Genomic DNA, 57,671 nt, shown 5'->3' on the forward strand with positions numbered 1-57,671 from the left:
TTTCCTAAACTCTACTTCCTTATTTTCTATGGAACCCTTGTCAATCACTTCACCTCCAACCTCATTTCTTTGCGCAGGATTTTTATAGAGATCAGACGGGTCCAATTCCATAATCTCTTCCGCAGAATCATATCCAAACATCCTGATAAACTCATCATTTACATAGATGATACCCATCTTGTTTTCACTTCGATAGATAGCCTCGTTGATGTTTTTATTGATGCTTTCAAGCAGCTGCTCTCTATGGCGTATTCTATTTAGAAATTCTCGCTCCTTTGTTACGTCTCGAATCGCTCCATCCCAAAAGACGTTTCCGCTTTCATCTTTGTGCATAATTGTACTTACCAGCCCCACAAATTCTGAATTATCTTTTCTAAGGAAAACAACCTCTTCGTTTTCGTAGGAGTGATCAGCATTAAGTTTTGTTATTAACCTCATGCGATCTCTCGGATCTTTGTACATTTTGGAAATAGCTCTTTTTTTCACCTCTTCATCAGAGGAAAATCCAAACATTTTCACGAAGGCATTATTGACGTAGATTAGCCCGTCCTTATCGCTTCGAAAGACGGCTTCAGTTATGTTCTGGTTAACTGATTCCAGAAGTTGGTTAAAATCCATACTCTTGGGTAAGATAGCTGGTTACCCTGGTTATAATTTTTGAAGAATAAGCTGATCAGTCTTTTACCATGGTAAAATCACCAATCACCTTTATGTCTTCATGGTTAATCTTAAATACTGGATGCCTGTCGTAATTCAATATACCCCAAGCACCATTTTTGGATACCAATACTCGATCTCCAAAATCTTCTAATTGATCATATCCTGGTCTAAAGATGAAACTACCATTCTCATCCACTAAACCATATCGATCATTGATATCCTGCACAATATAATTACCTGTACTCAATCGACGAATTGATTTCCAGATTAGTTCTAAAACTTCCTCTCCATTTTGATTCAACAAGCCAAACTTTCCATTCTGCTGCACGATAGTTCGTCCATTATAAAATGGAATGACATGCTGATAATAGGGTTGTATTTTTATCTCCTCGTCCTTGTTAATAAACCCCCATCTTCCTCGGAGCATAACAGGTGCTAATCCTTCACAAAAGGGACGAGCATCATCATATCTATTGCTTATTCTGAGCCTTCCTTCATCATCTACAAATCCCCACCTATCTTCCTTCTTCACCACAAAATATCCGTCACCAAAGCCACCGACTCGCTGGTATCCATCCTCAAAAGAGAGAATGGAACGGCCGGATGAATGTATGAGCGCAATTCTTTCTTTACTCACAAGTTCAAAATGGTCAGCCCACATTCGAATAACATCATATTGTGGCCTTACACTTACTTCGCCATACTGATTCATTAAGCCCAACTTCAAACTATCCCCTTCTATAAGTATGTATGTTCCAAGGTTTGATAATGGTTTTGATGCAGTTTTGTATAATGCCTTACCTTCATAGAAAATTGTGTAGCCTCTACCTCTCCTTCCTATTAGTACGTTGCCTAAGGAGATGATTTCTTGAAACTCAGAACGAATAATCCACTTTTCATTCTTATCCAAGACGCCCCATCTGTTTAAATATGAAACCAAATACTCATTGTCCGTGGCGACAATGCTATCGTATTTAAAAGTAACTGCAGATTCTCCATTGTTATTCAGAATTCCCCAATGGTTATTTCTCTTTACCACAAATTGATTACTCAATCCTGGCTTGAGTGCTTGAAGTGGCAATCTGTTTTTCAAAGCCCCTTTGGAGTCGATTAAATGCCACCCTCTTGTATCAAGGCATACATAATGATTTTCAGCGGTGGTTATTGAATCATAACCTGACACAATTTTTTCACCATCCTCTGCTACTACGGACCATTTTCTGGTTTTTGAATTTTGAACAATGAGGTGATCATTTGAAGCTTCTTTTAAAAGAAGCGCATGATTATTTAATAACGTATTATTCTTTAGAAGCAGATGATGCGCACCATTTAAATAAGCGACCAACATACCATTGTTGCTTACTGCAAGCGAATCGCATTGCCACTTTAGAAATTCGCTATCCAATTTATAAACGGTCCATTCTGGGAAAGGAACTGGCAAAATTTTTTCATTTTCTATGGCAAAATTTTTGAACTCAAATGGGTATACTTCTTGGCCTTCGTCTGTTAGCAGTCCAGCGTATCCAGACCGAAAAGCAATCCAACCATTTTGGTATTTGAGTGAATCAAGGTCACGTTGAATCTCCTGACCATTGGTGCGATATATATCTAATTTCTGACTTATTTGTCTGCCAATCAAGAGTTCCCTTTGTGTATTTATGGATGCATACTTTGTTGGAATTATTAACTGATTCTCGAAGGAGACAACTCCAAAAAGCTGTCTCTTTCCATTGAACAGACTCACCAGCCAATTGGCTCCTAATGGCTCTATAGTGAAATAATTAAAGCTGATTACGCTTCTTCCGCGCTCATCCAATATTCCATGAAATAGATGATTACTGAATCTCCCTTTTATTGAAGCCTTAAAGTGACTATTGGATAATGGTTCAATCGTGTAAAATTTTTGACCTGTGAGCGCTTTATTCCTGACAGTGATTAAGCCCCAAAGATCATCTCTTCGAAAACCAATAACACCGTTGTGAACTTTGGTAGACCCATTGGACCATCCGAGTTTTTCGTAGACCGCAGGCACGGTTACGTTTCCGATCTCATCCTTGATGCCGAAATATCCATCTTTCTCAAAGACGGTAAACTCTTCAGCGTTCGTGGCTAGAGAGCTAATGAATAAAAAACTGAATATAAAGTTTCGCATACTCCCGCAGACAAATATAAAGCGGGTTATTTCTTTTCTACTTCTGCGGAATCGAGGTTAAATAAATCATTAAGCACCCCAACCAAGGTTTCCGCTTCCCCACGCTTACATGCTGCCTTTAACTGAAGCACTGGCAACTTTATTACTTTCTGAATCATGCTTTTAGTTACTACCTCAAGCAGTTCCATTTCCTTTTCTGACAATTTTTTATGTCGGGAGAGCTCTTCTTTTCTTATTTGATCCAGTGCATTTTTTAACCTTTGAATAGTTGGAGAGACTCCCATTTCACTTTTCCAACTTATGAAACCAGTCAATTCTTCTTCTATGATCTTAGATACCTCTGGGATTGCTTGCTCGCGGAGCTCTCTAGCTTTGAGTGTTCTTTCTGTAAGTTGATCGACATTATATAAGGAGAGACCTGGTACACTTTCCAAATCGGCATCCATACTTCTTGGAACAGATAAATCGATCATTAACTTATGCACCAATTTTGAATCAAAATCTGCTGCAGAAATAATAGGAGCAGAAGTTGTAACTGCTGTAATGATAACATCGTTTTCTAAAACTACTTTAGAAAGATCAGTCATATCACAAACGGCAATGTTCCTTTCATTTGCTAATTTTTCAGCGGTGGATTTTGTTCGATTTACTAATGTAATTGCAGCTTCTTCCTTGTTGAGGTTCTCCAGGACATTTTGACCAATCTCACCAAGCCCAATCAATGCTATTCTCGGATTTTCGATATTACCAACAAATCCTTTGATCAAATCCACAGCTACTGAGGCGATAGAAGCCGTTCCATCTTGAAGACTTGTCTCCTGCACTACTCGTTTATTGGCAAAAAAGATTGTGTGCATCAATCGATGCAAATGTGGACCTGCCAGATTTAAGTCAGCGCTTTGCTGATATGCACGCTTTACTTGGTTGCTAATCTGAATGTCACCCAATACCTGAGATTCAAGCCCTAGTGATACCCGAAACAAATGCTTTGAAGCACTGGAGCTATCATAAAGATTAAAGTATTCTGTTAGTTGATCGGAAGGTAAAGCCTTGTGAGCAGCTATCAATCCAATGATCTCAGGTTCAAGATTATCTTGCGCGGTATAGTAAAGCTCAGTCCGGTTGCATGTCGATATTAAAACTGCTTCTTCTATTAAGAACGTCTCTTTCAGCTTAGTCAAAAATTGACTGGCCTCCACTTCAGTAAAAGCTACTTTCTCTCGCACCTCGATAGGTGCGTTCTTATATGACAGTCCTAAAGCTTTAAATCCTTCCATCTCAATCAAATACGATGGCAAAAATAACAGCAGCTTGCGTATATTGGTTGTGATAAAAATCAGCTATTTCTTATTTAGAATCATTTTAAATAATGCTCACTTACTTTAATAAAGCCATTTCACGTGCATTAGGCTTCACGAAGACAGAATCACGTGGCACTCTCGTGCTGATTTTCATCATTTTTATGTCAATAGTGTCTACCCAGGTTCGGATATCTTATCTGAAAAATCAACAACGGGTTTCGTCAGATAGCTCAGTACTCGATTGGATCGATAAAGCTCAAGCTTCATATGATCTAAAGGATTTTGAAGAAGTCAAATTTGATAAAAGTATTTTCTCCCGACCGAATAGAAAATTTCCAAAGACTGAGAACAAAGAAGTTAAAAAAGCTTCCTTGGAAGTCTATAAAAAGGAGGAGAAAAAAATAATCATAAGAGATCTGAATACTGCCTCCAGCACAGACTTACAAGAAGTACGCGGAATTGGGGTTGCCTTTTCTGAGCGCATTACTAAGTATAGAGATTTACTTGGTGGATTTGCTGATACCACACAACTAAAGGAGGTCTACGGTTTGAAGTCAGAAACTATCAGCGAACTCTTAAAGCATTTTAGTATTAAATCTGAAGTTTCTCCAATTGACATTAATTCTGATTCGATCAAAACACTGGCAGGACATCCATACATCTCTTATGATCTTGCACGCATCATCATTAATTATCGTAAAGAGCATGGTGATTTCAATGCTATAGATGATTTAAGGAAAATAAAGGCAATTGAGGAGCGTACTTTCTTAAGATTAAAGCCATATTTGAAATGAGGCTATGCAAAAAATTCTCAAGTCATATTTAAGGCGCCTAAGTAATCTTTCGGGGAACAATCGATCGCTCTTGCTCCTTAGATTATTGAAAGATCAATTCATAGATGTGCATGATTTCGATTATGCCGAAAATGAAACCAGCTTCCAAATAATTAAAAATTTAATTGAACAAAAGAAAAAGATTACACTGTGCAGCGAAATCGATAGCCGAAGTAAATCTACAAATGAGTTGAGCAAACGCCTTAAAAAGATAAAGCGTGTAGAGAAGTTTATTTTCGAAGAGAGAGGAGCTAAGGATTTATATGTTGGCTGGCCCTTTATCAAAGGGAAATTTGCTGATGAAACCTTGGTGAGATGTCCACTTCTATTCTTTCCTGTGGCTATTGAAAAAGAGGGTAATGAATGGTATTTGTCACGAAGAGATGATGTAAACATTACATTGAACAAAACCTTCCTTTTAGCCTACTCTTTTTACAACGAAACTCCACTAGATGAAGAACTCATTGAAACGGTAATAGATGATTACGATCGTGATGCTACAGTATTTAGAACACAGCTCTATGAACTACTCAAAAATAGCGGTGTTGAGATCAACTTTAATCAAGAGAATTTTGCTGATGAGTTGAAAAATTTTGCTGATTTAAAGAGAACCCAGCTGGAATCGGGTGAGAAAACTGGTGCGTTGAAGATGTTTCCCCACGCGGTGCTCGGCATATTTCCTCAATCAGGGTCTTATCTTGTGCCTGATTACGTGAAGCTATTGGAAGATCAGATAGATACGGATCTAGAGGAATTTTTTGTGAAAAAAGTAAAGCAGGAGAATGAAAATCAGCTTGCTCTTTTCGACCGTGTAAACGAGGAAAATACCTTTACTCCTTTTCCCCTAGATGCCTATCAGGAGCATGCGCTTAAGGAGATAAAAAAAGGAAACTCTCTTGTCGTTCAGGGACCTCCAGGTACCGGTAAGTCTCAACTCATTAGTAACCTTATATGTGATTTTATAGCCAGAGGAAAGAATGTACTCTTGGTATGTCAGAAAAAGGCTGCTTTGGATGTTGTGTATCAGCGATTAAAGGAGAAGGAAATGCACGATTTTGTGGCATTGGTGCACGATTTTAAAAATGACAGAAAGCCCATCTATGAACAGATTGACTTGCAGATTGAATCTGTTGAGGTCTATCAAAAGAAAAACAACAGTCTTGATGCCATTCAGTTGGAGCGCAGTTTCCTTCAGGCAAGCAGACGAATCGATCAGATTGTAGAAGAGCTGCAGGAGTTTCGAGAAGCCTTATTTGATGAATCGGAATGTGGGAAGTCAGTAAAGGAACTTTATCTCACTAGCAGCCCTGATTTACCGAGCTTTAGTATGAATTTGGAGTATCGATCTTTTCATTTTCATGATCTTCCTGAAACATTTCGAAAGTTCAAGGCTTATCTTGGATATTTTGATCAGTTTGAAAAACGAACGCATTTTTGGGCAAAGGGACCTTCTTTTGCCGCTTTCCAAACAAGTGATTTAGTCCGGCTCAAAAACGTACTGCACGAAGTTCCTGCCTTCAATGAGATGTTGCTCTCTACTTCCAAAGAATTTTGTTCCAGACCTATCGATTTTGAGACTGGTGAGTATCTATCTAATAAACTGCCAGAGCTTATTGAACTACTTGAAGGGCTAAAGGAAGCAGTAGTTTTCAAGGTATATCAACAACTGCATGCAGATAAGCCAACAAAAGACTTAAACTGGCTTTCTCAAACTGAGCGTACAATGATGGCTTGTTTTCGTGGAGTTGGGCTGGAAAGCACACTCAAGTCAGAAGATTTGGGTCGCTTTCAAGAGGTTTTACGATCGGCAATGCGAGCCCGAAAAAACCCTTTTAGCTGGTTCAAGTGGGTACTTTTATCCAAGGAAAAAATATTTTTAAAGCGTGTGATGGTTGCTAATGACTTAAAAAGTAACAGGCGCGGATTTAATGTTTTAGTGGAGCGAATTGATAATCGTCTCAACTTTGAACATTCGCTTTCTCTCATCCAGGACAACTCATGGTTACATAATTTTCCGTCAAGCTTTCGTAAAATCGACCTTCAAGATTGGTTTTATTGGCAAAAAATGGGTCTGAACATGTTTGCTGTAGCACAGACCATACGATCTCTAACAGAATATCTCAATGTAGGCAAATTAGAGCACAAAGGATATCACCAGCGACTTGATCAGCTTATTTCGATGATCCATAAAGTCCCACAACAGCTTATTCTATGGAGTCGCTATATAAATATTCATCAGATACGTGCCATCATTCTAAAAAAAGAAGATCCGCACAAACTTGAAAAGCTTCTGAAAAAAGATTTTGACGCCATTTGTGAGTATCACAAGTTAAAGATCAATCTCTCTACTGAAGATTTAAAGGTCCTTGATGAAATCAACACCAGCAGTGCTGGATCTATTGATGAAAGACTCGAGCTTTTCAATAATAGTCTTTCCCTCGCGTGGATAGATCATATTGAATCAAAATTTCCTGATTTAAGAAATGTTGCCTCGGGAAAACTTGACGCTCTAACAACGGAACTCCGTGAACAAATAGAAACAAAACGAGAAGCAAGCAAGGAAATCTTGTTGCTAAAATCTAGAGAAAAAACCTATGAAGACATAGAATATAACAGGCTGAAAAATCGGGTGACATATCGTGATCTACAACATCAAGTGACCAAGAAAAGACGAATTTGGCCAATCAGAAAAGTCATCTCCGAATTTGCTGATGAACTGTTTACGCTTCTTCCATGCTGGATGTGTTCTCCCGAAAGCGCTTCGGCCATTTTTCCAATGCGTGAAGTTTTCGATTTGGTCATCTTTGATGAGGCTTCCCAATGTTTCGCGGAACGAGGAATTCCGGCTATGTATCGCGGCAGACAGATTGTGGTCACTGGTGATAGTATGCAACTTCAACCAAGCGATCTATATCGTGTGCGATGGGACGATGAAGATGATGATACGCCTGAGCTAGCAATCGATTCGCTTTTAGATCTAACTAAGCATTATCTGCCTGAAGTTAGCCTGGCCGGACACTACAGGAGTAAGTCGCTGGAGCTTATCGATTTTTCCAATAAACATTTTTACAATGGAAAGCTGAGGCTTTTACCGGATTACAGCTATGTTAATAATAATGAGCCAGCCATTGACTTTATTCAGGCAAAAGGAATTTGGGATGATGGCGTTAATGAAATTGAAGCCCGAGAGGTGGCTGTTCAAGCATTGAACCTTTTTCAAAAAAATCCGGAAAAGGAAATTGGAATCGTGACATTTAACTACAAGCAGCAAGGGTTAATTCTTGATCTTATAGAAGAACTCTCGTCAGAGAAGAAAATTCTAATTCCAGATTCTCTATTTGTGAAAAACATAGAAAACGTGCAAGGTGACGAGCGTGACATCATTATTTTCAGTATTGGATATGCCCCTGATAAAAAGGGTAAGTTGAAGCTTCAGTTTGGTAGCCTAAATGCTCAAGGTGGAGAAAATCGATTGAACGTGGCAGTAACCCGTGCACGAGAAAAGGTGCTGATTGTAAGTAGCATATTGCCTCAGCTGCTAAAAACAGAAGATGCAAAAAATGAAGGACCAAAGCTGCTAAAAAAATATCTTGAATATGCCTGGGAAGTAAGTATTGGCAAGTGGACACCAAACATACCTGAGTACGAAGAGCACCACGTAAATTGGTTTCTCAGGAATAGAATTCAGGAAAAATCCTTTCACGAGTTTGATGAATTCAAATTGGCAAAAGAATTGCCATTTGCAGATCTTTCCGTAAAAAGGGGGAGTACCTATACTGGTCTCATTCTTACGGATGACGAAAGATACTATCAAGCGTTATCTCCCAAGCAGATTTACGCATTTCAGCATTTTCATTTAATGATGAAAAACTGGCCTCACGTACGTTTTCATAGTCGAGAATTTTGGATTGATCTTGAGGCAGCCAAAGAAAAAATGAGACGATTTTTATATTCAAATAATTGAAAACTACTCCTAAGTTATTCGGCGAATTCAACTCTAGCTCCAACAGATAGAATAAAAGGAAGTGTGTCTCTCCTCATATATTGTTCAAATGAAATCGAGTAATTCCCTTTGCTTTCAAATTCATAATTCGTCTCTAGTTCAAAGGAATGATCGAAAAGATCTCCGAGTCCGCTGCCATAAGGTTCTCCAGTTTTAGGATCAAAAAGATCGACTTGCTTCAATTCTTGTTTCAGAGTATTTCCCACAGAATCTTGCAGCGTATATTGGAAATATAAGTTGTAAAATGGGTAGGAAGAGGCATTCCTAAAAGTTGCTAAGAGATTGTATGACCTTGTAGTATCAGCAATCTTAAAATTAAACTCCTGAATGGAATCCAGGTGCCAAAAGGCCTCATCCATGTCATTATAATCTTCATAGACTCGGCTAGAATCGCATGAAGTAAATGAAATAAAAATAGCTAGTATGATTAGGTATTTCATATCAAGAATTTTCAGACTTTTTGTGATGAGGTTTTTTACCTCTGTGTTTATTATGCTTCTTTTTATTCTTATTACCCTTCCCACTAAACTTTCGATCCATGGCCTCAAGGTCACTATTGATGGACGAAGTTTCTAATTGATCCGGCTCTATCTCATTTTCAGTAAGAGAAGATGGTTTCTTCCCTTTTTTGTTCATCTCTTGAATTTCCTTTACGCGAGCGGCATCAACGGCCTGCCAATTGTTGTCATCATCATATCCAAACCACATGATCTTCCGGAAGATGTCTGTTTTCTGAAGTTTTGCATTCCCACGCTGAGTTTGCAAAGGTTTTTCAACTTCAGGGATATCCCTTAGCGCCTCCATATAGGTGTCAAGCTCATAGTTTAGGCAGCATTTAAGCCTTCCACATTGACCTGAAAGTTTGCTTGGATTGAGTGATAAGTTTTGGTAACGAGCAGCTGATGTTGAGACATTCTTAAAATCAGTAAGCCATGTAGAGCAGCAAAGCTCTCGACCACAAACGCCCAAACCTCCGATTCTTCCAGCTTCTTGTCGAACACTGATTTGTCTCATTTCTACACGGATTCTAAACTCTCCAGCCAACATTTTTATCAACTCTCGAAAATCAACTCGTCCATCAGCAGAATAGAAAAAGGTTGCCTTTGTGCCGTCTGCCTGAAACTCTACGTCGGTCAGTTTCATTTCAAGTTTTGTCTGTTGAATGATCTCCTTCGTACGATACATGACGGCTTCTTCACGGTTTCGAGCTTCATTCCATCTCTCCATATCTCGTGAGGTGGCCTTTCGATAGATCTCCCTTACACTCTCATCGTCATCAATGCCTTTCTTAGATAATTGTAATCTTACAAGCTCACCTTGCAGAGAAACATAGCCAATGTGATGTCCATTTGGCACGTCAACAACGACAGGATCCCCTGTTACAATGTCTAGTTTTTTGGCATTTCTGAAAAATTCTTTTCTCCCATTTTTAAACCGAACCTCAACGATATCAAATCGATGCAAGGAGGGCACATCCATATTTGAAAGCCAATCAAACACATTGAGCTTATTACAACCTCCTGTGCTGCAATGGCCGTTATTTTGACACCCGGCCGATCCGCCTGTACCGCAATTTGCGCATCCCATAGTTCCGTAATCTAATCGATATCTTCAGGAATTCTGAACTTTAAAGAATGAAACCTATTGACCAAGTTCTTTGAGGTCAAATCCAATGTCCTCTCTGAATTTCTTGCCTTCCCATTGTACTGCCTGGCCGCCGGCATATGATTTACTCAAGGCTTCCCCGAGGTTTTTCCCCAAACCCGTCAATGCAATAACACGCCCTCCATTGGTAATGAGCTTTCCATTCTGTATTTTGGTTCCTGCGTGAAATGGCAAAACTGTAGTGATGTTGCCAACAGTAATTTCATGACCTTTCTCATAAAATTCTGGATATCCTCTACTTACGTACATTACCGTAGATGCTGTGAACCTCTCGTATTCGATTTCAGTATCAATGAGTGTTTTATTAGCTGCTGCTATCAATAACTCAAGAAAATCGGACTTGATTCTTGGCAATACAACTTCAGTTTCAGGATCTCCCATTCTAACATTATACTCTATTACAAAGGGATCACCTCCCACATTAATCAGTCCGAAAAATACAAATCCACAATAGTCGATCTTTTCCTTCATCAATCCGTCAATTGTTGGCTTTATAATGGTCTTATTTACCCTTTCTTTGAACGCGCGATCCGCAAATACAACGGGTGAAACTGCTCCCATTCCACCGGTATTTAGTCCTGTATCTCTCTCGCCAATACGTTTGTAATCTTTGGCTTCTGGCAAAATTCTGTAGTCTTTACCATCTGTAATTACAAAGAAGGAAACCTCTATTCCTTTGAGGAATTGTTCCAACAATACTTTTTCACTAGCTGCGCCAAATTTCTTATCCTCAATAAGATTTCTCAGCGACTTTCTTGCTTCCTCGAGCTCCTCGGTTATGATCACTCCCTTTCCACCTGCTAAGCCATCTGCTTTGAGCACATATGGAGGGTCAAGTCTTTCCATATATTTAATCGTTTCTTCGAGGTTATCCTTGGTGACAGTTCGAGCATCCGCAGTTGGGATCCCGTGCTTTTTCATGAATTCCTTCGCATATTCCTTGCTCCCTTCAAGCATCGCTCCCTTGGCAGAAGGCCCTATGATCATCAATTTTTTGAAAGCCTTAATTTTTCTGAGGTGATCAACAATTCCGTTTACCAACGGGTCTTCCGGCCCCACAATCAGCATTTCAATGTCATATTCCTTCAAAGCCGCTTCCACCTTTTCGAAGTTGCCAGGATCTATATCTAGGTTGGTTCCTACTTTATGTGTGCCTCCATTTCCGGGTGCGATAAAGATCTTACCACATTTAGGACTTTGTTTGACCTTCCAGGCGAGTGCATGCTCCCGTCCGCCGGAACCGAGAATTAAAATGTTCATGATTGTGGTTTTATAAAACTGGTGGCTAAGTTCTTGGTATTCGTTGGTATTTCAAAGAGATGGAAGACGTTAATCAATGTGCATATTCAGACATGAATTTCACGCGCATAAGCCTAACTTCATCCTCGGAATAATATTCGCCCAACTCTTCCATGGCTACAACCAATTCGTCTGTTTCAGCATTGAGAAAATAATCATAGATGTCGTCTTGTCTATCATCATCTAAGAGTTGATCGATGTAATAATCGATATTGAGCTTTGTCCCCGAATAACATATATTCTCAACTTCAGCTATTACTTCCTCATATTTCATTCCGCGTGCCTCGGCTATTTCTTCAAAATCCATTTTTTGATCTATATGCTGGATGATATAAATCTTATTCTTCGACTTGGTTCCTGCGGTCTTGATGAGTACATCAGAGGCAGTAATGATATCGTGCTCATCTACATACTCTTCAATCATTTGAAGAAATGGCTCTCCAAACTTTTTTGCCTTGCTTTCTCCCACGCCGACGATCTGCTTGAGGTCATCCATTGTCGTTGGGTAAACCGTACACATTTCTTCCATCGATGGATCACTGAAAATCACGTATGGAGGAATGTCCTCGTGATGGGCAATGTCTTTTCGGAGCTTCTTTAGCATCCCGAAAAGTGTTTTGTCGTATGCGCTTACGTTTACTGGAATCTTGTCCATATCGTCCTCATTATCCCCATCTGCTGTGAATTCATGATCCTTTGTAAGCATGTGTGAATGTGGGGAATCAAGGAACTTTTTGCCTTTGGCAGAAACTTTAAACACGGAAGGATTCTCAATGTCTTTTTTCAAAAACTCATGTAGAAGAGTTTGCCTAATCACGGACCTCCAAAAATTTTCGTCTTCGCTAATGGATTTCCCTTTCCCAAAAGTTTCCAGCTTATCGTGATCATAGCTTTTAACATGCTGAGTTGATTTTCCAATAAGAAGAGATGCAAGATGATTCATGTCAAATCTCTCATTCGTCTGAATCACTGCTTGGATAACCAGCTGGATAATTTCTTTTCCTTCAAATTTTTCTTTCGGATGTACACAATTATCACACTGCCCGCAGTTTTCCTCAATAAATTCTTCTCCAAAGTAGTGCAACAACTGTTTGCGTCTGCAAATAGCAGAATCAGCGTAAGATGCCATTTCCTCCAAAAGAAAGCGTGCATTTTCACGTTCTGTTACCGCTTTGTCTTTGTTGAATTTTTCCAACTTGAGGATGTCGTTATAGGAATAGAACATCAGGCAATCGCTATTGATGCCGTCTCTTCCTGCCCTGCCTGTTTCCTGATAATATCCTTCTATGGATTTTGGTGCATCGTAGTGAACAACAAAGCGAACATCTGGCTTGTCAATACCCATACCAAATGCGATTGTCGCTACTATTACATCTATATCTTCATTTAAGAATCCATCCTGATTTCTCATCCGCTCTTTTGATTCCATCCCAGCATGATACGGAGCGGCATTGATGTCATTTACTTTCAAAAACTCAGCAATCTCTTCAACCTTCTTTCTGCTTAAACAATAGATAATGCCGCTTGCACCTTTGTGGCTCTTAATAAACTTAATCAGTTGTTTTTTGGCATTTTGTTTAGGTCTTACTTCATAGTAAAGGTTGGTTCGATTAAATGATGATTTATAGAGCTTCGCGCCATCCATGGAAAGGTTCTTTTGGATATCCAACTGAACTTTAGGTGTTGCTGTCGCGGTGAGAGCGATCATCGGTATATCGCCAAGTTTCGCAATGATGTCTTTAATTCTTCGATACTCAGGCCTGAAATCATGCCCCCATTCTGATATACAGTGTGCTTCGTCTATAGCAACAAAGGAGATCTTTGCCTGCTTTAAGAATTCCACGTTCTCCTCCTTGGTCAACGACTCTGGTGCCACGTAAAGCAACTTTACTGCACCTGATATGGTATCTTTTTTTACTCTATTGCTTTCAGATTTTGTCAACGTGGAATTTAAAAACCGTGCATGCACGCCCACAGCATTCATTTGATCTACCTGATTTTTCATAAGGGCGATCAGCGGCGAAATAACGATGGTAGTTCCGTCTTGCACGATTGCCGGCAGCTGGTAGCACAGTGATTTACCAGCTCCAGTTGGCATAATTACAAACGTATTCTTTCGATCAAGAATATTAGTAATAATTTCCTCTTGCTTACCTCGGAATTTATCATATCCAAAAACACGCTTGAGGCTTTCCTTAAGACTCACTTCGGCGGTTGTCTCCATCTCTCCAGGTTGATGTAAAGTAAAAAGTTAATCAAAACCATGATCGCAAACAAATTGTCCTTTCAGGTGTGTACGTTCTACTAACGCTTAAGGAATGGGCTATATTTGCGCCGGTTATTTCTTACGCGAATTTCTCACGAAAATTTTATGAGTACAAATATATATGTTGTGATTATGGCAGGAGGAAGCGGTACCCGTTTTTGGCCTTATAGTCGCGATGCTAAACCAAAACAATTTTTAGATGTCTTGGGTACAGGGCGGTCTTTATTGCAAATGACTTTTGATCGATTTGCGGAAATAACCACCCCAGATAAAATTTGGGTAGTTTCAAATGAGAAATATGAGCTATTAATCCATGATCAATTGCCTGAGCTGGAAAAACATCAAGTTTTGCTGGAAACTGAAAAGCGCAATACCGCACCTTGTATTGCATATGCCTCCTACAAAATCATGAAGCGAGACCCTAATGCAGTTTTGGTTGTGAGTCCTTCTGATCATGCTATTTTCAAGGAAAAAGAATTTCAAAAAGTAATTAATACCTCAGTCGAGAGCGCCTCTTCGGAAGAAAAACTGATTACTATTGGAATTAGACCTAATAGACCAGAAACAGGCTATGGCTACATTCAATACTTGAGTGATCCTGGAGTCCCTGTAAAAAAAGTGAAAACCTTTACCGAAAAACCTGAGACTGATCTTGCAATTAAGTTTATTGAGAGCGGGGATTTTTTATGGAATTCCGGAATCTTCATATGGTCTATCGATTCAATTATCAAGGCTTTTGAAAAGCATGAGGAAGAAATAGCAAGCATATTCGCAGCAGGGTTAAGTGAATTTTACACTGATTCTGAGCAGGCCTTTATAAAGAAAGCATACAGTCAATGTAAGAACATTTCCATAGACTATGCCGTCATGGAAAAAGCTGATAATGTTTATGTAGTACCTGGAGATTTTGGTTGGTCAGATTTAGGGTCATGGAATGCCTTGCATGAAATTAAGGATAAGGATGATTCTGATAATGTAGTTGAAGGGAATGTGATGACCTATGATTCTAAAGACAACTATATCAAAGGCAAAAAAGGGAAGATCACAGTTGTTCAAGGCTGCGAAGGTTTTCTAATAGCGGACTTTGATGATGTTTTGTTAGTCTGTAAAAAAGAAGATTCTTCTCTTTTCCGTGATTTTATCACAGATGTAAAATCTGAGAAGGGAGAAAAATACGTCTAGCTCTTTCGTTGCCTTTGTACTTCATAAAGTGCCATTCCGGACGCAACTCCGACGTTTAGCGACTCTATTGAGCCTGACATTGGGATTTTAACAATTTCATTGGAAAGCTCCATTAGTTCGCTTGATATTCCTCGTTCTTCTGAGCCCATGATAATTGCTGTGGGTAAAGTAAAATCCACTTGATCAAGTGTCTTGTCGGTTTTCTCAGAGCAAGAAATGATATTGACACCTGATTCCTGTAAAAACCTAGCTGAGTCCAATAAATTCTTCTCCCGACAAACTGGAAGGTAATTGAATGCTCCGGCTGAGGTTTTAACCGCATCTTCATTGACTTGAGCTCCGCCTCTTGACGGAATGACCAAACTATGAACACCTAAGCACTCTGCCGTACGAGCGATCGCTCCAAAGTTCCTAATATCTGTTACTTCATCAAGAATCAATATCAATGGATTTTTACCCTCCTCATATAGCTGCGGAATCAGATGTTCCAAAGAGTGATATTGAATAGGTGAAATCAGCGCTACTACACCTTGATGATTTTTCTTGGTGAATTTATTGATTCGCTCTGATGGCACTTTTGAAATGGGAGTGGATGTCTGATGTAATTCCGACATCAGCTCTTTATAGAGCTCACCTTTCAAGCTTTTTTGTACAAACACTCGCTCCAGATGCTGCCCAGACTTAGCTGCTTCTATAACTGTTCGTATCCCGTAAATAATATCCGATTTCTTATTCATTTATCACCGACGAATAGTCGCTATTTGCTTGTACCACAGTTCTTCAAAGTCTTTATTTCGCCGTAGTGCATATGTTTTGGGTGCAAAAAAAGTGGAGATTACTGTGAACTCAAAGGCCAAACCACTGTCATAGTACCATTCCTCGGAGTTTCCCGTTCGATAGACCTCATCTGGCAAACTAAATACTATATACATCATTCCTCTATCTGTTTTCCATCCTGGCTTAAAGTCCGTAAAAAGAACATTCGCCTGCTCCACCATATTATAATACCTGCGAATTGCATTACGTGCTCGTGATTTTGTTGAGTAAGTGTTCATCCAAAATGAATCAAATGACTCTTTCGGATTTTTAGACTTCAACATTGACTTTCTTTCCTGCTCGCTAGTTAGGTAGAGCATAGATTCTATGAGCTCACCAAGTTGCCGATACTCCGGGAAGTAAGGAGGCACACGCAGCATAGTCACTCCCAAAGAAGCTAAAGAGTCTTTCAACACGGTATAAAACTTATTCTCCAAAAAGCTTGCGTCATCACTAAAAAGAAAAGATGTATCCATCTCCACTTGAGGTGCTAAAGGCTTCATATCTGCCATAGGTGGATCCGCAGGAGGAAAAGCTTCTGGATATTGGGTTGCCAGAAAAGTGTTATTTCCTATCCATTTAAACCCTGATCGGTTGATGTATTTTTCCATAATTGGCAACCCGTTTTCATTTGCTGGATAGACCCCTGGAAAGGAAAGAGTTCCAATTTTTATGGGAATGTCGTAATAATAAAAATTTTCTGGCTTTGAAAATTTCAGCACAAGTAGGCTCTCTTCCATCAGAGGCAATGTGAGTTTTAACACTACCTGATTGGTGGTATTAAATAAACTGTCGGGTACTTGGGTAATATTTCTATGTGTTTCTGATTCATAGCCATCCTGAACAAGAAATTCATAATTCCAACCTGATAATGAGTCGGATGTAATTCTTAGAAAAACTATTATTCCTTCATCTGTTCTTACAACACGATGCGACACTTGAACCTCAAAGTTCAGATCGTATTGCCAAGCCACATTTACTCTAGAGAAGTTGATGGCATTTGAAGAAAATGCACCCAAAATCATAAATATGCCCAATAAAAGATCACGTGTTCTCATAGATATCCAAATTAGCTATATAATTGATTTTCTTTGTGCTCTTTAAACAAAAATCGTACGACACATAAAATGCCATGAGCGTATATACAACTGAAATTGCCTCTGATAAAATCCCTTCTGACAATGTGATTCATCAGCGACTCCTTTCTGCCTATCATCTGGCTAAGCCATTCATCAAAGGTGACTTGCTAGAGTTAGGGTGTGGGGAAGGACGTGGAGTGGAGTTATTGGCACCTTTGGCTGATTCATACATCGGTATTGATAAAATAGAAACTGTCATAGACAGCTTAGAAAAAAAATATCCTGACTATCAATTTATGAGCGGTGTATTCCCACCTTTCCCATTTGAGGATAATTCGTTTGATTCGATTGTCACTTTTCAGGTAATTGAACATGTAAAAGATGATGAGGGATTTGTAAAAGAAATTCATCGAGTATTAAAGCCTGGAGGAATGGCTCTGATAACTACTCCAAATATTAAAATGACCTTATCCCGAAATCCCTGGCATGAACGCGAATATACAGGAGATGAGCTAGCTGCCCTTTGCAAAAAGTACTTTAATAAGGTAGAGATGAAAGGGATAGCAGGCAATGAAAATGTGCTTCAATACCATGAAAGAAATAGAGCTTCTGTACAAAAAATAATGAGGTTTGATATCTTTAATTTGCAACATAGGTTACCGGCTAGCATACTCCGGATTCCTTACGACATGCTGAATCGCATGAATAGAAATCGGCTGAAAGAAACGGATGATAAACTGGTTAAGTCTATCACGCATGAAGATTTTAGCATCCAAAATCAAACCGAACAAAACCTCGATTTATTCTGTTTATTAACTAAATGATTGATTATTTCGGATGAAATAATTTACCACTTAATTAAAAACAAAATTTTATGTCGAGTAAATTAATAACAGAACTAAACCAATTGCTTTCAGACTTTCATGTGTATTACCAAAATGCAAGAGGTGCACATTGGAACATTAAGGGTCCTCGATTTTTTGAATTGCATGTCAAGTTTGAAGAACTTTATACAGAAGCACTTACCAACATTGACGATATAGCTGAGCGAATCTTAACCATAGGTGGCAGGCCCCATCATGCACTTGAAACCTACTTGGAGCACTCGAACATAAAGTCGGTGAAAGATGAATCTAAGGATGAAGCATTAGTACGAATGATTGTGAATAATTTAACCACTTTAATTAGTCAGGAGAATAAAGTGAAAGAGATGGCCGTTGATGCAGGTGATAATGAAACTGAAGATATGATGATAGGTCTGGTTAATGGACAAGAGAAAACCTTATGGATGTTCAATTCGTGGTTAGGTAAGTGAAAAAACACCACATTATATATATGAGATACCTGCTAGCAGCTTTTATGGTGGTAGGTATTTTTATTTCTGCACCTGCACAACGTAAGAAAAAGAAACGAAAGCAAAATATAGAATCAGTTATTAATACTGGAAGATCCTACATCGGTACACCTTATAGATGGGGTGGAAATTCAAAAGCTGGAATAGACTGTTCAGGATTAATTCATAATGCTTATAAAACAATTGGAGTGAATTTACCCAGAACAGCAAAAGAACAATCTAAGACTGGTAAAAAACGGGGTTGGGAAGGCATTAGAGCGGGCGATTTGGTTTACTTTAAATTCAAGAAAAAAGGCTCCAAGTGGTATCATAGCGGCATGATCACTTACGTAAGTGGTGATAAAATACTTTTCATTCATGCATCTTCATCCCGAGGTGTTGTTGAATCCAATCTACTCGCAGACTACTATAAGAACAATGTTCGAAATTTTCGGCGAGTGATTAAGTAGCTTTTACTATTTTCGCTTTTTCTGGGGCTATAGCTCAGTTGGCTAGAGCGCTACACTGGCAGTGTAGAGGTCGCCGGTTCGAGACCGGCTAGCTCCACTTTTTTACTTGAATAGTGCCTGAATTTCTTCGGGAACACGCTTCAGCTTTTGGGTCTCTCTTTCAATCAGGCACCAATTAGATTTTACTTCTACCAAAAGCTCATTCGCATTACAAATTTTTACTATTCTATCTGAAAAAGGTCCACGATATCCTTCTACGTATGTCTTCACAGTTATTTCATCCCCAAGAAAGGCTTGCTTCTTATATTCGACATGATGCGAGCGCACCATCCAGAAATATTGCAAGTCAATCTCCTCAGTAACCTCTGCCAACCAGTGAGCTCTTGAAATATCGAGAGCCCATTGCATATATATCAGGTTGTTTACATGATTGTTAAAATCCAGGTGATCTTTGTTGACGATTATATTTTGGTCAAATAATTGCATTACGCAAACAAAAAAGAATTTTTCACTAACGCTAATCCAAAATGAAAAGAATATTAACAATTGTCATGCTTATCGCAAGCATTGGTTCATTCGCTCAAAATGTTAATCTTTCAGACAATCAATTAAGTTTGAACATTTTACCTCTAACTGCTTCATATGAGCGGAAAATAGATCAAAATAAGTCTTTTACTTTCAGTGGTGGAATAGCCCCTACAGCTTACGCCGAGACAGGGGCGAATGGATCAAATTCCTACTTCTTTGCTACACCATTCCTGACCTCCTCAGTAAGGAACTATTATTCTCGTAAGAACATCAAAAAATCAAATCTTAGAAATAATTCCGGCAACTATGTTGGGCTCTATTATCAACACCAATTCAAACCCTTTGGAAGTACAACCAACCTTTTGGAGCAAGCCGCCAGAGATCAAGTGACCAATGTTTTTGCAGTAGGGCCAGTTTGGGGTTTTGAGCGAAACTATGCCAGCGGAATACATCTCGGATTAAGTATCGGAGTAGGATATTCCGACGGTGAGTTTCAAAAATCCGGTGATGTGACTTTTATTGGAGAATTTGAATTCGGATTCTTGTTGTTTTCAAACTAATCCGACTTAGGCATATTTCAACATGAAGTCCCGGAGGCTATCTTCGGGTCCCATAGCCAACTTTTTCTTGAGTCGGTTGATTTTGCTTTTCACCGAGCCTAAAGTAAGGTGTGTAACATTCGCAATCTCCTTATTTGACATTCCAATTTTAAGATAGGCACTGAGCTTCAAATCTTCATTAGTAAGAACTGGGTTTTCATCCTTGAGTCTGTCAAAAAATTGGGGATGTACGTTTTCAAATTTATGTAGAAAGCTGTCCCAGCTATTATCGAGCGAATAACTATTCTTAATCGTTTTTTGCATCTCCTTTAAGGAAGGCCTCAACTCGTCGCTCATTCTACTTTCTAAAAACGAGATCTTCTGACTCAAATCATTTAGTACGCTATTTTTTTCATGTGATGCCATCGCCATTGTGGCAAGCTCCCTTTCTTTTGAGGCGATAGACTCTTGAGATAGTTGTTGCTCACGATCACGTAGTGCTTTCAGCTCAGCATTTCTTATGGTTAATTGTTCATTGGCGCTTCGCTTTATTTTATACGCTCTGAAAATAAAAACTGAGGCTAAAAGGATCAATAGACTGACCACTATGGCTGAATATCGAAGCAGTTTCTCACGGGCAAGCTTATTACTAGCCTCTAAGTCTTTTTTAGTTTGATTCGCATTTCTTTCAGATTCTTCTCTATTTAATTGGTTTTGATACTCAATCCTAGCCAGCTTTATCATCTGATCATCATCGAATACTTTTCCTTTCTCCTTATTGTATTTTTCTAAATAATCAACCGCTAAAGCATAGTGTCCCAAAGCTTTATGGCATTCATATAAAATCTCATATGATGTTGCCATATTACCAGGAGATGCAGAATAATTAGCAGTCTCTAAACCATTTTCTACTGCATTAATTGCGAGTTGATATCTTTCTTTAATTAGATGAATTTTTGCAATTCCGCTGAAGGCGTTCATAGTCATTCCATGATGAGCACCCTTGCTTATCTCCAAAGACTTTTCATAATTCTGTAGCGACAACTCAATGTTTCCTTTTTCCATCCAATAACTCCCTTTTAACAAATATGCCTTAGTTAATCCGTGCACATAGTGACTTGGTTCATAGTAGCTTATGCCCATGTTCAGATGGTACAGCGCCGTATCAAGTTTTTCCAAACTCATAAATGCTTCACCTAATGCAACATGCGTTCCTCCCAATCCTGTTTTGGAATCTTTCTCTTTATAATATACCAAGACGTCTTCCAGGAGTATTAGCGATGATTCATAATCCTTTACCCGGAGATAAAAACTTGCCAGGCGTCTTTTAAGTGCGTTAATCATTCGATCGTTTCTCTGCTGCTCGAAAATCTTTATTCCTTCTTGAAAATGAAGCAATGCTTTAACTAGATCATTATTGTCTGAATATAAAATAGCCATGTTTAAATGGTTAAATCCTATTCCCATAGTGTCGTAAGCTAAGCGGGAATATTCAAGACTTTTCTCATGAAAATAGAGTGCAGAGTCTATCTTCTTAAGCTGAGTAAAAATTATAGCTATGTTATTATAATTATACGAACCTCCTTGGGGATCATTATATCTATCATAGATTTCTTGACTTTTGATATGTGCATCAATAGCATCCCTTGTCTGTCCGGTTCTTTGCAAAGCAATCCCCATATCATTGATGGCTTTGGCCAACATGATTGCATCTTTTTTTCCAAAATCTTTTGAGCTGAGGGTCAATAGTTCTCTGTAAGCTTTTATTGCTTCAATATTGAGCCCCTCACCCAAATAATAGTCCCCAAGAAAAATATTGTACTTAAGAAAAATTTCGTCTGAGTTATCCTTATACGGTTCCACTTCCATAAGAAGAATCCAAGCCAGGGAATCCTGATTTTTACTCAACAATGAATCGACTTTGTTGAGCGAGTTCAAGATATTTTCTGATCCTCCATTTTGTGAAAAAGTCCCAATAGAAGCTAGAATTAAAGTACTTATCAAAAGAATACGTATTCCTAACATTAGATTTATCATGTACTAATTATCTACTCGGTTTGGTAAAAATACCCTTAAGAAAATAACGATTACAACGCATAATATGCATCCAACTTGATCTTTTTTCAATTTGTGTTATACAGACTATTCAAGGGTACATATTGTGTCGCTTTTATTGAAGCAAAGTTATTACATCAAAAAAAATGGTTAATGCTAACCTTTTGCTACCCCAAAACATTTTCTACCCCAACACAAGTATCTCACCTTTGAGGCATCTAATTTGATAATTAGAGTATCTCGTGGTAGTGATACTTAGGCGGGCATCCATCAGGATGCACAGAGCGGTTCTTAAGTGAACCGCTTTTTTATGCTTCTTGAGATTAGAAAAATATTATTTGAAAGTAGAAAGTAGATACTATTTAGGTAGTACTAAGGCGGAGCACCTTCGGGTGTGAATAGAGCGGCTCGTGGTGGGTCGCTTTTTTCATTCTACCGTATCATCTCTTAGACTTCTGATTACAACTACTTTTTCAAACTGATTGGCTATCATTCTTTTCATTATATCCTTGCGCATTTTTTGACTCTTGGACGCAAGTAATCTCAACTTCACGGCATCTAATCTCCAAATGACTTTTTCCATCATGAAAAGACTATTAAGTGTAACTCTGATACTCCTGTTTGGCACTTTATATGGCCATGATATTAGAATGGCAATATTCGAAATATATGAAGGTGACTGTGGATTGGTAATGAACGTGTCGGCAGATCGGTATTATTTCTCTCAAACGCTTAAAAATGAATTTCCATCAAGGTTTAAAGATGAACATTTCGAGCAAATAACGTGGGAATACCTGCAGGACAAAGTGGCTATTGAGATTGATGGTAACTGCACTGCATTTGAGATAAATGAAATTGAATACTCAGAGGAAAATATTTTTATCAGAGGTAAACTCAATCTAATTCTTGATGATGTTAAAGAAGTGAAAATGACCAACACGTGCATGATCGACTTCATTGATGGGCATGATAACATCATGAAACTCAAACTCAATGATCGTACCCGGTCATTTAGACTTAATAGCAAGCGTACTTCTACGACTGCTTCATACAAGGAATAAACGATAAACTACTATTATGATTAAGAACCTATTATTACTCCTTATTGGCTCTACTGCATTGGCTCTGCTCGCTGGCTGTGGAGGTGATTCTAATGAGGGCATCACAGATTTTTCAGCAACTGTTGCAGTTTCAGTTTCACAATCATCGGTGCTTGAATCTGCAGGAACAGCAAGTTTCACTATCACTCTAAGTGAAACAAATACTTCAGGGAGCGCCATCAGCATCCCTTTCTCATTAGGTGGCACAGCTAATGATAGCGATTACGAAGTAAGCGGAACTACCGCCATTGTTGCAAGCAATGAATCGTCCGCTAATGTTCAAATTATAATTACTGATGATACCGATGTGGAGCAAGATGAGACGATCATTTTCTCCTTAGGTACTCTTCCGTCTACTTTGTCTGTTGGAAGCACGTCAGAAGCTACGATAACCATTACAGATAATGATACTAATGGAGGAGGTGGAAGTGCTTCTGACATCACTTTGACTTATGGAACACCTACTGGAAGTACTATCGGCATAAATAATTGGACTGACACTGGAGTAGATGATTACATCGTGCTTATTAATACTGAAGATTCTTTTGATGACTTCACAGCCAATAGTAATGACCTGGCAAGCACAACTTATATTGGATACGGGGAACAAGTTGTCTATAATGGGAACTCCTCCAGCTCACTAAATATTTCGTTGCTACAATCCAGCTCAGAATACTTCTTTAAAGTAGTGCCAGTTTCTGGAGGCAGTTTTGATAATAGCCAAATCACAAGTAGCATTATGACTGATGTCTGTATTGCAACAAGTACCACTGAAAATCAGGTGTGCTTCGAAATATCATCAGATTTAAGAACCATAACTTCAAACCAGTATCCGAACCATGCCACTGGCAACTTCCCCAATTATGAAGGAGACAATGGAGAAGAGTTCCTACCCTCAGAAGTTACCAGAACTTTTGATCTCACACCGGAATATACCAATCAAGCCATTTATGTTTATGACGAAACCGGGCCACCAACTCCAATGAATAAAAATTTCTGGCAATTTGGAATGGCTACAAATGGAATTGAGTTCCATCCAATGGGACTAAAGCCATGGGAAAATCCAGATACCGGGGAGGAAAACTGGGAATGGCAGGCGAAAGTGACAGAGGAAGGAGAAACCGACTTGGATGCTTTTGGTGCTCATGTAACCTCTCAAGGTAATTATCATTACCATGGTGACATTGTAGGATTAGCTACTGAAGAAGATGACTCCAGACACTCTTTGATTTATGGGTTTGCGGCAGATGGGTTCCCCATTTACTACAAGTTTGGATACAGCGATCCAGATGATCCTGCCAGCACTATTGTAGAATTAGTATCCAGTTATCAATTGAAAAGTGGTCCGCGATCAGGCACCGGAACTGCTGGTGAAGACTATCCTGATGGCAACCATGATGGATCATACATTCAAGATTTTGAGTACGTGCAGGGTCTAGGTGATCTAGACGAATGTAATGGACGGACCGGAGTAACTCCGGAATATCCTGATGGGACATACTACTATGTTATTACATCCGAATTTCCTGTTATTCCAAATTGTTTCTATGGTACACCGGATGAAGATTGGATAATAGGGCAATAGAAATTAAGAACAATTTCTGTCAGGAGATCGGAGCGACTCATAAAGAGTCGCTTTTTTTATTCCCGTACCTTAAATTCACCTATGAATAAAAAGAGCCTCTTTGATGCAACCTTTGGTAGATACATTGCTATTTCCGAGGACGCTTATTCTTTTCTGGATGATCATTTTCAATTAAAAAAATATACAACTAAAGAAATGATTGTTGAAGGAGGTGGTTTGGCTCGCTACTTCTATTTGGTGATTTCTGGAGTTCAATGCATCTATAGATTGAACGAGAAAGGAGAGAAAGTTGTGTTAGGATTTTCCTACTCTGGAAATATCTCAGGAGTATATGATTCATTTCTATCAGAAAAGCCTTCGGAGCTTTTTCTTGAAGCTCTTTCACCTACGGAGATGATTGGTATCACTAAACAAGGTTATTTAGAACTATTTGAACAGTTTCCAGAATTTTACAAATGGAGAACTTACTTTATTGAATCGATATTGTTTGGTAGAATGTCCCGGGAGGTGGAAGTTATGTCGTCAACTGCTAAAGAAAGATTTGATGCATTTACACAAAGATGTCCTCCGGAATTACTTCAAATACCGCAAAAGTATCTGGCAAGCTATTTAAATATGACACCCGAGACTTTCAGCAGGTTAAGAGCACTTCGCGATTAATTGATCTATATCAATTTTATTTTTGATCTGTTGGATGAGCTTTGTTTCATCAAAAATTCAAATTATGGAAGTAAATTTCGAACAACTCTTACAGCAATCTAATAGGATAAAAAACTATATCAAGTCAGATGTTGGGGAATTACCCCATGCCACACTCAATTGGAAATCAAATGAAAAAAAATGGTCGCCTCTCGAAGTGGTTAGCCATTTAAACAGGGTCTATGAAAAATACCTTGACAACTTTGAAAGAGCAATCTCATCGGCCCCATTACTCTCTGACAATCAGATTTTGGAAAGTCAATCAACCTTAATGGGCAGAATATCTATCTATATGATGAAACCCAAAGGAAAAAAACGCAGATTCAAAATGAAGACGTTTGATTTCTTCAATCCAGTGACAGAGCCTGAAAAAAAGCATGAGACGCTAGACCTATTTCTTAAAAACAAAGAAACCTTCAATGATCTGATCAAACAGGCGAGAGCTAAAAATTTAAAGAACATCAAAATGCCAACTGCCCTTGGTGAAAAGGTCAAGTTTTACGTTCCGGAATGCTTTCGCTTCATCCTAGTACACGAAGACCGTCATATAGTACAAATTGCAGGCATATTGGAAGAATTAAAGTAATGTTCTAGTGGTATATTTCAGTACGATAAAGAGATAATTGGCAGTGATGTGATTGATATTCATCATATGCTGGAATTTTCTGTTGATCTATTTTGATGAAAAAATGACACAATGAGCAATATAAACCCAGACCTTAAAATTGCGCAAGCTGCAACCCTTCAACCTATTGATGAAATTGCTAAAAAGCTTGGGCTTACTAATGGTAAAATAGAGCAATACGGACGTTTCAAGGCAAAAATCCCACTTTCCTATATCGATGAAGATAGGATCAAAAAAAGTAAGATGATCCTCGTCACAGCCATTACACCAACCCCCGCCGGTGAAGGTAAAACGACTGTTTCAGTTGGTTTGGCTGATGGCCTCAATCGTATTGGTAAACAAGCAGTAGCTGTACTAAGAGAGCCTTCTCTAGGTCCTGTTTTTGGAATTAAAGGAGGAGCTACTGGTGGTGGATATTCTCAACTCATCCCAATGGAGGATATAAACCTTCATTTTAATGGTGATTTTGCTGCCGTAGAAAAAGCCAATAATCTTTTATCCGCTCTTATAAATAACAACATCTACGGAAGGTCTAGAAATCTCGGCATAGACCCACGAACAGTAAAGTGGAGGTGGGCAATGGATATGAATGATCGCTCATTGAGGCACATCATTACAGGAATTGGAGGTAAACAAGGAGGGTTTTTACAAGAGTCCGGTTTCAACATTGCAGCAGCCTCTGAAATCATGGCTATCCTTTGTCTTGCCAAGGACCTGGCAGATCTGAAGGAACGAATGGGCAACATTTATGTGGGGGATACATTTGCTGGTGAAGCCATTTTCGCAAAAGATCTGAACGCTCATGGTGCTATGGCTGCTCTCTTAAAAGATGCCATTAAACCTAACCTGGTCCAAACACTGGAAGGCAATCCAGCAATTATTCATGGTGGTCCTTTTGCAAATATTGCGCAAGGAACCAATTCACTTGTAGCCACCAAAATAGGTCTCTCACTCTCAGAATATGTAGTTACGGAAGCCGGTTTTGGGGCAGATCTAGGTGCGGAAAAATTCTTTAACATAAAGTGTAGGGCTGGCAAAATCAGCCCAAAGGCAGTTGTCTTAGTAGCTACTGTGAGGGCTCTGAAATACCACGGAGGAGTAAAAAAGGATCAACTTGAAATTCCAAATACAAAGGCCGTCTTAGACGGTCTTGGCAATCTTGAGAAACACATAGAGAACATCACGTCCTTTGGTGTGCCTGTAGTTGTCGCGATTAATAAATTTCTAGCAGATACGGAAGAGGAAATACAGTCTATCATCGATCGTTGCAATGATCTCAAGGTGGAGATTGCCTACTCAGATGGATGGAAAAATGGGGGTAAAGGCATGGAAGAACTTGCACAAAAAGTGGTAAGCGCAGCAGAATCATGCAGCTCTGATTTTATACCAACTTACCAGTTGAAGGATTCTCTCAAACTAAAAATTGAGTCGATAGCAGAGCGGATATATGGTGCAAAAGAGGTTGTATACAGTGCAAGTGCCAATGCATTATTGAAACGGGCCGATGCACTTGGATTTTCTGAGTTCCCTGTTTGCATGGCAAAAACACAAAACTCATTTTCAGATGATGCTTCATCCTATGGCAGACCAACAAACTTCACATTAAATGTAAGAGAAGTTGAAATTGCGGCTGGTGCCGGATTTATAATTCCTATTACTGGTAAAATGCTCAGAATGCCCGGCTTACCAACAGTACCCGCTGCAGAGAAAATCGATATTGATAAGGACGGAAATATTACCGGGCTATTTTAATCCTGATCCGATGTTTTTCTGTTGCGGCGAGAAGCTACGAAAGTAAACTGCAAAAAAGCACAGCTTGTAGGTAATGACAAATAAAAAAGGCGGCCCACTTTGGGTCGCCTTTATTTGCAATCCGCCTTAAGCTAATTGCTTCCTTAGTTTGTCTTTAAAACTTATTTCTTTACAAGTCTGCCAGTGTAGATTTCTGCATCATCCTTATCCTTCAACTTAATGAGGTACACGCCTTGTTCTAATTCTGACAAATTGGCTTTCTCTGAAATCTCTTGTGTCAGCACAAGTTTACCATCCAAGTGATAGATTTCGATCTTGGCAGCAGCTTCATTTGCGACTGTTAAGAAATCATCTACTGGATTCGGATAAACCTCGATAGACTCGAGATCACCTGCACCAAGTACTGCTTCTACAACCAACGTTTGTGTTATCGCTGTTGCAGCATTGTACGCCGCATCCCCCACTTGCGAGGCAGTAATTGTTGTCTGTCCATCACTTAAAATATTAAGTAAACTTCCAGATACAGTAGCAACTGATGTGTTAGAACTTTGATAAGATACGGTCAAACCAGATGAGGCTGTAGCCGTAAGAGAAATAGAACCAACATCCTCAGATACTGTGCTTAAAGCTCCGAAAGTGATGGTTTGATTAATCTTATTTACAAATACTTCAAATACATCAGAAATCTCTCCTCCAAATCCGTCATTTGCCGTAACCGTTACGTCTACCGTGCCAGGACCCATCTCAGTAACAGTAAGTATCCCGCTAGCAACCGCTGCATCGACCACCCCTGCTGCGCTAGTAGAGACACTATAACTCAATTCATCACCAGCGTCGGCATCACTAAATACTGCGCTCATATCAAAAGCATCTGATCCAAAAGAATTTTCATAGGATTGATCTGCAATTCCAGCACTTACAACTGGTATCGCATTGATTCGAAAATCAAACTCAAATAAGTCAGAACTTCCTTTGCCGTCTTCAGCAGTTATTGAAAGTGTAGTCGTGCCCGTTCCAACCTCCGTCACTGTCAGGGATTCCCCACTTTCTACAGCTGAGGCAACTGCTCCATTCGAGCTTTCGATTGTGTAATTCAGCGGATCATCCTGAGCGTCAATAAAGAGTCCAGAGATATCAATATTTGTGCTACTGAAACCTTCATTTATCAATTGATCTTCAATAGGTGTTTCTACAATAATTCCATTCACATTTAAAGAAAGTGGTATTTCGGCTGGTCCTGTAGGATCGTTACTTTCTACCTGGAGGTCAAGTTCGAACTTTCCATCAAATGTTCCAGTTGGGTTGAAGAATACTGTTACCACCTGACTTTGTCCTGGCGTGATTACACCTTCAGTTTGCGAGAAAGAAATAGCGTCATATTCATAAAATATTGGTGTACGACTGTAGCTAAATCCACCTCCTGGTGGTACTCCATCCTCATTCCCTTCTGTCCAAGAAGTGAACATTACATCATAATAAAGGTCATGATCGGGCAAATACATCGAGTAGATATTGTCCGGTGATGGACTACCACCCACTACATCTCTCCAGTCAGAGTAAAATGCCTCTCCAATATCAATAACAAGCGCGGCTCTAGCAATCTCAAAACAACACTCTCCGCCACCTTCTCCTACTTCGCCAGTTGCACCATATCCCCAAAGTGTTCCAACAGGGGAATTATTTGAGTTTGAATATTCCTCTTCCTGAGCGATATTAAAAATTCCTTTAGAATCACCTCGTGTAATCCAAACATCGTCAGTAATTCGATCTTGATTTTCAGCTAATGTAAAATCAGCCCAGTCTGCTTTTGAAAACTCTACAGTTCCTCCAGATACTCCCAGATTCCATTCCAGATCTGCGTCACCAGTATTAGAAATGGTAAAGGTTTGTGATGCGGATGCTCCAAAGAATAAGGTCTGATCTAAAGAAGTTTTGTCAACGTTCAACGCTGGAGGATTCGAACCTGATCCTGATAGGTTAATTGTAATCGACGGATTTGCAGGGTCATCGCTTAATATGGTCAGGATGCCACTATAATTAACCGCGTCGGTCGGTATAAAAGTTACTTCAATGATTACACTCTCATCGGAACCTACAGAAGAGACTTCACTTACTGTAAAGGCAGTTTCATCAGAAGTGATACTTGAAATGTTTAAGGATGCAAAGCCATTATTTTCTATTGCGAACTCTTTTGTTTCAGCATCTCCAATAAACACTGTCTCGAAATCAATTGCTTCCTCCTCCACAGAAATTTCAGGGAGACCTAGTACAGTTAGTGAAACATCAATATCGTACGTGTTAAGGCCATCTGAAATGACAATTGTAGCAGTGTATTCTCCCGCGTCAATTCCATCAGCATCCACTTTGAAGTTTACATCTTCCGTCGCCTCTGCATCGATAGCACCTCCTGTAGAAGAGAAATTCTTCATCCATGACACTGTTTCATAGCGCCTGTAAGCAAAGCCACCACCATTGGGATTTCCACAACATTCGCCGGCAGTCCAACTTAAAAACTCAACATCAAAATATCTATCTTCATCTGTGACCAACATGGATAAAGTATTTCCTGGTAAGTTATCTGGTGATCCATCTGCAGCGTCTCTCCATGAATCGTAATTGCTTTCTTCCGATTGATCATAAGTTGCATTATTGGACCAAAGTGTTCCAAGTGGGGACGCATCATTTTCTTCCGGTATCTCAATCTCAATTGCTATTCGGTCTCTACTTCCATTCGTATATGACGTCTCTTGCGCAATATTGAAAAGTCCTCGCTCATTGGCTCTAGTGATCCAAATATTATCGGTTATACGGTCCTGATTGACCTCCAGCGTCCAATCGGCATAATCTTCTTTTTCGAATAATACCTCACTGGATCCACTCAATATAATTTTGTCTATTTCCCAGTTTACGGAATTTGATCCGTTATTAGTGATAGTGAATGATTTTTCGATCAAACCTCCCGAAATAAGTTCGACATCAAAGGAGGAAACATCGATGCTCACATCAGGTATAGCAATACCTGTTCCGCTTACACTGAATGTTGAAGTAACGTCAGGGTCGTTACTGGTAATGGTTCCAGTAGCACTGTACGCCTGCTCAGCAGATGGTTCAAAACTCAAATCCAGCGTTACAGACGCTCCTGGCTCAACAGTGGCTGTTGTGGCGGATACAGAGAAAGCCGCATCATCGAATTGGATATTTGATATATCCAACGTAGCTGTTCCTGTATTTCGGACAATAAGTGACCCGGTCCCGGCAGTTCCTACAAACTGATCGTTAAAATTCAAAACACTTCCTTCGTCAATGGAAAGGCCTGGTATACCTGTCACTTCAAGCATGAAAGTAACAGTTGTCGCAGGATTGGCAGGATCATTCGATTGAATTTCGTATTCAAATTCATAGTTACCAGCATAGAGATTGCTCGCATCAAATGTTACTCCAACTTCGCTGGATCCCTCTGTTCCCAGATTGTCGTTATACGTATCTAGTGAAAGCCATGGGGAAGCCAATCTTCTTAGATAAGAAAAACCACCGCCCTGTTCATTGCTTTGCCAAAAATCTATCTCCAAATCATAGTATTCATCATAATCGACGAGGTAAAGAGACAAAACATTGCCTTCTAAGCAAGAACCACATTCGCTGGTTGCGTCTTGAAAATCCGGGGAGTAATCACTAAAAGATAAAGAACCTGTTGCTCCATCCCCATACATAATGGTTTCGCTATTGGAATTGTAGTCAGTAGTCTCAAAGTAGTTAAATATTGGCTCATAATCTCTTCGCGTAATCCAGACATCATCATAGATCCGATCCTGATTCTCAGCTAGCGTGAAATCAGCACCATTTGCCTTTTCGAAGTATACTTCCCCCACATCCCAATCTAAATCACCAAGTCCATTATTAGAGATTGTCAATGACTGAGTAGTTGAATTTCCAGCTCCTAAGGTTGCGCTGAAAGTTATTGCCGAGAAACTTATACTTGGTGCTTCCAATCCCTCAGCAGTTACATCAATCACGTAACTCGAACTAACCGGATCGTCGCTTGAGATAGTCAGATCAATGTCGTAAATCTGTACCGCTTGTGGCGAGAAGGTTGCCTCAAGTAAATGGGTCTCAAAGGGTGCTATCGTAAAACTTGTTTCACTCGGTACTAGTACGGCATTGTCAGAAACGATATTAGAAACTGTTAGAAAGCCATCTCCGGCATTCTCAATCGGGATCTCAATTGTTTGAGAACCACCAACAACTGCTGAAGTTGAAGCCGTGCTAGCTGTTGCTGTGATATCTGGTGTACCACTGACGCTTACATTGACAGTAATTATCTGGACTGCCTCTAATGGATCATTCGATGAGATTGTAGCTTTGCCAACAAAATCACCTTCATACATCACCAAACCATCAATGTCTAGGTCAAACATTGTACTTGCAGATGACGAAGTTATATTGGCATCACCTTCTATGATAGTTTCATCAACATTCAGCCATTGCTTTACTTCTTTTCTTGTATATGAGAAACCACCACCATTTGAATTTCTTGTCCAGGTATGGAATTCTAAATCAAAATATCGATCTTCATCCAATAAATGGAGAGACATAGTTGTTGATTGAATCTCGTTTCCAATATTACCATTAAGCGCGTCCGATAACGAGGTGTAATCTTCTGGTGAAGCATCCGCCGTAGCGCTTGGAGCCCATTTAATAGTAGCAGTACTTTCACTCCATGATGTTTCTTCAAAGTAGTTAAACAATGGTTGGCTACTACCACGCGTCAACCAAACAGTAGATGTAATTCGATCTTGATTTGCTTCCAGAGATGGGTCTGCATAATCTTCTTTTTCAAAAGAAGTGCCATTAGGCTCAATGGCGCCTGCATTAATATTTATCGTCCATTCTAACTCACCAGCACCTGAGTTGTTCACCGTTACCGTCTTAGATGGATTATCTGAGGTAGAAATAGTTTCTGAATAACTTAATGGAGAAACACTAATAGCCGGTGCAGCTATTCCATCTCCGCTGACACCTGTAACCAAACTTGCGTTCTCTGAATCATTGGATGAGAAGGTTAGGTTAGCTGAAAAATTGCCGACTGCATCAGGTGAAAATAGCACGTCTATCTCATCAGATTCTCCTGGCGCAATGGATAAACTTGATTTTGTAGGAACAAATTGAGAAGCATCACTGGCAATGTTTGAGACTTCCAATGTTCCGGTTCCCTCATTTATAACCGTGAGTGTTTTGCTAGTGGTCGCGTCAACAAAAGTATCGTCGAATACTGGTTCATATTCTTCAATAAGTATAGATGGAACACCTATAATTTCGAGTGTAACAATTACTGAAACCTCTTCGCTATTAGGATCATTCGAATACATTGTTATCGGCCACTCATACATGCCTTCATAATTCTCTGATGCTGAGAATGTAATGGTGATCTCCTGGTTTTCGCCTGGTTCAACGGTTCCACTATAGTTACTTAATGAAACGCCTGACATCCCTCCAGGTCTATTGCTGGTTTCACTAGACGTCCAATTCAATGTAGAAGCTCCATTGTTTGAAATGGTTAATGTTTGCTCAACTGATGCATCATCAGTTGTCATAGTTTGTGAAAATGAAGTTGCAGAAAGTTCAAAAGTTGCACTCTCTAAAACTTCCAGATCAATAGGTATAACAATTGTGGCTTCATCAGGGTCATCACTTGTAACCGTGAGGCTTCCGGTATACATGGCTGATGCTAAATCTTCTGCTGAAATTTCAATGGATAAAGTTGTCTGACCAGCTGCCGCTATTGCGCCACTATTAGTTGTTGTGAAATTCAGATATTGAAACATTTCAAACCTGGTATAGGCGAAGCCTCCACCTGCGTTGCCTCCAGTCCATGCGGAAAAATCTACTTCATAATAATTGTCATCACTTATGTTATGAAGTGTGGCAGTATTCCCTATCAAGGATTGTGGATCACTTCCGTGCATATTTTTGAACGTATCAAATGTGCTGGCATCATTGAAGATTCCTAATGCCCACTCAGTATCGCTAGGAGAATTGTTATCAGAAGTGGTTTCTGATTTTGCATTGAAGATACTTTTGGTGTCTCCGCGGGCAAGCCAGACATTGTCCGAAATACGGTCTTGATTTACAGGCAAGAGCCAGTTAGCAAAATCTGCTTTTGAAAAACTCACTCCTCCACCTCTGCCATATGTATCACTTAATTCAGCAGACCAGTTTAATGTGGCATCGCCAGTATTGGAGATTATTATATCTACAGTAATTGATGTTCCAGGTTCCAATTGCTCAGAAATAGAAACGTCAACTATTTCGATATCCTGCTGTGCCATTAATTGGCCAGGCATTATCAAAAGAGTAAATAGGCTAAGGGCCCAAAGGGTCATTTTCGGTTTGGCAGTTATCATGATATAGTTTTTAGGGGCTTTTGAAAAGATTTGACTGTAAGGAATTATACATTCCAGTACAGTATGGCGGTTTATTTTTTGTTTTAAGGTGGCAAGCGATTGCTTCCTTAAAAATAATCAATTTTTAACACACTAAAGGTGAGATATTGATCGTTTGCACCTTCGTTTATAACGGAAGGTTTGTGGTTTTAAAGTCGAAATTGTACAACTTTCTATTTGCCAAAAAAGGAACAAAAAAAGGTCTACACCAGCAGACCTTTTTTACTATTGATTTTCACTCCATAAGAAGTGGCATTCTGTTGTTTCTACTAAAGTTCAAACTTGATTCCCTGCGCTAGCGGAAGCTCAGTGGAATAGTTAATTGTGTTGGTTTGTCGTCTCATGTATGCCTTCCAAGCATCAGACCCAGACTCACGTCCACCGCCCGTTTCCTTCTCGCCCCCAAATGCTCCACCGATTTCGGCACCTGATGTTCCTATATTCACATTAGCAATACCACAATCAGATCCTGCTTGTGATAAGAACAACTCAGACTCTCGAATATTAGTCGTCATGATTGCAGAAGAGAGACCTTGAGGTACTGCGTTTTGAATTTCAATAGCCTCTTCGATTGTCGTGTATTTGATTAAATAAAGTATGGGGGCAAATGTTTCATTGCATACAATCTCATAATCAGCTTGTGCTTCATAGATTGCCGGTTTCACGTAACATCCAGATTCATATCCAGCTCCTGTCAGTACTTCACCTTCAATCACGGTTTTCCCACCTTCAGCTTTCACTTTTTCAATGGCTGCTTGGTACATTTTTACTGCATCAGTATCAATTAGCGGACCTACATGATTGTTTTCATCTAAAGGATCGCCAATTCGTAATTGACCGTACGCTTTTACTAGTCGTTGCTTTACTTCCTCATATTGACTTTCATGGATGATTAGTCTTCTTGTTGAAGTACATCTTTGGCCTGCAGTTCCAACTGCACCAAATACGGCTCCAGGAACTACAATATTTAAATCTGCGTGCGCTGAAATAATGATTGCATTGTTGCCACCTAGCTCAAGGATGTGCTTACCAAGTCGTGCGCCTACTACTTCTCCTACAGCTTTACCCATTCTGGTAGAACCTGTAGCGGATATTAATGGCACTCGAGTATCAGCAGCTAATCTTTTTCCGATCTCAGCATCACCAATTACCAGTCCACAAACCCCAGGGTGCACACCGTTTTTCTCGAATACTCGTTGTGCTATTTTCTGACAAGCTATTGCAGAGATAGGTGCTTTTTCTGAAGGTTTCCATACGCACACATCGCCACAAACCCATGCAAGAGCTGCATTCCAAGACCATACAGCCACTGGGAAATTAAAGGCAGAAATAATTCCAACAATACCAAGCGGGTGCCATTGCTCATACATCCTGTGAGAAGGCCTTTCTGAATGCATGGTAAGTCCGTATAGTTGACGTGAGAGACCAACTGCAAAATCGCATATATCGATCATCTCTTGTACCTCGCCAAGGCCTTCTTGTAGAGATTTGCCCATTTCGTATGAAACTAGTGATCCAAGTTCTTGCTTGAATTCACGGAGCTCATTGCCCAGTTGCCGGACTATTTCTCCCCTTTGCGGTGCTGGGAGTAATCTCCATTCCTTAAAGGCAGCCTGAGCTTCACTTATTACCTGATCATAGGCCTTGTTGTCAGCCAGCGTCACATTTGCGATCACATTTCCATTGACTGGTGAATAAGAGGTCAACTTATCTCCTTTGGAGTCTAACCATTTGTGGCCAATGGCGGCTCCTTTATTATCTGCGTCTACTTGAAGTCGCTTTAAAATCGTTTGAATATCCTGGGTCATTTCGTCATGTTGTTAAGAATTGGGCGCAAAGCTACGAAATGCATGTTAGGGTAGAAATTATTTTGTAAATTGAGGATAGAAAAATGGGGAGCCCTACCACCACAGAGCCAAATAGCCCCCGATTCGTATTTTCTGAAACTCAAAAAAGAAAGGTTCATCACCTCTTTAATGTTCTGGATATCGATCGGAATGGGCAGCTTCAACCCAACGATTTTGTAAACGTTGGTAAGAAGATAGTTGCGCAATTGAAGCTCAATGAGAACTCGAGGAGCGCTCGCCTTATCCTTCTTAAATCTCATCGCCTGTTTGTTCAATTGCTGACAGACCTCCACAATCCTGAACTGAGTCTCACCCTTTGGGACTGGATTGCATTTTTTAGAGATCAGCTAGAATCTGGTGACGATGCAATCCTGAATCACTACATTCATAGAACTTCAAGGCATATTTTCGATCTTTTCGACATGAATAGAGATCGCCTGATTTCTAAGGAAGAATATGCCAACATGCTTACCATTTACAATATTTCTCATAAAATGGCTTTTCAGGGCTTTGACGAGTTGGATACGAATGGCGACAACTTCATTTCCGCAGATGAAATGGTTGATGGCCTTAATAATTTCTTTAAATCTGAAGATGAAAATGCCAAAGGAAATTTGATTTTTGGTGATTGGCGATAGCTAAAAGACCAACTTCCAACGGAATGCCCACTTCCAACTCAATTGATATTTCTTAATTCCAGCCTTATTTAAAATTTCTATCAATTCGCTTTTCTTAAATCCACGAGCAACAGAAACAGATGCATCATTCTTTACCATTGTTGATTTTGAAAAAAGGGAGGTTAGGAGCAAAATGCTCCAATACGCCAATGGATGCCGATGTAGATCATTTATTATGACACCTTTACTGGCTTGAGATTTAAACTGCTTAAATAATGAAACCAGCTCTATGGTGCTGAAATGATGAACAAAAAGACAGCAATGAATGATATCAAATCGCTGCTTTTTAAATTTTTCACTAAAAATATTGATCGATTGGTATTTGATTTCTGGATACTCTTTCGTGTTATCTTTCGCATATTCAACAATATGTGGATTGGCATCAATCCCAACAAACGATGGTTTAAGGCCACTTTTCCTACTCCACCTTGCCATTTCAACCATAATATCGCCGCCACCACACCCCAAATCTGCCAATGTAATTGATTCATTTCCTTCTAAGAACTCTTTATACGCAGAAATACTAATCTGATTTCCGCCAAGTCGCTTGTTGATAGTATTTAACTCCTGAAGTGTTTGTGCAATCACAGGACCCGAGATATTCAGGTCATCCATGATTTCAAGCTCTTCGGAACGATTCTTAAGCATGTACGTGGGTTTTTAACACTGCACTTTCTAATGTTAATCCCGGTCCGAAAGCAAAGCTCAAAAGATGTTTTTGATCATCTGCTGATGTCAAGCCATCCAATATTGACTTAATAACAAAAAGTACAGTAGGAGAAGACATATTGCCATGTGTGCGTAAAATTTCTCTCGCGTTGCTATTCTGGTCTTTCGTGATTTGCAGCTTTTCTTCAATTACATCTAAAATTCGCTTTCCTCCTGGATGAATCGCAAAAAATTCTATGTCTGAAATCTTCAATTGGATTTTTTCTAAGAGACTGTTGGTCAACTCGCCAATTCCTTCTTTTATGACATCTGGTACCTTACTGCTGAGATGCATCTCAAATCCGTGATCTCCAATATACCATCCCATCTCATCGCGTGCGTCCAGTGCTAAATCACTATAGAAGTTTTGCATTTCTAAAGAGCGCTCCGAAGGTTGTGATGATACAATCATAGCGGCTGCACCGTCACCAAATATGGCATTGGCCAGGAGGTTCTCATCATCTTTCTTTTCTTGCAAATGGATACTACACAACTCCACACAAACGATTAATACCTTCGCATTTGAATTAGCTTCAATGATATTTTGGGACACTTTCATCGCATTGAATGCAGCATAGCATCCCATGAAGTTTATAGAAGTCCGTTGAGTGGAAGTCTTTAATCCTAATTTATCTACCAACTCTATGTCCAAACCTGGTGCATACATACCTGTGCAACTAACCGCTATCAAATGTGATATCTCTTCACTTTTAATGGACGAAGCACTCATTGCTTGCTGGCAGGCTTCTTTAGCTAAATTAATGGCGTGATGCTGGTAGATGAGCATTCTGGGTTTGGCAGAAGGGAAAGCCACATCTTCTTTAAAAAAACTCTGACCGTTTAAGTTTTCACTAAAGTCTCTAAGCACAGAATATCTCTGCTTTATTCCACTCGCACGATATAGTACTCTTAGCTTTTTTTCTTCTTTCTCATCCAATCGTAGATGGCTAACCATAAAATCTGCAATCTGATTTTGGTCAGTCAAGTTTGGCGGAAGAGCCGTACCAATATGATTAATGTATGCGGGCATCTGCTACTAGTTCATTAATATTAACCAACTTTTAGCCGAGAAGATTAAATCCTTTGAAAAAATCCACAATACTTCATCTACGAATTCCATTTTCATTTTTCCTTTTACCCGTTTTTTTATTGGCGGTAGCAGTCTCTGAGCACATTCACCAACAAAATCTAATCCTAAGCTTTTTTATTCTTCATTTACTGGTATATCCAGCTAGTAATGGATACAACTCTTATTTCGACAAAGATGAAGGAAGTATCGGTGGCTTAAAGCATCCTCCAAAAGTGAGTAGGCAGCTCTATTATGTATCTCTACTAATGGATGCACTGGGGCTGGCTCTGGCTTTAGTTATATCATTCGAGTTTCTCTTGATGATTTTTATTTATGGTGCTGTATCTAAGGCATACAGTCACCCCAGCATTCGACTCAAAAAATATCCGCTCATTGGCTGGCTTGCAGCAGGGGTATTTCAAGGATACTTCACCTTCTTGCTTAGTTACATAGCTGTCAACGATATTTCGTTTTCAGAGTCACTTAATTGGAGCATTCAATTTCCTGGTATTTTAAGTACAATGTTATTGTTAGGTTCTTACCCAATGACTCAAATTTATCAGCATGATGAAGATATGAAAAGGGGAGACATCACAATCAGTCAAAAGCTTGGCATATTGGGGACGTTCCATTTCACTGCTTTATCTTTTATGATCTCAAGTGGTGGATTCTTCTTCTATTTCATGAATGAGTTCTCACTGAATACAGGCCTCTTATTTAGTGCTGCAATGTTTCCGGTGCTTCTATATTTTGGCTCATGGTATTTCAGAGTCAGGAATGATCGAACAAAGGCAGATTACAGCTCTACTATGAGGCTAAATTTGATATCATCCGCTGTGCTCAACGCTTTCTTTATTTACTTGAGGCTTAGCTGAATGGAGCACCATGTGTCTGTTTCATGAGATAACTAGCAAAGGGGCGGAAGCTTTTGCCTAGACCAACCGCTGAGCTGGAAACAATTGAAGACCCGAATAGTGCTTGAATATGTCTTCCCGCCCAGAGTCTTTGTGCAAATTGGTTGTTCCATTTCGAAGCATAATCATGCTCCAATTTTGATCTGTTTAATCCCTCCTTGAGGTTTTCAATTATCAATTCACTTAAGATCTTGGAAGAATGTATGGCCATTGCCATTCCATTACCGCAAAGAGGTGTAATCATTCCAGCAGAGTCACCTGACATCAGTATATGATTCAAGACCGGCTCCTTTTTTTCAAAGGAAATTTCATTTATTACTTCCGGCTTTTCGAAAAGGATCTCTGAATGACTGAAAATCTTTTTCAAGTGAGGGTTCTGCGCCAATAATCCTTTCTCCATCTCAGGGATGGAACCATGAGTTTTAAGGTTGGATCGGTGAGACAAGTAACATAAATTGAATACATCATTTTCTACTCGGCTGATTCCGCAATAGCCTCCATAAAAATTGTGTAGTGCAATTTCGGATGAATCAACCTCATCGGTTTTGATGTGATATTTAACTCCGATATATGGTGATCTCTTTCGAAGAAATAACCTGTCCAGATTTTTGTCTAGCAGACTTCTTTTCCCAAATGCTCCTACAACCAAAGTAGCGTGGTATTGGTCACCCGATTTACTTTTTATAGTAAATGAATTACCATCAAATATGGAATCGACGACTCGGTCATGAATTAATTCAACACCTTCATTTTTAGCTTTTTCGGCAAGCCATGCATCAAATGCATACCGACTGATTCCAAAGCCTCCCAGATCCAATGGCATGCGAAGGCTTTTGCCAGAGATGGATGAGAGATGAAATTGTGAGATGACAGAGGGATCAAGTTCCTCAGGGTAAAGCTGGTGTTTTTTCAAAAAAGGAATGACTTCATTGGAGATGTATTCTCCACACACACGATGAAATGGGTATTTCTTTTCTTCAAAAAGCAACACATTGAGGCCAGCACGTCTTAATTGGATGGCATTTAGTAAACCTGCCAATCCTCCTCCAATAACAATCACATCTTTCACTTCTCGAAAATATGGAATAAAAAAAGGTCTGCCTTTCCAGACAGACCTATTTTTTTAATTGTTTTTACTCAAAGGCCAAGACCATAGTGAGCCTTACTGCCATCAGGGTAAACTCCTTCTATGAGAATTCCGTCTGTTCTCGTCCTGTTGAAATAGATTTCTAGATCTCTGATGCTGTTGATTTTTTCATTGTCTATTCCTGTGATAATAAAGCCTTCTTTCATTCGAACATCTCTCCATTTGCCATCACCCAATTCAGTAACCTGAACTCCACCATCTATAGCTAATTGTTCTTTAAGCTCGTCAGATACATCGGCAAATGTTGCACCTTCTATTCGATACTCCGAAGCTAACTCTACAATATCAAGCGTTCCTTCTTCATTTCTTAGTTTCGCTATAACAAATTTTTCACGACCATCTCGGATAAACTTCACTTCCACTTCATCGCCTGGGCGTTTTACCGCCACCTGCTCCTGAAGTTGAGCAACGTTGTTCACTGCTTTGTCATCAATGGCCACAATCACATCTCCTCGCTCAATTCCAGCTCTATCAGCAGCCTTTCCTTCCATCACTCCATTTACATAAATTCCTTTTAAAACGCTGAGATTATTTTGCTCAGCAACTTGCGCATTTACATCATAAATGGAAATTCCCAAAAGTGCACGCTGAACAGTGCCATATTCAACTAAATCACTTACAACCTTTTTGACTAAGCTAACCGGAACTGCAAATGAATACCCTGCAAAAGCTCCTGAAGGGGAAGCTATAGCTGTATTTATACCGATGAGTTCACCTCTTAGATTCACTAATGCACCTCCACTATTTCCTGGGTTTACAGCTGCATCAGTCTGAATAAACGACTCAATTTTATAATTACCATTCAGTATGTTAATATTTCTGCCTTTTGCACTAATGATTCCAGCTGTTACAGTAGATCTGAATTCATAGGGGTTGCCAATAGCAAGCACCCATTCGCCGATGTTAATCTGATCTGAATCTCCATATCTGATAGGCACGAGATTATTTTCATCTACTTTCAGAACAGCCAAATCTGTGTTTTCATCTACTCCTACAACTTTGGCTTGATAGCTTCTATTATCATTAAGCACTACCTCTATTTCATCTGCATTTTCAACCACATGATTATTTGTTACAATGAACCCATCTGGAGAAATAACTACACCGGATCCTGCACCCCTTGATTCACCACCTCTTCTTTCATATCGCTCGCCAAAATAGTCCTTAAAGAAATCATTAAATGGACTGTTTGCTCTCATTCCATTCTGATATGTAGTGCGAATGTGTACGACTGAGTTTGTCGCGTTTTTTGCAGCAAACACAAAGTTTAGTCCATCCGGAACAATAAAATCCGCAGAATCAAAGACATAATTAGTCAAGCTGACAGGGTTTGCCTCGCCTGAGGTTGACTGAATAATTGTTTCTTTAGGTGAAATAATGGAAAATCCTACCACCGCCACAATACCTCCAAAAAGTGAGGAAAACATCATGGCCAATATTAAACTTCTCTTATTCATATGATCATCCTTTTTGCTTATGGTTATACCGTAAAAGTGCCAATATGGTTTTGTTTAACTAATGAAATAAAATAAACGTTAACCATTCTTAACAAAAAAAGGGTGCTCGCAATGCGAACACCCTAAATCACCTACTCAAAACACTACTTAACTGCTATTTGCTTTTTAGTTGTTTTCTTCTCATCCTTTGGCAGTGTAATGGTCAAAATTCCATCTTGATAAGAAGCATCTACTTTGTCTTTGTTGATTACATCCGGTAAGTAGAAAGTCCTGTTGAATGATCCGTAATAGCTCTCAACACTATGGTAGTTTTTCTCATTCTTTTCATTTTCAAACTTTCTCTCGCCGCTAATAGTGATTTGATCATCGTTCAAATCAATATTGAAATCTGATTTTTTGATCCCAGGTACATGTAGCTGAATTTCAAAATCTTTTTCTGATTCTGCAATGTCTACTCTTGGTGAAAATGATGGGGCACTGCCTCCAACAAAATCTTCATTAAAAAATCTGTCTACGAAACTTTTAAAGCTCGTAGGTCTGTAATCGTTCGCATTGTACTTTATAAGTCCCATTTTTCTTATGATTTAAGTTTTACAAATTCAATTGTCGATTATCAATTGATCGAATTTTATACCAATACCGAAAATCATTCATTTTCATGTCATAATGTCTTGTTATTGTGAAACGATTGAAAAATATCATGCCAATATGGCTGAATATAAATGATTTTCAGTTATAATTTTTTTTTTGATTGAGTGCATTGAGAATTGTGAAATGGATGTTTACATTTGCACTCCTTTTTAGGAAATCTTCTCCCTTAGCTCAGCTGGTTAGAGCATCTGACTGTTAATCAGAGGGTCCTTGGTTCGAGTCCAAGAGGGAGAGCTTATAAGTCAGGCAGTTACGTAAAGTGACTGCCTTTTTTGTTTAAACTTGCGCAACAATTTGCACAACATTTCTGGATTTAATCTCCACAATCATTGATATTGAGTGTTGAGCTATGAATAGAAGAGCAATAGACGAATTTGACGAGATGGCTACTGAATACCAATTCTTACTTCCTCATATCGAACAAATCTACGCCACCTATTTGTTAGAGTTCACACCAAACCAGATTCCTAAATTAAATCGTCATCAGTTTTTTGCTAAACACCTGTCTCAAAGAGAGAACATTCAGTCTACATTAGATTGGTGGTATGAGAAAGCATTTGATCGTAGAGAAAAAGAATTTGTTCTAAGGAAAAAACAGAATGAAACAATTTCTGATTTGTTCTTCAATCTGATGGAAGGAATTCTTTTTTACGTTAATAGAGATGGAATCTATCTTCGACGATTCGAAAGTTGGCTATGTTCCAAAGAAGACTGGTTTAACTTCCATGTATTAAAAAAAGAAAACAAGAATAAAATCAAATCTGATAGACAGCTTGCTCTTTATTTATACTATTTGGATAGAAGCAAGGTGATTAATATTATTCCAAGAATTCATTTTGCAGAATGTATTGAGTACTTCCTTGAAAAAGAAGCTAGTCAGAACAAGATTAAAAAATTTAGTAAGCAATGGAGAAGACTCGAACTCCAAGAAATATTGAATCAAAAAGGAATTGGTGCAGATATTAATAGAGTTTATCACCTATTATCATTTAACTCTAAAGCTCAAGAACTTGCATCTATTGATCTTAAATCACTTGATACAAAAGATTAATAAAATCGGGGTCCACTTAGCGTCTACTTGAATATTTTACCAGCTTTTACTTTGGGTTCAAATGAACGAACTACAGAACCCATTTCTTCAATTACATCAAGAACTAGGTAAAATCTCGCTTCTCTTAGATCACCTAAAAGAATCTGTAGAGACAAGAGAAACAGCAAATCTATACAAGGAGGTCATGACAGTCGATGAAGTTGCTGAATACCTTGGAGTAAAACCCCAGACGATATATAACTATAAAAATGAAGGGAAGATCCCTTACACCAAAAAAATTGGTCTTCGATTCATAAAGAAGGAAATAGATGCTTGGTTGATTGATCAAAATTGGGATAATGAATAAGGTTATCCAAGAATATTATCCTACACTATATGTACCTATATGTCTTTTAGAGAAATGTTTCAAAAGAAGACTCAGAGAATTACAAGTTTATTTGGCTATGAAGTTCTACTGTAATGGTAGATTAGAGCTAACCTCTGATTTGAAGTATACTCTCCTGGAGGATGTAATTTTAGTATCCTCTTGGAAAACAATAAATACTGCATTAAAAAAGCTCGTAGAAAACAACTGGATTGGCTTTAAGCCGCCCAACAATTACTATCCACGTTCCTTTAACACTGTTTGCCAACTAGAAAACTGTAATGGAAATCAATTTGTCGAATGTGCTCCAGATTTCCTTTATTCCTTCAGGCCATTTTCAGTAGCTGCTATTGTTTCGGCTGAGATTAAAAAACATAAAAACCAACTCAAAAACAAGAATCTAAAAAGTAGAATTGAGGAATCAGCAAATGGGGGTTCATGTCAATCAATTCTAAAATTAAGAAGTGATTGGATGTCAGCTAACATGCTTTCATCCAAGTTGGGTATTAGCAAATCAAGAGCTCACGAGCTTAAGCAAGAAGCGGCCAAAAATGGCTATATATCAATTAAAGCTAATAGGCAAGAGCTCAGTTTGCAAACAAGTGAAGTTGGTGAATTCCGAAAGCTCTACAATGGTGATTTCTGGATTGAACCACACCCTAAAACTGGTAAAGTTTATGTCAGAGGACCTGATATAATCACTTCTCACATACGGTTAAAGTATCGAAAATACATGGAAAATAATCGAACCTAAGTCCCTGGGTTAGTTTAGATAATACTTATAGAATAATAAAAATTAGTACAATGATTAAAGGAAAAGAATTAAGCACTAAAGAGTTTGAATCCATTGAGATTGAGTTAAACAAAATATTAGGAAGTGGTAGTCTTGAATCAATAAGTCTGAAGTATAAACCAATTGATTGCCAAAGAACGATATACAACAAATCAAAGTATCTATTTGATACTGAACTATTTGTAGAGTTAATTCATGAGGATGCGTTGGAGTGTGGACTAAAGCTGACAGCTGTAGATGAACATATCCTGGTATTTGACGAATGCGATTCCTCAAACTACAAGATAGAAGTCTCTAATTTATCAATCGAAGAAGCATGTGGCTTACCAATCCTAGCTTTGATTGCAACTAACAAAATTTATTCATTACCTGAATATGCTAACAAGATTCACGATGCATACCATGAGTATTTTGACCGTCAGTTAAACCGTAATACTGAAAAGGAGTAGCCATGGAGTCATTATCATTCTTGATTTCACACGAACCAAGTTTAAGCAATGATTCCAATGTGATTCACACAAAACCGCATCCCACAATTTTAACCTTGAAAAATTGCTCCTCAGTACAATCAAATAGTGCGCTATGTTCTGGATTACATTCAAAGAGGCATATCAAAAAGCAGGCGTTCATAAGACAACTGCAGAAAGACGGTTAAAGGCCTTAAGAGAGCGTCAGCCCGAGCTTTACAATGTTCTGGTTGATGATTCTGTTAGCCCTCGATTAGTTCACGACCCAAGGTTTGTTGAGTTTATTAAGCTTCCACTACCCAAGGTCAATAAAAAGAAAAAAGTCAAATCGAAAACAGTAACTAAAAAACAAAAACGAATAAAGCCAAGGAAAGTGACTAAGGAAACTAAAGATAAAATTGAAGATATATGGCAAGAACCGGTTAACTACACAATGGATGAGGAGACTCAGAAGTTGTATGGTTCACTAAGAACAGAGGCAGAGAGAATTAAATTCGAGAATGCAGTGAAGATTCTTGAGCTATATGTTTACTCACCTCTTACACTGAATCAATGCTGTCAACAGTTTGGTGGTGACCGACATAAGTTCAGACGATGGTGTAAAGAAATTGAGCCAATCGAACATCTATACCAAAGAGCTAAAGCTACACGGAAGCGAGAGCAATTTGATGAGGAAGTAGAAATACATCTACAGAATATAAGAACATGTGCAGAAGGTTATAGCGAAACATTGAAGACCAAGGAATATTATATTCATGTGGATATAAAAGGAAATGAAATTCGAATTCCAATAAAGGAAAAAGAAGCAACAAAGCATGTATCAAGGAATGTTCGAGCATCAATCTTTTGGCTGACGAACAAATTACCTGATGAATTCAGAAAAACATCCTTTAATTATCGATCCGAATACGATAGTAATCGCCACACTGATCCATTGATAGAAGAGATAGGTCAATGGAGCGATGAAGAGTTGGTCGAGTACATAAAGGAAAACGGTCACCTAATTGGCTTAACATTTGAGGACAAATCGAAAGATTGAAAATGTTCCTTTTCAACAAGTTGACTGCTATTTTCAGAAATCTTTTAGAGATTCAAGGTTTTGATAAGCGCTTACTTTGCCATCCAAAATATAGACATAGATACCATCACCATAAATCAGTTGCTTTGATGTTCCTAGCTCTGTGACGGTTGTATTTGTCTCACTAGGGTATCCCAGTACATGAGGAACTGCCTCTTCTGACATACCGATGAATATGGTACCTCGTTTAATGTTTTCAATTTCCTTCTCAGTGAATTTCTCTTCCAGGAGGGCAGTATATGTTGATATATGATTACGGAATTTTTGAATGAAGCAGTCATAGTCAAGTAATCCGAATCTTTTATCAGCAATTGGGTAACCAACATACCCATCTTTCTCAGAGCCATCAGGATTGAATTCTTTCAGTAAAAGATAGAATCTATCGCGTTCAGGATTGTACTTGATCAAGTGTATGATTGAATGAATTTTTGGTTGATATAACTCGTACAAGTTTTCATCATTTAATATTACTCTCCTCCCTACCAAAGCAGGTTCAATTTCTATTAGTTCTTTCTCTTTTCTAACGGAAAGACTAACTGCAATATCCAAATCTCTATTGTAGCCATTCAAATAAACGTAATGCAACTTGCCCGATTTGTCCTTTACAACAACTTCTTGATTTTGGTATCGAACAAACGTTAGCTCAATTCCTTTCAAATGGTTTAGGTTACCAGGATCGTAATCTTGAAATGGTGATTTAATTAGTCTTCCATCATCTATCAGCTTTTCATTCAACACAATCTCCTCATCCGGTTTCAGATCTTTAATCCGCCTATTGATTCTTTCATTTAAAATATCCGGATTTATGATCTCATTCTTCAGAAGAATGCAATCGGAATAATTTTGACCAGAGACAAATTGTGGTGTAGCTAGGGTTAAGAAAATTGATATAAAACCCGTCAAGTTTCTCATCTTAAAATTGGTTATAAGTTCATAAGCAAGATAACAATAATGACATTAATGTCATTACAAATAATGCTAGTATTCCTGACTTTCGTTTTGATGGTTCAGGTTAGAGATAAAGAGCTTATAAGTAAAATTGCCCAGAGATTGAAAGCTTTACGTGAAGAAAAGGGCTTAACCCAGGAGCAACTTTACAATGATCTGGAAATACACGTGGGACGCATAGAATCAATGAAGGTAAATCCTACAGTAAGCACTATAAATAGCCTTTGCAAGTATTTTGAGATTTCACTTGCTGAGTTTTTTGATGGGATTCACTAAAGCCATAGTCCGGAATTAAGATACAAAATCATTTCCCTCCTATTGCAATCCTACTTTCGATGGATTAGGTAATTAAATTACTAATAACTATTTTACATTGTGTACTTTTTAAAGTTTCACTTATCGCAATCAATTTATTTAAATGAGTATTAACATCCTTTTTAGTGGTGGAATTGACTCAGCAGCCTGTATTAATTTTTATCTTAATCAATCTCTTGATGTAAAGACCACCTACATTGACTTTGGACAAAAGTCTCGTGATATTGAGATTAAAGCAGCCAAGGCAATAACGAATTATTACAAAGTACCACTTTCGATTGTAAAATGTGAAGGCATCGATTCCAAATCCTCTGGATTGATAGAAGGTAGAAATCTTTTTTTAATAAGTGCAGCTTTAATGCTCGCGAAACATTCAGATTTTATTGCTATTGGCATTCATAAAGGTACCAAATATCCAGATTGTAGTGAAGAATTTGTAAAAAGAGCAAATTCAGTGATTAGCATTTACTTCGATTCATCAGTAAAATTATTGGCACCATTTGTATCATGGTCAAAAAATGAAATTTGGGACTATTGCAACTTGGTGAAAGTCCCACTCGATCTTACTTATAGTTGTGAGCTAGGTCTTAAGCAGCCATGTGGCAAATGTGAATCATGTGCGGATTTAAAAGTCTTCAAGTATGCTAAGTAGAAAGATAGATCACCCATCTGGCTATCAGTTAGAAACACCATTATTAATACCTTCATTCTCGTCAAAGGGGTTTTCATTTATCAATAAAAAAATAAATAAAAAAACTACGGAAGTATCTGAACTTTATGAGGTAATTCCTGTAGCCAAAGAACTCCTTCATGAGAGCACTCTATTCAGTGCTTATGATATATATCACAGGCTTCTGCCTGAGGCTAATGAAATATATTGCACCGAGCTAACATTCTTAGATAGTGGTGGATATGAAACATCACAGTTATATGATTATTCTGGAATCAATAAAAACGATCACGGTATAAAAGAATGGAATAAAGAACTCTATGAAAAGGTTTTGAACTCATGGCCAGTTGAAATTCCCACTATTGCAGTTAGCTATGACCATGGCAAAGACAGATATCCTATAACTGATCAAGTTAAAAATGCGAAGGATTTATTCAAAAATCATTCCAATATGCTAACTAACTTTTTAATAAAACCAGAGTCTAAAACAAAAGACAATTTGGATGTAGAAGTTATTTTGAAAAACATTAACCTGCTCAGAGATTTTGATATAGTTGGAATGACTGAAAAAGAGTTGGGGAATTCTGTTCAAGATAGAATGGTTAATGTTTGGAAAGTACGGCAAAGTTTAGACAAAAACGGAATGCAAGAAAAACCTATTCATATTTTTGGTAGTCTTGATCCTATTACTTCTGTTCTATATTTTTTGGCTGGAGCAGAAATTTTTGACGGTCTTACTTGGCTTAAGTTTACTTACTTTGACGGAGTTGCGATGTATACACACAATTATTCAATTCTTGATGATCAATTAGGAATCCCGACCAGGGACAAAACGGTTAAGTTAAACTCCTTGAAGAATAACATTAATTTTCTCAATAAATTGAAATATATTTTGAAAGATTTTGCAAAGACTAAAGACTTTGAAGTTTTTGAAAAATTAGGGAACAAGAAAGTTGCAAGCATGATAGAAAAGTCATTTAGAAGATTTGAAAACGAAATAAGCAAATAACCATGGGAGGTTCTGGAGGTGGTTTTTTTTATGAAAGAACAAAACCAAGTAATCTAATTAGCAAGCTCAGGAAGGGTGAAGATGAAACCCAGGATCAATTTCATTCAAATGAAATTGAAGAATTGCTAAGAAGCTTGCTTACTTATGCTAATGATCGAGATTACGATTCAATTCAAACTCATTTAAATGAAATTGGAAAGGCTATTGCCTCTGAAATTGATGGTACAATTGATTTGAGGTATGGTGGCTCGGTTTCAAAACACACTTATGTTGACGGTCTTAGCGATGTAGATACCTTGGCAATTCTTAATAATTCAGAATTGGCCGATAAAACACCGTCTCAAGTAAAGGATTATTTTTATGAACAGCTTAGAAATCGCTTCCCTCGTACTGAAATAAAAAAAGGTGACTTGGCCATTACTGTAAAGTTCGCAGATGGTTGTGAAATTCAAATACTACCCTCAGTTAAAACTAAGACTGGAATTAAGATTGCCTCAACAACAGATCACTCAAAGTGGTCACCAGTTATTAACCCTCGAAAATTTGCTCTTTCCTTGAAATACACCAATCAGAAAAATTCTGGAAAAGTGATACCTATTATTAAAATTGCAAAGTCAATAATTTCAAAAATGCCAGAAAAAAGAAGACTTTCGGGCTACCATGTCGAAGCTTTGGCAGTTGACATATTCTCCAGTTACACAGGTAAAAAAGATTATCGCTCAATGATTAAACACTTTTTTGAGAGTTCAGCAACTAGGGTGCTTAATCCCATACAAGATAGTACTCGTCAGTCTACAAATGTTGACCAATATTTGGGTGCCTCAGGGAGTATAAATCGTAAAATGGCATCTGACTCACTCAATGTGATATATAAAAAAATGGAAAGAGCTGATTCGTCTAGGCTAAAAGAGGTATGGATTGATATACTTTAAGTTTTGGAAGAATTAAAACGCAAAAAGAAGGTTATTAATATGATGATTACTATGCATTCATCATTAAGAGATGCGTATGGAGGTAAGGCAAGAGCTATTGATCTCATTTTACTCATTTTAGCGGTTATATTGAATAGCATTCTTTTCTCTAGCAATGAGTACCTGTCTTCAATAACATCATTCTCACCATCGCAAATTGAATTGTTCACCAAAATTTTAGCCTTATTGGTTTTTCTTATTTCTGTAATACTACTTCTAGTAAATTGGAAGCAGTCCTTAGAGAACCATAAAAGTGCCTGCAATAGGTTGTTTATGCTTTTAAATGAATGTAGACAATTAATCGAGGAGAGTGGGGAAAGTCCACAGACAGAGACCTTCAATAAAAAATATGAAGAGGTTATGGCTTCAATCGTTCCCATACCTGATGCAAAATTCAATCGATTAAAATCTCACCATTTGAGAAAGGTAGAGTTCAGTAAGTACTTAGATAGAAATAAAGCAAAACCTTTCTGGTTGTGTAAACTAGATTTTTTTATCAAATCATTTAATGCTTCAAATAACTGATTCCTTAAAAATTAATAACCTAGCCCAAAAGTACTTTTTGGCCAAAAAAGAACTTTTGGAATTGGGATATCTAGATGAGATCATTTGGCAAGATGAAATTGGTAATTTTAACATTACTAAAGAGATATTACTGAGTGAGTTTGCATGGGTAGTTTTATCGAGTGGGATGCGTGAGTCGGTTATTAGAAATAAATTCAACGATATCTCTAAAATTTTCTATGATTGGCACAATACTACTGCTCTATTGAACAATAAAGATATTTGCCTTAAAAAAGCACTTAGAGTTTTCAATAATGAGAAGAAAATTCTAGCAATAATTGAATTTGCAGAATTTTTAGACAAACACGGAAGTAAGATTACCTTACAAAGGATTAATGAAGAAAAACAGAATTTCTTAATGAAATTTTCATTCCTGGGGCCTACAACTTCTCTTCATTTCCTTAAAAATATTGGATTTAACACAGCTAAACCTGATAGGCATTTAATAAGAATATCTAATGTCTACGGTTTTTCTGATCCCAATGAAATGTGTCTAAGACTTTCTAGGGTCATTGATGAGAGTGTGCCTGTAATTGATTTGGTGCTATGGAGATTTGCTGAAAGGTTTAGAAATTATGTTGTTTTTTTTTCAGGAGAATCTAGTGACTTCTTGGTGGAAAACACTTCTCAATTAAGATTAAATCTAAAAACCTAAATTTAAGTTTTTAACCCCTCTCTTCTCAAATAATCATACAAAGTCGATCTACTAATCTTCAATGTATCCAGTATCTCAGAAATGGTGAGTTTCTTATTGTAAAGACTCACCGCGGCAGCTGCTTTGGTTCTATTGTATGAACCTTTTGGTCTTCCTCCTTTCCTACCTCTTGCTCTGGCAGCATCTAAGCCTGCTTTAGTCCGCTCACTTAAAACCTGGACTTCCATAGCTTTCAAGATTGCAATAATCTGAAAGATGGCCTCCCCCATTGCGGATGAAGTATCGAATATTCCTTCCTGAAGACTCTTGAATTGTATTCCCTTCTCTTTAAAATCTGAGAGAAGATTAATTAGCTGTTTAGAAGTTCTTCCAAGCCGGTCCAGGCTATAAACTACCAGTGTATCACCTTCTCTCAATTTGGAGATTAGCGAATCAAGCTGAGGTCGTGATTCTTTCCTGCCTGAGGCTTTCTCTGAAAAAACCTCAGAACATCCGGCCTTTTTTAGCGCATCTATTTGAAGATCCAGGTTTTGATCTTTAGTGCTCACTCGAGCATATCCAAAATTCATAATAGTTCGATTTATCCATAGTAATATAATAAATCATACTTAGATTATTCAAACTAGTTTATCAAACTATTGAATTAATAGATTAGGCGGTTTAATCTGGAGTGAAATGGAGTTCGAAAAAACGACCGTTTTTAAGATTGATTTTGATTAAATGGCTGAATTATCGAAAATACCCATAAGTGTGATACGCGTGCGATGAATGATAGAAGATTAAAATCTTATAATAAGTGCCGCCGATATATACTGAACTGAATTATTGAATCACCTATTCAACCTTAGATTGCTTAGTCTCAAATCTAGTTTGGAAATCGAATTTTCGTAAAATCCTCATAATTGATCATCCAACATGCCCATCCGATGAAGAATAGCTAATGAGATGCAAACATGATTAGAGAGCCCGTTCCCGTATTGGTTATATCTGAGTGCTGATTTAATTAATTCGAGATTCAAATAAATCAATTACAATGATCTTCGAACGCTAATTTCAAAGTAGCAATTAACGAATGTTAATCTTTTTCTAAAGACTTAACTAATATAGTTTCCACAAGAAATTAAATAAGTCCTTCATTCTTAAGCTTTAGTCGTAATTTTTCATGGTCTTTCCAAAATTGAGATTCAATCTTACTGACAACCGAATCAAAGTGTGCATGATTACTTAAAAGTTGAATAATTGGGTCTTCCTTAAGCATTAAAACATACCAATACCCAATTTTTCGCTGTTGTGAAAATTTCTTTAAGTGGATTATTCCTTTATCAATATCATTGGTGATCGCGTAATAGTAGGCTAGATAAAAGTCTTTATATATAGAGTCTTCGGTTTCTGCATATTCTTTAAAACTTCGGAGGTATTTGGCTGCCTTCTCATGCTTCCCTACATAATCGAAAACAAAAGCGATTTTTACATTTTCAGACTGGAAGGTTTTTTGAAAATACTTTTTGCTCAACTTCAATATTTTCTCATAGTAGTAGTGAGCAGAATCATAATCTCCCATAACGTAACTCACTTTTGCAAGTTCCTGAATGATGTCAAGGCGGGTCGTGTCTTTATTTAATGCATTTATTAATAAACTTCTCGTTTGATGAAAATCCTTGTTTTTGGCAAGTATTATATAAGCATGCACGTATTCGGCAAACAAATTGGTTGGGTCATATCCTCTAGATAATAAAATGTGTTGCTCAGCTTCATCAATGAATCCTGTTTCAATCAGCGCATTGCTGATATGCAGATGCATAGTACTGTTGGAAGCAGAATCGATGTGTTCTTGGTTTATCTTCGCACCTCTTAGTGTAAACTCAACATATTTTTCATGGTTTGATAGATACCTATCGTAAATAACGGATAAAAAATTGATTGCCCTTGTTGAGTTAGGGTTAATTTTGAAGGCTTTCTCAAAGTATTCAGCAGCTCTTTGATACTGAAAGTCCTGTAAATAAAATAGCCCTTTTGCTATTAGACTGTGATCGAGCTCTGAATCTAAGAACAATGCTCTATCTGAATAAATATTAATAGTGTCACCATATTTTTTCGGTGTTTGCCAAACATCAAGATAAAAATAACAACTAGCCACATAGGCATAAGCATGGGCAAAATTGGGGTCTTCCTCAATTGCCATTCTAAAATATTTGATTGCATCTTTCAAGCCATCAAATGACCTGTTGCTAATCAGATCCAATCCTTTTAAATAATAATCGTAAGCATCAACATTTTCAGTTGGTACTTTTGAAAGTAATTTTTTCTCCTCCTCAGTGAGGAATACCTCAATTTCAACAAGAATATCCTTGGCTACTTCTGTTTGAAGTTGGAAAATATTAGTCAAAGAACGATTGTACTGTTCAGACCACAAATGATTATCATTGTCAGCTTCTATCAATTGCACCGAAAGAAGGATTTGATCACCAATTTTTTGACCACTCCCTTCGATAAAGTAGCTAACATTTAGTTCTTCTGCCATTTCGGCGATGTTCAACGATCTGTCCCTATACTTTTCTACTGAACTACGACTTACTACTCTCAGCTTCTCAATCTTTTGAAGATTATTGAGGATAGACTCCATAACACCATTTATAATATAGACATTGCTAGAATCGTTGCTATCATTTATAAATGGGAGGACGGCAATTGACTTTTCTGTATTTTTAGGAGTTTCACGTTTTCTGTTCCAAAGAAGCAAGATAAAAATTAAACCCGCCACTATTGCGAATCTTCTAATTAGTGGCAGGTATGTATTTCTTGTCCTATACTGATTTTTATCTATGTCCCGCTCTTCTTCATAAAAATTAATTTTTCCCTCTTCACCTGGAGAGTAACCATACTCATTCTTATAACATTTTATGAAATAAGATGAGCTATTAAAGCCTACCCTATATGAAACTTGAGACACATTAAGAGTACCCTTTCTAAGGAGCTCTTGTGCATTATGCAATCGAACTTGACGAATCAAAAGACTTGCAGATAAGCCGGTTAACTTTTTAACTTTCCTAAGCAAATTTGACCTACTCATTCCCAAACGATTGGAAAGATCTGAGACACCAAACTCCTCATTGTCTAAATTTTCTTCAATGAGGTTAACAACCCTTTCAATAAAATCATGCTTGAATTGACGATAATGAGTCATTGCTATTCGATTTTACACTGAATGTTCAGTTATTATACTCTAAAAGATCATGGAATGTTATACCTTCTCTAACGATTAAGAGTTGCATCATAATTTACACGAATTCATCATAAATAAAATTTAAAGGGCATAAATTACTATTTTTCAACATAGCTACTACATCTAGTATCAAGATACTGTGAATCTTTGTATTCAACTGCTTAACTAATGTATTAAACCAGTCCATTATAAAAAGTAAAGAGGTCTTGCATCAGGTTCATCTAATAGCAATTGTTTGCAACAAGTCAAAAGGAATACTCATGTCCAAAGTGAATGAATCTTGGGGGTTTGTAGGAAAAGATCTTGATGTCCGCTACCACTGGAGACCATTTCTTGAGGAATACTTGCTTGACCTTTTTGGGAGTTCGATAAATGTGGGTGAGGTTGTTTGGGTTAGAACTTATTTAAAAGGTGAAGTTTCTCCTGATCCTCACCTTGGTATTTTCGTGAAATGTTTTTCGAAGGATTCTATAGAGTTGCCAAATAATTGGCAATATAAGTGGGTGAAAAACACTGAAGAAATTAAACACCTTCAACTGATTCATGAAGATGTGAAAAAAGTTTTAGAACTACAGCTATTTAAAATGATAATGTAAGTATGTTTTCTGATAACAAAATCAAACAGTAGCCTAATGGAGCGAGTAACTGTTATTCCTGTATTAAGAATTTTTGACGTGGCAAAAGCGAAGGAGTTCTATTTGGATTGGCTTGGATTTAAAGTTAACTGGAAATATCAATTTGAAGATAGCCTTCCAATATATATGCAGGTTTCCAAAGGAAAAATGATACTTCATCTTACGGAGCATCATGGAGATTGCACACCTGGCTCCAAAGTTTTTATTGAAATTATCGGACTTAAAGAATTCTATAAAGAAATAAATAACAAAAACTATATTCATAATAATCCAGGGATAGAAGAAACACCATGGAATTCAATCTGCATGGAATTGATAGATCCATTTCACAACAAACTACTATTCAATGAATCATTGAAAAAATAGATTTTCCAATCTATTCAGTGCTTTTAGCTTTCACTAATGGGCAATAACCATTAGGGAATATTAATCTTTGATGAAATCGTTCCGGTTTAAGTTTCTTCTACGCACAAAATATGCATCCAATACGAAGAGAAGTGAGATTATTTGCTGGCTCATTAAAATATAGAATTCTTCAAGCCCCATCAAAATGGCACAACTTATGTTGCCTAGCACTAGCCACAAATACCCTGATAGCGCATCTTTTGCTAGAAAATAGGTTCCCAGTAAAAACCCACAAGCAATGCCCAATTCAATTAACTGGGTCAACTGAAATAATCCACCAGTTTTATTAAGACTTAAACAGAGTCCAAGCAGGACAAATACTTTGGCAAAGTGATTAACGTATTTGGTTTGTTTTCCATTTCCCTTTAAAGCAATTAGCAGCCCCATAATCATTGAAGGAGCACCACCAAACTCTACCGCTGCTGCAATCCAATTGTCTTCAGAAATGAAAACAATAATCCAAGCAGGAAGAGCAGACAAATACGCTATCCACGACCAAATACGATAATTCTTTTTGGTTTTTGAATTAGAACTCCTTTCTGCTCTTGAAAAAAGGACTTTATTTAGGAGATAACCTAATCCTCCCCACGTTTGCAGCAAGATGGAAATCATGGATTGTTAATTCTTATTTCAAAAAGTCGCTGATGCAGTTCCAACACTTCTCAATTGATTTTGGAAAGCTCATAGCCGGAAATCAAGAGTGTAGTTTTTCCATTATTCTCAGATAGTTCAATTGTCTCTCCTGCAAAGAATTCAAATGAATACCCTGGTATAATAGCCAGAGAGTCAGAAATTGGAGAGATAGCAAGCTGAATGTCAAATTTTGTTGGGTATATGGTTGTACCACTTAATTCAAGAATACCGTATTGGTTTACTTTAAGCTCTAATCGTTCGAGATGTGAATATTCATCTTCTAATAGATTGGAAACCTTGTAAATTCCTACTGCATTTTCCCAGTTTTCAGGAATTGGTTTTTTTTGAACCTTAACTCCGCCCAATGAGCGATGGCCTGAGGAATATTGTTCACCAACGACTACCTCGTTATCAACTTCTGCCCAGAAGACATCCATCACTTTAACGGGAACTAGTCCAAGAATTTTCGCTTTGATTCTGATGGTATTATTAGAATATGGGTATCCGATAATGGCCTTGTCCATTATATCAAAAGTGACTTTAAACTTATTTCTATTCTGCTGAATGTCTACTATGCCTTGATCCGTACTATAAGTTCCTTCAACTTTAGATATTTGCTCGTTGGAGAGACTTACCCTGCGAAGAGGAGGTTCAGAAATATTTGAAGGAATCCCTTTTTTTATTGTGGAGAGATGATCAATCACTTCACTGTATATTGATCTATGTATTGAACTGCTAGAATTTGAGTTGCTACATATAGCCAGTACCATCTTGTATTCTGGAACAACGTATAACATACTATAGAAAGGTTCATGAATACCTCCTTTTGATAGCCTTTTATATTGACTAAATTGATTGATGTCCCACATGAATCCTTGCCTCTTGCTAAACCTCAAGGGTGCGTTTATAAATTGTGCTGACTTGGCATCCCTACTAATAGATTCCATGATGTAAGCCTTACCATCAAATTTTCCATCGTCCAGATACATTTGTCCAAGATTCATGAGGTTAAGGGATGTTGAATTCAATCCATCGGAA

General features: G+C 38.1%; 51 protein-coding genes and 2 tRNA genes (2 of these 53 cut by a window edge). 29 read left to right on the forward strand and 24 right to left on the reverse strand.

Annotation, left to right across the window (positions count from 1 at the left end; genetic code table 11):
• The 3 genes in view from ABJG98_RS18075 to hemA are tightly spaced (at most 55 nt apart) and all read right to left on the reverse strand, a layout consistent with a single transcriptional unit that may run on beyond the window.
• Positions 1-618, reverse strand: partial view of a PAS domain-containing protein gene (locus ABJG98_RS18075; protein WP_348280957.1) — the beginning only. 1,341 nt of this gene lie to the left of the window's left edge; the window shows 618 of its 1,959 coding nt (coding positions 1-618); the start codon lies at positions 616-618; the stop codon falls past the left edge of the window.
• A 55-nt stretch (positions 619-673) separates the two neighbouring features.
• Entirely contained in the window at positions 674-2,812 is a 2,139-nt protein-coding gene (locus ABJG98_RS18080; RefSeq protein ID WP_348280958.1) for a WG repeat-containing protein, read from the reverse strand.
• A 26-nt stretch (positions 2,813-2,838) separates the two neighbouring features.
• Complete coding sequence (hemA, locus tag ABJG98_RS18085) at positions 2,839-4,089, reverse strand: glutamyl-tRNA reductase (protein ID WP_348280959.1); 1,251 nt, start codon at positions 4,087-4,089, stop codon at positions 2,839-2,841.
• Positions 4,090-4,181: 92 nt separating this feature from the next.
• Between hemA and ABJG98_RS18090 the strand changes: the two genes are divergently transcribed.
• A complete protein-coding gene (locus ABJG98_RS18090) occupies positions 4,182-4,907 on the forward strand; it encodes a helix-hairpin-helix domain-containing protein (RefSeq protein WP_348280960.1) in 726 nt (241 codons plus the stop codon).
• A gap of 4 nt (positions 4,908-4,911) precedes the next feature.
• Positions 4,912-8,910, forward strand: coding sequence for an AAA domain-containing protein (locus ABJG98_RS18095; protein WP_348280961.1), 3,999 nt, complete (start codon positions 4,912-4,914; stop codon positions 8,908-8,910).
• 14 nt (positions 8,911-8,924) lie between these two features.
• Here the strand turns inward: ABJG98_RS18095 and ABJG98_RS18100 are convergent, their stop codons facing one another.
• The 4 genes from ABJG98_RS18100 to recQ all read right to left on the reverse strand — a co-directional run bounded on the left by ABJG98_RS18100 (position 8,925) and on the right by recQ (position 14,137).
• Positions 8,925-9,389, reverse strand: coding sequence for a gliding motility lipoprotein GldH (locus ABJG98_RS18100; RefSeq protein ID WP_348280962.1), 465 nt, complete (start codon positions 9,387-9,389; stop codon positions 8,925-8,927).
• A gap of 1 nt (position 9,390) precedes the next feature.
• Entirely contained in the window at positions 9,391-10,536 is a 1,146-nt protein-coding gene (gene ricT, locus ABJG98_RS18105; RefSeq protein ID WP_348280963.1) for a regulatory iron-sulfur-containing complex subunit RicT, read from the reverse strand.
• 54 nt (positions 10,537-10,590) lie between these two features.
• Positions 10,591-11,874, reverse strand: a complete 1,284-nt coding sequence (gene purD, locus ABJG98_RS18110) for a phosphoribosylamine--glycine ligase (protein WP_348280964.1) — start codon at positions 11,872-11,874, stop codon at positions 10,591-10,593.
• A 73-nt stretch (positions 11,875-11,947) separates the two neighbouring features.
• The gene (gene recQ, locus ABJG98_RS18115) at positions 11,948-14,137 is read right to left on the reverse strand and encodes a DNA helicase RecQ (RefSeq protein WP_348280965.1); all 2,190 of its coding nucleotides are present in this window, start codon (positions 14,135-14,137) and stop codon (positions 11,948-11,950) included.
• Positions 14,138-14,284: 147 nt separating this feature from the next.
• On the opposite strand from recQ, the gene ABJG98_RS18120 reads away from it, so the two are divergent.
• A complete protein-coding gene (locus tag ABJG98_RS18120) occupies positions 14,285-15,361 on the forward strand; it encodes a mannose-1-phosphate guanylyltransferase (RefSeq protein WP_348280966.1) in 1,077 nt (358 codons plus the stop codon).
• Here the strand turns inward: ABJG98_RS18120 and rlmB are convergent.
• Entirely contained in the window at positions 15,358-16,098 is a 741-nt protein-coding gene (gene rlmB / locus ABJG98_RS18125) for a 23S rRNA (guanosine(2251)-2'-O)-methyltransferase RlmB (protein ID WP_348280967.1), read from the reverse strand. The two genes, ABJG98_RS18120 and rlmB, sit on opposite strands and share 4 nt — an antisense overlap.
• Before the next feature lie 3 nt (positions 16,099-16,101).
• Positions 16,102-17,235, reverse strand: coding sequence for a GWxTD domain-containing protein (locus ABJG98_RS18130; RefSeq protein WP_348280968.1), 1,134 nt, complete (start codon positions 17,233-17,235; stop codon positions 16,102-16,104).
• Positions 17,236-17,309: 74 nt separating this feature from the next.
• Here ABJG98_RS18130 and ABJG98_RS18135 point away from each other — a divergent pair, with 74 nt between their 5' ends.
• The 4 genes from ABJG98_RS18135 (at position 17,310) to ABJG98_RS18150 (ending at position 19,156) form a co-directional block, all read left to right on the forward strand.
• Positions 17,310-18,080, forward strand: a complete 771-nt coding sequence (locus tag ABJG98_RS18135) for a class I SAM-dependent methyltransferase (RefSeq protein WP_348280969.1) — start codon at positions 17,310-17,312, stop codon at positions 18,078-18,080.
• A gap of 50 nt (positions 18,081-18,130) precedes the next feature.
• On the forward strand, positions 18,131-18,571 hold the full coding sequence (locus ABJG98_RS18140) for a DNA starvation/stationary phase protection protein (protein ID WP_348280970.1): 441 nt from the start codon (positions 18,131-18,133) through the stop codon (positions 18,569-18,571).
• 20 nt (positions 18,572-18,591) lie between these two features.
• Positions 18,592-19,059, forward strand: coding sequence for a C40 family peptidase (locus ABJG98_RS18145; RefSeq protein WP_348280971.1), 468 nt, complete (start codon positions 18,592-18,594; stop codon positions 19,057-19,059).
• A 23-nt stretch (positions 19,060-19,082) separates the two neighbouring features.
• Positions 19,083-19,156 (forward strand) — tRNA-Ala (locus ABJG98_RS18150).
• A gap of 5 nt (positions 19,157-19,161) precedes the next feature.
• On the opposite strand, the gene ABJG98_RS18155 is transcribed toward ABJG98_RS18150, so the two are convergent.
• Entirely contained in the window at positions 19,162-19,545 is a 384-nt protein-coding gene (locus ABJG98_RS18155) for a thioesterase family protein (protein WP_348280972.1), read from the reverse strand.
• Positions 19,546-19,586: 41 nt separating this feature from the next.
• On the opposite strand from ABJG98_RS18155, the gene ABJG98_RS18160 reads away from it, so the two are divergent.
• Complete coding sequence (locus ABJG98_RS18160; RefSeq protein WP_348280973.1) at positions 19,587-20,147, forward strand: hypothetical protein; 561 nt, start codon at positions 19,587-19,589, stop codon at positions 20,145-20,147.
• Positions 20,148-20,153: 6 nt separating this feature from the next.
• Here the strand turns inward: ABJG98_RS18160 and ABJG98_RS18165 are convergent, their stop codons facing one another.
• Positions 20,154-22,163: a hypothetical protein gene (locus ABJG98_RS18165; RefSeq protein ID WP_348280974.1), complete on the reverse strand. Its 2,010-nt coding sequence runs from the start codon at positions 22,161-22,163 to the stop codon at positions 20,154-20,156.
• A 445-nt stretch (positions 22,164-22,608) separates the two neighbouring features.
• Positions 22,609-22,767: a hypothetical protein gene (locus tag ABJG98_RS18170; RefSeq protein WP_348280975.1), complete on the reverse strand. Its 159-nt coding sequence runs from the start codon at positions 22,765-22,767 to the stop codon at positions 22,609-22,611.
• Between ABJG98_RS18170 and ABJG98_RS18175 the strand changes: the two genes are divergently transcribed.
• The 5 genes from ABJG98_RS18175 (at position 22,766) to ABJG98_RS18195 (ending at position 27,942) form a co-directional block, all read left to right on the forward strand.
• Positions 22,766-23,242 (forward strand): DUF6702 family protein, encoded by a 477-nt coding sequence (locus ABJG98_RS18175; RefSeq protein ID WP_348280976.1) that lies wholly within the window; start codon positions 22,766-22,768, stop codon positions 23,240-23,242. The two genes, ABJG98_RS18170 and ABJG98_RS18175, sit on opposite strands and share 2 nt — an antisense overlap.
• Before the next feature lie 16 nt (positions 23,243-23,258).
• Positions 23,259-24,866 (forward strand): YHYH protein, encoded by a 1,608-nt coding sequence (locus ABJG98_RS18180; RefSeq protein WP_348280977.1) that lies wholly within the window; start codon positions 23,259-23,261, stop codon positions 24,864-24,866.
• Between the two features lie 81 nt (positions 24,867-24,947).
• Positions 24,948-25,526: a Crp/Fnr family transcriptional regulator gene (locus ABJG98_RS18185; protein WP_348280978.1), complete on the forward strand. Its 579-nt coding sequence runs from the start codon at positions 24,948-24,950 to the stop codon at positions 25,524-25,526.
• A 64-nt stretch (positions 25,527-25,590) separates the two neighbouring features.
• On the forward strand, positions 25,591-26,151 hold the full coding sequence (locus tag ABJG98_RS18190) for a DinB family protein (RefSeq protein ID WP_348280979.1): 561 nt from the start codon (positions 25,591-25,593) through the stop codon (positions 26,149-26,151).
• A 111-nt stretch (positions 26,152-26,262) separates the two neighbouring features.
• Positions 26,263-27,942, forward strand: a complete 1,680-nt coding sequence (locus ABJG98_RS18195) for a formate--tetrahydrofolate ligase (RefSeq protein ID WP_348280980.1) — start codon at positions 26,263-26,265, stop codon at positions 27,940-27,942.
• A 161-nt stretch (positions 27,943-28,103) separates the two neighbouring features.
• On the opposite strand, the gene ABJG98_RS18200 is transcribed toward ABJG98_RS18195, so the two are convergent.
• Complete coding sequence (locus ABJG98_RS18200; protein WP_348280981.1) at positions 28,104-34,343, reverse strand: choice-of-anchor D domain-containing protein; 6,240 nt, start codon at positions 34,341-34,343, stop codon at positions 28,104-28,106.
• Positions 34,344-34,651: 308 nt separating this feature from the next.
• Complete coding sequence (locus ABJG98_RS18205; protein ID WP_348280982.1) at positions 34,652-36,190, reverse strand: aldehyde dehydrogenase family protein; 1,539 nt, start codon at positions 36,188-36,190, stop codon at positions 34,652-34,654.
• An 83-nt stretch (positions 36,191-36,273) separates the two neighbouring features.
• Between ABJG98_RS18205 and ABJG98_RS18210 the strand changes: the two genes are divergently transcribed.
• Entirely contained in the window at positions 36,274-36,867 is a 594-nt protein-coding gene (locus tag ABJG98_RS18210; protein ID WP_348280983.1) for an EF-hand domain-containing protein, read from the forward strand.
• Here the strand turns inward: ABJG98_RS18210 and ABJG98_RS18215 are convergent, their stop codons facing one another.
• Both ABJG98_RS18215 and ABJG98_RS18220 read right to left on the reverse strand, forming a co-directional pair.
• A complete protein-coding gene (locus ABJG98_RS18215) occupies positions 36,868-37,554 on the reverse strand; it encodes a methyltransferase domain-containing protein (protein ID WP_348280984.1) in 687 nt (228 codons plus the stop codon). It abuts the gene before it with no gap.
• Positions 37,547-38,644 (reverse strand): type III polyketide synthase, encoded by a 1,098-nt coding sequence (locus tag ABJG98_RS18220; RefSeq protein ID WP_348280985.1) that lies wholly within the window; start codon positions 38,642-38,644, stop codon positions 37,547-37,549. The genes ABJG98_RS18215 and ABJG98_RS18220 overlap by 8 nt, the downstream gene beginning before the upstream one ends.
• Before the next feature lie 53 nt (positions 38,645-38,697).
• On the opposite strand from ABJG98_RS18220, the gene ABJG98_RS18225 reads away from it, so the two are divergent.
• Complete coding sequence (locus tag ABJG98_RS18225) at positions 38,698-39,558, forward strand: UbiA family prenyltransferase (protein WP_348280986.1); 861 nt, start codon at positions 38,698-38,700, stop codon at positions 39,556-39,558.
• On the opposite strand, the gene ABJG98_RS18230 is transcribed toward ABJG98_RS18225, so the two are convergent.
• The 3 genes from ABJG98_RS18230 to ABJG98_RS18240 all read right to left on the reverse strand — a co-directional run bounded on the left by ABJG98_RS18230 (position 39,551) and on the right by ABJG98_RS18240 (position 42,773).
• A complete protein-coding gene (locus ABJG98_RS18230) occupies positions 39,551-40,666 on the reverse strand; it encodes an NAD(P)/FAD-dependent oxidoreductase (RefSeq protein ID WP_348280987.1) in 1,116 nt (371 codons plus the stop codon). The two genes, ABJG98_RS18225 and ABJG98_RS18230, sit on opposite strands and share 8 nt — an antisense overlap.
• 68 nt (positions 40,667-40,734) lie before the next feature.
• On the reverse strand, positions 40,735-42,201 hold the full coding sequence (locus tag ABJG98_RS18235) for a Do family serine endopeptidase (protein WP_348280988.1): 1,467 nt from the start codon (positions 42,199-42,201) through the stop codon (positions 40,735-40,737).
• A gap of 143 nt (positions 42,202-42,344) precedes the next feature.
• Complete coding sequence (locus ABJG98_RS18240; protein WP_348280989.1) at positions 42,345-42,773, reverse strand: Hsp20/alpha crystallin family protein; 429 nt, start codon at positions 42,771-42,773, stop codon at positions 42,345-42,347.
• A gap of 239 nt (positions 42,774-43,012) precedes the next feature.
• Here ABJG98_RS18240 and ABJG98_RS18245 point away from each other — a divergent pair.
• From ABJG98_RS18245 to ABJG98_RS18270, 6 genes are all read left to right on the forward strand, one after another.
• Positions 43,013-43,086, forward strand: a tRNA-Asn gene (locus ABJG98_RS18245).
• Between the two features lie 115 nt (positions 43,087-43,201).
• Positions 43,202-43,903, forward strand: coding sequence for a hypothetical protein (locus ABJG98_RS18250; protein WP_348280990.1), 702 nt, complete (start codon positions 43,202-43,204; stop codon positions 43,901-43,903).
• Between the two features lie 61 nt (positions 43,904-43,964).
• Entirely contained in the window at positions 43,965-44,249 is a 285-nt protein-coding gene (locus ABJG98_RS18255; protein ID WP_348280991.1) for a helix-turn-helix domain-containing protein, read from the forward strand.
• A complete protein-coding gene (locus ABJG98_RS18260) occupies positions 44,242-45,021 on the forward strand; it encodes a hypothetical protein (RefSeq protein ID WP_348280992.1) in 780 nt (259 codons plus the stop codon). The genes ABJG98_RS18255 and ABJG98_RS18260 overlap by 8 nt, the downstream gene beginning before the upstream one ends.
• 50 nt (positions 45,022-45,071) lie before the next feature.
• The gene (locus ABJG98_RS18265) at positions 45,072-45,509 is read left to right on the forward strand and encodes a hypothetical protein (protein WP_348280993.1); all 438 of its coding nucleotides are present in this window, start codon (positions 45,072-45,074) and stop codon (positions 45,507-45,509) included.
• A gap of 133 nt (positions 45,510-45,642) precedes the next feature.
• Positions 45,643-46,566, forward strand: a complete 924-nt coding sequence (locus tag ABJG98_RS18270) for a hypothetical protein (RefSeq protein WP_348280994.1) — start codon at positions 45,643-45,645, stop codon at positions 46,564-46,566.
• A 33-nt stretch (positions 46,567-46,599) separates the two neighbouring features.
• Here ABJG98_RS18270 and ABJG98_RS18275 read toward each other — a convergent pair whose 3' ends face one another.
• Positions 46,600-47,517, reverse strand: coding sequence for a hypothetical protein (locus ABJG98_RS18275; RefSeq protein WP_348280995.1), 918 nt, complete (start codon positions 47,515-47,517; stop codon positions 46,600-46,602).
• A gap of 48 nt (positions 47,518-47,565) precedes the next feature.
• Here ABJG98_RS18275 and ABJG98_RS18280 point away from each other — a divergent pair, with 48 nt between their 5' ends.
• The 6 genes from ABJG98_RS18280 to ABJG98_RS18305 all read left to right on the forward strand — a co-directional run bounded on the left by ABJG98_RS18280 (position 47,566) and on the right by ABJG98_RS18305 (position 51,737).
• On the forward strand, positions 47,566-47,829 hold the full coding sequence (locus ABJG98_RS18280; RefSeq protein ID WP_348280996.1) for a helix-turn-helix transcriptional regulator: 264 nt from the start codon (positions 47,566-47,568) through the stop codon (positions 47,827-47,829).
• 142 nt (positions 47,830-47,971) lie between these two features.
• Entirely contained in the window at positions 47,972-48,520 is a 549-nt protein-coding gene (locus ABJG98_RS18285; protein WP_348280997.1) for a 7-cyano-7-deazaguanine synthase, read from the forward strand.
• Entirely contained in the window at positions 48,510-49,547 is a 1,038-nt protein-coding gene (locus ABJG98_RS18290; protein ID WP_348280998.1) for a hypothetical protein, read from the forward strand. Before ABJG98_RS18285 ends, ABJG98_RS18290 begins: the two co-directional genes overlap by 11 nt.
• Before the next feature lie 2 nt (positions 49,548-49,549).
• A complete protein-coding gene (locus ABJG98_RS18295) occupies positions 49,550-50,479 on the forward strand; it encodes a CBASS oligonucleotide cyclase (RefSeq protein WP_348280999.1) in 930 nt (309 codons plus the stop codon).
• A gap of 3 nt (positions 50,480-50,482) precedes the next feature.
• Complete coding sequence (locus ABJG98_RS18300) at positions 50,483-51,043, forward strand: hypothetical protein (RefSeq protein WP_348281000.1); 561 nt, start codon at positions 50,483-50,485, stop codon at positions 51,041-51,043.
• Entirely contained in the window at positions 51,027-51,737 is a 711-nt protein-coding gene (locus ABJG98_RS18305; protein WP_348281001.1) for a hypothetical protein, read from the forward strand. The genes ABJG98_RS18300 and ABJG98_RS18305 overlap by 17 nt, the downstream gene beginning before the upstream one ends.
• 2 nt (positions 51,738-51,739) lie before the next feature.
• Here ABJG98_RS18305 and ABJG98_RS18310 read toward each other — a convergent pair whose 3' ends face one another.
• Both ABJG98_RS18310 and ABJG98_RS18315 read right to left on the reverse strand, forming a co-directional pair.
• A complete protein-coding gene (locus tag ABJG98_RS18310; RefSeq protein WP_348281002.1) occupies positions 51,740-52,306 on the reverse strand; it encodes a recombinase family protein in 567 nt (188 codons plus the stop codon).
• A 551-nt stretch (positions 52,307-52,857) separates the two neighbouring features.
• Positions 52,858-54,921: a helix-turn-helix domain-containing protein gene (locus ABJG98_RS18315; protein ID WP_348281003.1), complete on the reverse strand. Its 2,064-nt coding sequence runs from the start codon at positions 54,919-54,921 to the stop codon at positions 52,858-52,860.
• 299 nt (positions 54,922-55,220) lie between these two features.
• Here ABJG98_RS18315 and ABJG98_RS18320 point away from each other — a divergent pair, with 299 nt between their 5' ends.
• Positions 55,221-55,556 carry a hypothetical protein gene (locus ABJG98_RS18320; RefSeq protein ID WP_348281004.1) on the forward strand — a complete coding sequence of 112 codons (336 nt, stop codon included), beginning with the start codon at positions 55,221-55,223 and terminating at the stop codon, positions 55,554-55,556.
• Positions 55,557-55,592: 36 nt separating this feature from the next.
• Complete coding sequence (locus tag ABJG98_RS18325) at positions 55,593-55,961, forward strand: glyoxalase superfamily protein (protein ID WP_348281005.1); 369 nt, start codon at positions 55,593-55,595, stop codon at positions 55,959-55,961.
• A 60-nt stretch (positions 55,962-56,021) separates the two neighbouring features.
• Here the strand turns inward: ABJG98_RS18325 and ABJG98_RS18330 are convergent, their stop codons facing one another.
• Positions 56,022-56,612, reverse strand: a complete 591-nt coding sequence (locus ABJG98_RS18330; protein ID WP_348281006.1) for a hypothetical protein — start codon at positions 56,610-56,612, stop codon at positions 56,022-56,024.
• A 50-nt stretch (positions 56,613-56,662) separates the two neighbouring features.
• Positions 56,663-57,671, reverse strand: the 3' portion of a protein-coding gene (locus ABJG98_RS18335; protein ID WP_348281007.1) for a serine hydrolase domain-containing protein. It continues 719 nt past the right edge of the window; only the last 1,009 of its 1,728 coding nucleotides appear in the window; the start codon falls outside the window, past its right edge; the stop codon is at positions 56,663-56,665.

This window comes from Ekhidna sp., from assembly GCF_039960695.1.
GTDB lineage: Bacteria > Bacteroidota > Bacteroidia > Cytophagales > Cyclobacteriaceae > Ekhidna.

Coding starts and splice junctions, on each gene's coding strand:
- ABJG98_RS18080 (WP_348280958.1), bottom strand. CDS start 2,812: ATGCGAAACTTTATATTCAGTTTTTTATTCATTAGCTCTCTAGCCACG.
- hemA (WP_348280959.1), bottom strand. CDS start 4,089: ATGGAAGGATTTAAAGCTTTAGGACTGTCATATAAGAACGCACCTATC.
- ABJG98_RS18090 (WP_348280960.1), top strand. CDS start 4,182: ATGCTCACTTACTTTAATAAAGCCATTTCACGTGCATTAGGCTTCACG.
- ABJG98_RS18095 (WP_348280961.1), top strand. CDS start 4,912: ATGCAAAAAATTCTCAAGTCATATTTAAGGCGCCTAAGTAATCTTTCG.
- ABJG98_RS18100 (WP_348280962.1), bottom strand. CDS start 9,389: ATGAAATACCTAATCATACTAGCTATTTTTATTTCATTTACTTCATGC.
- ricT (WP_348280963.1), bottom strand. CDS start 10,536: ATGGGATGCGCAAATTGCGGTACAGGCGGATCGGCCGGGTGTCAAAAT.
- purD (WP_348280964.1), bottom strand. CDS start 11,874: ATGAACATTTTAATTCTCGGTTCCGGCGGACGGGAGCATGCACTCGCC.
- recQ (WP_348280965.1), bottom strand. CDS start 14,137: ATGGAGACAACCGCCGAAGTGAGTCTTAAGGAAAGCCTCAAGCGTGTT.
- ABJG98_RS18120 (WP_348280966.1), top strand. CDS start 14,285: ATGAGTACAAATATATATGTTGTGATTATGGCAGGAGGAAGCGGTACC.
- rlmB (WP_348280967.1), bottom strand. CDS start 16,098: ATGAATAAGAAATCGGATATTATTTACGGGATACGAACAGTTATAGAA.
- ABJG98_RS18130 (WP_348280968.1), bottom strand. CDS start 17,235: ATGAGAACACGTGATCTTTTATTGGGCATATTTATGATTTTGGGTGCA.
- ABJG98_RS18135 (WP_348280969.1), top strand. CDS start 17,310: ATGAGCGTATATACAACTGAAATTGCCTCTGATAAAATCCCTTCTGAC.
- ABJG98_RS18140 (WP_348280970.1), top strand. CDS start 18,131: ATGTCGAGTAAATTAATAACAGAACTAAACCAATTGCTTTCAGACTTT.
- ABJG98_RS18145 (WP_348280971.1), top strand. CDS start 18,592: ATGAGATACCTGCTAGCAGCTTTTATGGTGGTAGGTATTTTTATTTCT.
- ABJG98_RS18155 (WP_348280972.1), bottom strand. CDS start 19,545: ATGCAATTATTTGACCAAAATATAATCGTCAACAAAGATCACCTGGAT.
- ABJG98_RS18160 (WP_348280973.1), top strand. CDS start 19,587: ATGAAAAGAATATTAACAATTGTCATGCTTATCGCAAGCATTGGTTCA.
- ABJG98_RS18165 (WP_348280974.1), bottom strand. CDS start 22,163: ATGATAAATCTAATGTTAGGAATACGTATTCTTTTGATAAGTACTTTA.
- ABJG98_RS18175 (WP_348280976.1), top strand. CDS start 22,766: ATGAAAAGACTATTAAGTGTAACTCTGATACTCCTGTTTGGCACTTTA.
- ABJG98_RS18170 (WP_348280975.1), bottom strand. CDS start 22,767: ATGATGGAAAAAGTCATTTGGAGATTAGATGCCGTGAAGTTGAGATTA.
- ABJG98_RS18180 (WP_348280977.1), top strand. CDS start 23,259: ATGATTAAGAACCTATTATTACTCCTTATTGGCTCTACTGCATTGGCT.
- ABJG98_RS18185 (WP_348280978.1), top strand. CDS start 24,948: ATGAATAAAAAGAGCCTCTTTGATGCAACCTTTGGTAGATACATTGCT.
- ABJG98_RS18190 (WP_348280979.1), top strand. CDS start 25,591: ATGGAAGTAAATTTCGAACAACTCTTACAGCAATCTAATAGGATAAAA.
- ABJG98_RS18195 (WP_348280980.1), top strand. CDS start 26,263: ATGAGCAATATAAACCCAGACCTTAAAATTGCGCAAGCTGCAACCCTT.
- ABJG98_RS18200 (WP_348280981.1), bottom strand. CDS start 34,343: ATGATAACTGCCAAACCGAAAATGACCCTTTGGGCCCTTAGCCTATTT.
- ABJG98_RS18205 (WP_348280982.1), bottom strand. CDS start 36,190: ATGACCCAGGATATTCAAACGATTTTAAAGCGACTTCAAGTAGACGCA.
- ABJG98_RS18210 (WP_348280983.1), top strand. CDS start 36,274: ATGGGGAGCCCTACCACCACAGAGCCAAATAGCCCCCGATTCGTATTT.
- ABJG98_RS18215 (WP_348280984.1), bottom strand. CDS start 37,554: ATGCTTAAGAATCGTTCCGAAGAGCTTGAAATCATGGATGACCTGAAT.
- ABJG98_RS18220 (WP_348280985.1), bottom strand. CDS start 38,644: ATGCCCGCATACATTAATCATATTGGTACGGCTCTTCCGCCAAACTTG.
- ABJG98_RS18235 (WP_348280988.1), bottom strand. CDS start 42,201: ATGAATAAGAGAAGTTTAATATTGGCCATGATGTTTTCCTCACTTTTT.
- ABJG98_RS18240 (WP_348280989.1), bottom strand. CDS start 42,773: ATGGGACTTATAAAGTACAATGCGAACGATTACAGACCTACGAGCTTT.
- ABJG98_RS18250 (WP_348280990.1), top strand. CDS start 43,202: ATGAATAGAAGAGCAATAGACGAATTTGACGAGATGGCTACTGAATAC.
- ABJG98_RS18255 (WP_348280991.1), top strand. CDS start 43,965: ATGAACGAACTACAGAACCCATTTCTTCAATTACATCAAGAACTAGGT.
- ABJG98_RS18260 (WP_348280992.1), top strand. CDS start 44,242: ATGAATAAGGTTATCCAAGAATATTATCCTACACTATATGTACCTATA.
- ABJG98_RS18265 (WP_348280993.1), top strand. CDS start 45,072: ATGATTAAAGGAAAAGAATTAAGCACTAAAGAGTTTGAATCCATTGAG.
- ABJG98_RS18270 (WP_348280994.1), top strand. CDS start 45,643: ATGTTCTGGATTACATTCAAAGAGGCATATCAAAAAGCAGGCGTTCAT.
- ABJG98_RS18275 (WP_348280995.1), bottom strand. CDS start 47,517: ATGAGAAACTTGACGGGTTTTATATCAATTTTCTTAACCCTAGCTACA.
- ABJG98_RS18280 (WP_348280996.1), top strand. CDS start 47,566: ATGTCATTACAAATAATGCTAGTATTCCTGACTTTCGTTTTGATGGTT.
- ABJG98_RS18285 (WP_348280997.1), top strand. CDS start 47,972: ATGAGTATTAACATCCTTTTTAGTGGTGGAATTGACTCAGCAGCCTGT.
- ABJG98_RS18290 (WP_348280998.1), top strand. CDS start 48,510: ATGCTAAGTAGAAAGATAGATCACCCATCTGGCTATCAGTTAGAAACA.
- ABJG98_RS18295 (WP_348280999.1), top strand. CDS start 49,550: ATGGGAGGTTCTGGAGGTGGTTTTTTTTATGAAAGAACAAAACCAAGT.
- ABJG98_RS18305 (WP_348281001.1), top strand. CDS start 51,027: ATGCTTCAAATAACTGATTCCTTAAAAATTAATAACCTAGCCCAAAAG.
- ABJG98_RS18310 (WP_348281002.1), bottom strand. CDS start 52,306: ATGAATTTTGGATATGCTCGAGTGAGCACTAAAGATCAAAACCTGGAT.
- ABJG98_RS18315 (WP_348281003.1), bottom strand. CDS start 54,921: ATGACTCATTATCGTCAATTCAAGCATGATTTTATTGAAAGGGTTGTT.
- ABJG98_RS18320 (WP_348281004.1), top strand. CDS start 55,221: ATGTCCAAAGTGAATGAATCTTGGGGGTTTGTAGGAAAAGATCTTGAT.
- ABJG98_RS18325 (WP_348281005.1), top strand. CDS start 55,593: ATGGAGCGAGTAACTGTTATTCCTGTATTAAGAATTTTTGACGTGGCA.
- ABJG98_RS18330 (WP_348281006.1), bottom strand. CDS start 56,612: ATGATTTCCATCTTGCTGCAAACGTGGGGAGGATTAGGTTATCTCCTA.